Origin of the sequence: Pseudomonas triclosanedens (assembly GCF_026686735.1) — a bacterium.
Taxonomy (GTDB): domain Bacteria; phylum Pseudomonadota; class Gammaproteobacteria; order Pseudomonadales; family Pseudomonadaceae; genus Pseudomonas; species Pseudomonas triclosanedens.
Genome location: NZ_CP113432.1, coordinates 113,030 through 170,700, shown reverse-complemented (window position 1 = coordinate 170,700; position 57,671 = coordinate 113,030). Strand labels below are relative to the sequence as shown.

General features: G+C 62.0%; 47 protein-coding genes and 3 pseudogenes (2 of these 50 running past the window's edge). 38 read left to right on the top strand and 12 right to left on the bottom strand.

The window, feature by feature from the left end:
• Window positions 1-1,323, top strand: the 3' portion of a protein-coding gene (locus tag OU419_RS00795) for an 8-oxoguanine deaminase (protein WP_254469827.1). The gene continues 36 nt to the left of window position 1, outside the view; the window shows 1,323 of its 1,359 coding nt (coding positions 37-1,359); the start codon falls outside the window, past its left edge; it ends in the stop codon at window positions 1,321-1,323.
• A 130-nt stretch (window positions 1,324-1,453) separates the two neighbouring features.
• On the opposite strand, the gene OU419_RS00790 is transcribed toward OU419_RS00795, so the two are convergent.
• From OU419_RS00790 to OU419_RS00780, 3 genes are all read right to left on the bottom strand, one after another.
• Window positions 1,454-2,344, bottom strand: a complete 891-nt coding sequence (locus tag OU419_RS00790; RefSeq protein ID WP_254469826.1) for a TauD/TfdA dioxygenase family protein — start codon at window positions 2,342-2,344, stop codon at window positions 1,454-1,456.
• A gap of 76 nt (window positions 2,345-2,420) precedes the next feature.
• Window positions 2,421-3,326, bottom strand: a complete 906-nt coding sequence (locus tag OU419_RS00785) for a TauD/TfdA dioxygenase family protein (protein ID WP_254469825.1) — start codon at window positions 3,324-3,326, stop codon at window positions 2,421-2,423.
• 67 nt (window positions 3,327-3,393) lie between these two features.
• Window positions 3,394-5,772, bottom strand: coding sequence for a TonB-dependent receptor (locus tag OU419_RS00780; protein WP_254469824.1), 2,379 nt, complete (start codon window positions 5,770-5,772; stop codon window positions 3,394-3,396).
• Between the two features lie 333 nt (window positions 5,773-6,105).
• On the opposite strand from OU419_RS00780, the gene OU419_RS00775 reads away from it, so the two are divergent.
• From OU419_RS00775 to OU419_RS00765, 3 genes are all read left to right on the top strand, one after another.
• The gene (locus OU419_RS00775; protein ID WP_254469823.1) at window positions 6,106-7,026 is read left to right on the top strand and encodes a LysR family transcriptional regulator; all 921 of its coding nucleotides are present in this window, start codon (window positions 6,106-6,108) and stop codon (window positions 7,024-7,026) included.
• Window positions 7,027-7,282: 256 nt separating this feature from the next.
• On the top strand, window positions 7,283-7,894 hold the full coding sequence (locus OU419_RS00770; RefSeq protein WP_254469822.1) for a hypothetical protein: 612 nt from the start codon (window positions 7,283-7,285) through the stop codon (window positions 7,892-7,894).
• A gap of 8 nt (window positions 7,895-7,902) precedes the next feature.
• Window positions 7,903-8,481 (top strand): hypothetical protein, encoded by a 579-nt coding sequence (locus OU419_RS00765; protein ID WP_254469821.1) that lies wholly within the window; start codon window positions 7,903-7,905, stop codon window positions 8,479-8,481.
• Between the two features lie 34 nt (window positions 8,482-8,515).
• Here OU419_RS00765 and OU419_RS00760 read toward each other — a convergent pair whose 3' ends face one another.
• On the bottom strand, window positions 8,516-9,574 hold the full coding sequence (locus OU419_RS00760; protein WP_254469820.1) for an ABC transporter substrate-binding protein: 1,059 nt from the start codon (window positions 9,572-9,574) through the stop codon (window positions 8,516-8,518).
• A 246-nt stretch (window positions 9,575-9,820) separates the two neighbouring features.
• Between OU419_RS00760 and OU419_RS00755 the strand changes: the two genes are divergently transcribed.
• From OU419_RS00755 to OU419_RS00660, 20 genes are all read left to right on the top strand, one after another.
• A complete protein-coding gene (locus tag OU419_RS00755; RefSeq protein WP_254469819.1) occupies window positions 9,821-11,428 on the top strand; it encodes an ABC transporter permease in 1,608 nt (535 codons plus the stop codon).
• On the top strand, window positions 11,425-12,252 hold the full coding sequence (locus OU419_RS00750) for an ABC transporter ATP-binding protein (protein WP_254469818.1): 828 nt from the start codon (window positions 11,425-11,427) through the stop codon (window positions 12,250-12,252). Before OU419_RS00755 ends, OU419_RS00750 begins: the two co-directional genes overlap by 4 nt.
• 43 nt (window positions 12,253-12,295) lie before the next feature.
• Complete coding sequence (locus tag OU419_RS00745) at window positions 12,296-13,906, top strand: arylsulfatase (protein ID WP_254469817.1); 1,611 nt, start codon at window positions 12,296-12,298, stop codon at window positions 13,904-13,906.
• 315 nt (window positions 13,907-14,221) lie between these two features.
• Window positions 14,222-15,409: a methyl-accepting chemotaxis protein gene (locus OU419_RS00740; RefSeq protein ID WP_302328775.1), complete on the top strand. Its 1,188-nt coding sequence runs from the start codon at window positions 14,222-14,224 to the stop codon at window positions 15,407-15,409.
• A 217-nt stretch (window positions 15,410-15,626) separates the two neighbouring features.
• Complete coding sequence (locus OU419_RS00735) at window positions 15,627-15,992, top strand: response regulator (RefSeq protein ID WP_254469816.1); 366 nt, start codon at window positions 15,627-15,629, stop codon at window positions 15,990-15,992.
• Window positions 15,993-16,116: 124 nt separating this feature from the next.
• Window positions 16,117-17,970 carry a chemotaxis protein CheA gene (locus OU419_RS00730; RefSeq protein WP_254469815.1) on the top strand — a complete coding sequence of 618 codons (1,854 nt, stop codon included), beginning with the start codon at window positions 16,117-16,119 and terminating at the stop codon, window positions 17,968-17,970.
• Window positions 17,957-18,442, top strand: coding sequence for a chemotaxis protein CheW (locus OU419_RS00725; protein WP_254469814.1), 486 nt, complete (start codon window positions 17,957-17,959; stop codon window positions 18,440-18,442). Before OU419_RS00730 ends, OU419_RS00725 begins: the two co-directional genes overlap by 14 nt.
• Before the next feature lie 39 nt (window positions 18,443-18,481).
• Window positions 18,482-20,503 carry a methyl-accepting chemotaxis protein gene (locus OU419_RS00720; RefSeq protein WP_254469813.1) on the top strand — a complete coding sequence of 674 codons (2,022 nt, stop codon included), beginning with the start codon at window positions 18,482-18,484 and terminating at the stop codon, window positions 20,501-20,503.
• A 256-nt stretch (window positions 20,504-20,759) separates the two neighbouring features.
• On the top strand, window positions 20,760-21,602 hold the full coding sequence (locus tag OU419_RS00715; protein ID WP_254469812.1) for a CheR family methyltransferase: 843 nt from the start codon (window positions 20,760-20,762) through the stop codon (window positions 21,600-21,602).
• A gap of 1 nt (window position 21,603) precedes the next feature.
• Window positions 21,604-22,197: a chemoreceptor glutamine deamidase CheD gene (gene cheD, locus OU419_RS00710; RefSeq protein WP_254469811.1), complete on the top strand. Its 594-nt coding sequence runs from the start codon at window positions 21,604-21,606 to the stop codon at window positions 22,195-22,197.
• A gap of 11 nt (window positions 22,198-22,208) precedes the next feature.
• Window positions 22,209-23,261, top strand: coding sequence for a protein-glutamate methylesterase/protein-glutamine glutaminase (locus OU419_RS00705; RefSeq protein ID WP_254469810.1), 1,053 nt, complete (start codon window positions 22,209-22,211; stop codon window positions 23,259-23,261).
• A gap of 192 nt (window positions 23,262-23,453) precedes the next feature.
• Window positions 23,454-25,442, top strand: coding sequence for a biofilm regulation protein phosphatase SiaA (gene siaA / locus OU419_RS00700; RefSeq protein ID WP_254469809.1), 1,989 nt, complete (start codon window positions 23,454-23,456; stop codon window positions 25,440-25,442).
• A 9-nt stretch (window positions 25,443-25,451) separates the two neighbouring features.
• Window positions 25,452-25,994 carry a biofilm regulation protein kinase SiaB gene (gene siaB, locus OU419_RS00695; RefSeq protein WP_254469808.1) on the top strand — a complete coding sequence of 181 codons (543 nt, stop codon included), beginning with the start codon at window positions 25,452-25,454 and terminating at the stop codon, window positions 25,992-25,994.
• Between the two features lie 25 nt (window positions 25,995-26,019).
• Complete coding sequence (gene siaC / locus OU419_RS00690) at window positions 26,020-26,400, top strand: biofilm regulation phosphoprotein SiaC (RefSeq protein WP_254469807.1); 381 nt, start codon at window positions 26,020-26,022, stop codon at window positions 26,398-26,400.
• A gap of 5 nt (window positions 26,401-26,405) precedes the next feature.
• Window positions 26,406-27,194, top strand: coding sequence for a biofilm regulation diguanylate cyclase SiaD (gene siaD, locus OU419_RS00685; protein ID WP_254469806.1), 789 nt, complete (start codon window positions 26,406-26,408; stop codon window positions 27,192-27,194).
• Complete coding sequence (locus tag OU419_RS00680; RefSeq protein ID WP_254469805.1) at window positions 27,173-27,925, top strand: hypothetical protein; 753 nt, start codon at window positions 27,173-27,175, stop codon at window positions 27,923-27,925. Before siaD ends, OU419_RS00680 begins: the two co-directional genes overlap by 22 nt.
• A 70-nt stretch (window positions 27,926-27,995) precedes the next feature.
• Window positions 27,996-28,796 carry an NYN domain-containing protein gene (locus OU419_RS00675; RefSeq protein ID WP_254469804.1) on the top strand — a complete coding sequence of 267 codons (801 nt, stop codon included), beginning with the start codon at window positions 27,996-27,998 and terminating at the stop codon, window positions 28,794-28,796.
• A gap of 16 nt (window positions 28,797-28,812) precedes the next feature.
• Window positions 28,813-29,130, top strand: a complete 318-nt coding sequence (locus tag OU419_RS00670; protein WP_254469803.1) for a DUF2845 domain-containing protein — start codon at window positions 28,813-28,815, stop codon at window positions 29,128-29,130.
• A gap of 82 nt (window positions 29,131-29,212) precedes the next feature.
• Complete coding sequence (locus OU419_RS00665; RefSeq protein WP_254469802.1) at window positions 29,213-29,638, top strand: GNAT family N-acetyltransferase; 426 nt, start codon at window positions 29,213-29,215, stop codon at window positions 29,636-29,638.
• Between the two features lie 479 nt (window positions 29,639-30,117).
• On the top strand, window positions 30,118-30,573 hold the full coding sequence (locus OU419_RS00660; protein ID WP_254469801.1) for a BRO family protein: 456 nt from the start codon (window positions 30,118-30,120) through the stop codon (window positions 30,571-30,573).
• Window positions 30,574-30,789: 216 nt separating this feature from the next.
• Here the strand turns inward: OU419_RS00660 and OU419_RS00655 are convergent, their stop codons facing one another.
• From OU419_RS00655 to OU419_RS00645, 3 genes are all read right to left on the bottom strand, one after another.
• The gene (locus OU419_RS00655) at window positions 30,790-32,286 is read right to left on the bottom strand and encodes a CoA-acylating methylmalonate-semialdehyde dehydrogenase (RefSeq protein ID WP_254469800.1); all 1,497 of its coding nucleotides are present in this window, start codon (window positions 32,284-32,286) and stop codon (window positions 30,790-30,792) included.
• Window positions 32,287-32,458: 172 nt separating this feature from the next.
• The gene (locus OU419_RS00650) at window positions 32,459-32,770 is read right to left on the bottom strand and encodes a cupin domain-containing protein (RefSeq protein WP_254469799.1); all 312 of its coding nucleotides are present in this window, start codon (window positions 32,768-32,770) and stop codon (window positions 32,459-32,461) included.
• Window positions 32,771-34,117, bottom strand: a complete 1,347-nt coding sequence (locus OU419_RS00645) for an aspartate aminotransferase family protein (protein WP_254469798.1) — start codon at window positions 34,115-34,117, stop codon at window positions 32,771-32,773. It abuts the gene before it with no gap.
• A gap of 137 nt (window positions 34,118-34,254) precedes the next feature.
• On the opposite strand from OU419_RS00645, the gene OU419_RS00640 reads away from it, so the two are divergent.
• From OU419_RS00640 to argE, 5 genes are all read left to right on the top strand, one after another.
• On the top strand, window positions 34,255-35,175 hold the full coding sequence (locus tag OU419_RS00640; RefSeq protein WP_254469797.1) for a LysR family transcriptional regulator: 921 nt from the start codon (window positions 34,255-34,257) through the stop codon (window positions 35,173-35,175).
• Window positions 35,176-35,476: 301 nt separating this feature from the next.
• Complete coding sequence (locus tag OU419_RS00635) at window positions 35,477-36,805, top strand: flavin-containing monooxygenase (RefSeq protein ID WP_254469796.1); 1,329 nt, start codon at window positions 35,477-35,479, stop codon at window positions 36,803-36,805.
• Between the two features lie 3 nt (window positions 36,806-36,808).
• Complete coding sequence (locus OU419_RS00630; protein ID WP_207884764.1) at window positions 36,809-37,219, top strand: RidA family protein; 411 nt, start codon at window positions 36,809-36,811, stop codon at window positions 37,217-37,219.
• 191 nt (window positions 37,220-37,410) lie between these two features.
• Complete coding sequence (locus tag OU419_RS00625; RefSeq protein ID WP_254469795.1) at window positions 37,411-38,085, top strand: DUF1028 domain-containing protein; 675 nt, start codon at window positions 37,411-37,413, stop codon at window positions 38,083-38,085.
• 72 nt (window positions 38,086-38,157) lie between these two features.
• Window positions 38,158-39,309: an acetylornithine deacetylase gene (gene argE, locus OU419_RS00620; protein ID WP_254469794.1), complete on the top strand. Its 1,152-nt coding sequence runs from the start codon at window positions 38,158-38,160 to the stop codon at window positions 39,307-39,309.
• Between the two features lie 82 nt (window positions 39,310-39,391).
• On the opposite strand, the gene OU419_RS00615 is transcribed toward argE, so the two are convergent.
• Complete coding sequence (locus tag OU419_RS00615) at window positions 39,392-40,036, bottom strand: HAD family hydrolase (protein ID WP_254469793.1); 645 nt, start codon at window positions 40,034-40,036, stop codon at window positions 39,392-39,394.
• Between the two features lie 75 nt (window positions 40,037-40,111).
• Complete coding sequence (locus tag OU419_RS00610; RefSeq protein WP_254469792.1) at window positions 40,112-41,251, bottom strand: hypothetical protein; 1,140 nt, start codon at window positions 41,249-41,251, stop codon at window positions 40,112-40,114.
• Window positions 41,252-41,694: 443 nt separating this feature from the next.
• Between OU419_RS00610 and OU419_RS00605 the strand changes: the two genes are divergently transcribed.
• From OU419_RS00605 to OU419_RS00570, 8 genes and pseudogenes are all read left to right on the top strand, one after another.
• Window positions 41,695-43,290 carry an inorganic phosphate transporter gene (locus OU419_RS00605; protein WP_302328801.1) on the top strand — a complete coding sequence of 532 codons (1,596 nt, stop codon included), beginning with the start codon at window positions 41,695-41,697 and terminating at the stop codon, window positions 43,288-43,290.
• Window positions 43,291-43,376: 86 nt separating this feature from the next.
• Window positions 43,377-43,601: pseudogene (locus tag OU419_RS00600) on the top strand (PA0069 family radical SAM protein); the annotation flags it as partial.
• An 86-nt stretch (window positions 43,602-43,687) separates the two neighbouring features.
• Window positions 43,688-46,042: a site-specific integrase gene (locus OU419_RS00595; protein WP_124148039.1), complete on the top strand. Its 2,355-nt coding sequence runs from the start codon at window positions 43,688-43,690 to the stop codon at window positions 46,040-46,042.
• A complete protein-coding gene (locus OU419_RS00590) occupies window positions 46,039-48,141 on the top strand; it encodes a tyrosine-type recombinase/integrase (protein ID WP_033947092.1) in 2,103 nt (700 codons plus the stop codon). Before OU419_RS00595 ends, OU419_RS00590 begins: the two co-directional genes overlap by 4 nt.
• Window positions 48,134-49,078 (top strand): hypothetical protein, encoded by a 945-nt coding sequence (locus OU419_RS00585; protein ID WP_124148040.1) that lies wholly within the window; start codon window positions 48,134-48,136, stop codon window positions 49,076-49,078. The genes OU419_RS00590 and OU419_RS00585 overlap by 8 nt, the downstream gene beginning before the upstream one ends.
• 412 nt (window positions 49,079-49,490) lie before the next feature.
• Window positions 49,491-50,771: a tyrosine-type recombinase/integrase gene (locus OU419_RS00580; protein WP_170842730.1), complete on the top strand. Its 1,281-nt coding sequence runs from the start codon at window positions 49,491-49,493 to the stop codon at window positions 50,769-50,771.
• A gap of 445 nt (window positions 50,772-51,216) precedes the next feature.
• A complete protein-coding gene (locus OU419_RS00575) occupies window positions 51,217-53,571 on the top strand; it encodes an AAA family ATPase (RefSeq protein ID WP_031653030.1) in 2,355 nt (784 codons plus the stop codon).
• Window positions 53,568-55,520: a UvrD-helicase domain-containing protein gene (locus OU419_RS00570; protein WP_031653032.1), complete on the top strand. Its 1,953-nt coding sequence runs from the start codon at window positions 53,568-53,570 to the stop codon at window positions 55,518-55,520. Before OU419_RS00575 ends, OU419_RS00570 begins: the two co-directional genes overlap by 4 nt.
• Here OU419_RS00570 and OU419_RS00565 read toward each other — a convergent pair.
• The 3 genes and pseudogenes from OU419_RS00565 to OU419_RS00555 all read right to left on the bottom strand — a co-directional run.
• Window positions 55,507-55,656 carry a hypothetical protein gene (locus OU419_RS00565; RefSeq protein WP_162488654.1) on the bottom strand — a complete coding sequence of 50 codons (150 nt, stop codon included), beginning with the start codon at window positions 55,654-55,656 and terminating at the stop codon, window positions 55,507-55,509. The genes OU419_RS00570 and OU419_RS00565 overlap by 14 nt on opposite strands.
• Window positions 55,650-55,916 (bottom strand): restriction endonuclease subunit S domain-containing protein, encoded by a 267-nt coding sequence (locus tag OU419_RS00560; RefSeq protein ID WP_042928402.1) that lies wholly within the window; start codon window positions 55,914-55,916, stop codon window positions 55,650-55,652. The genes OU419_RS00565 and OU419_RS00560 overlap by 7 nt, the downstream gene beginning before the upstream one ends.
• Window positions 55,913-56,797 (bottom strand): annotated as a pseudogene (locus tag OU419_RS00555) (N-6 DNA methylase); the annotation flags it as partial. The gene OU419_RS00560 and the pseudogene OU419_RS00555, both read right to left, overlap by 4 nt.
• 1 nt (window position 56,798) lies before the next feature.
• Between OU419_RS00555 and OU419_RS00550 the strand changes: the two are divergent.
• Window positions 56,799-57,671: pseudogene (locus tag OU419_RS00550) on the top strand (type I restriction enzyme subunit R domain-containing protein); its annotated part runs 315 nt beyond the window's last position; the annotation flags it as partial.

Below are 57,671 nucleotides of genomic sequence, written 5' to 3'. Positions count from 1 at the left end.
GCCATCTTCACCGCCAACGATCTCGATGCCCGTGGCGGTATCGTCGTGCAGGACGGCCGCATCGTCGAACTGGTCGCCGCCGGCCAGCAGCCCGGCACTCCCTGCGAACAGACCTTCGACGCCAGCCAGCATGTGCTGACGCCCGGCCTGATCAACACCCACCACCACTTCTACCAGACGCTCACCCGCGCCTGGGCGCCGGTGGTGAACCAGCCGCTGTTCCCCTGGCTGAAGACCCTCTACCCGGTATGGGCGCGCCTGACGCCCGAGCAACTCGGCGTGGCCACCAAGGTCGCCCTGGCCGAGCTGCTGCTCTCGGGCTGCACTACCGCCGCCGACCACCACTACCTGTTCCCCGATGGCCTGGAGCAGGCCATCGACGTACAGGCCGGCGTGGTCCAGGAACTGGGCATGCGCGCCATGCTCACCCGTGGCTCGATGAGCCTCGGCGAAGCCGACGGCGGCCTGCCGCCGCAGCAGACCGTGCAGAGCGCCGAGGCTATCCTCGACGACAGCCAGCGCCTGATCCGCGAGTATCACCAGCGCGGCGAAGGTGCCCAGGTGCAGATCGCCCTGGCGCCCTGCTCGCCGTTCTCGGTGACACCGGAAATCATGCGCGCCAGCGCCGAGCTGGCCGAGCGCGAAGACGTACGCCTGCACACCCACCTCGCCGAAACCCTGGATGAAGAAGACTTCTGCCTGCAACGCTTCGGCCAGCGCACCGTGGACTACCTGGACAGTGTCGGCTGGCTCGGTCCACGTACCTGGCTGGCCCACGGCATCCACTTCAACGATGAGGAAATCCGCCGTCTGGGCGAAGCCGGCACCGGCGTCTGCCACTGCCCCAGCTCGAACATGCGCCTGGCCTCGGGCATCTGCCCGACCGTGGCCCTGGAGGAAGCCGGCGCGCCAGTAGGCATCGGCGTGGACGGCTCGGCCTCCAACGACGCCTCCAACATGATTCTCGAAGCCCGCCAGGCCCTGTACATCCAGCGCCTGCGCTATGGCGCCGAGAAGATCACCCCGGAGCGCGCGCTGGGTTGGGCCACCAGGGGTTCGGCGAAGCTGATCGGTCGCAGCGACATTGGCGAGCTGGCGGTGGGCAAGCAGGCCGACCTCGCACTGTTCAAGCTGGACGAGCTGCGCTTCTCCGGCAGCCACGATCCGCTCTCCGCGCTGTTGCTGTGCGGTGCCGACAGGGCCGACCGGATCATGATCGGCGGCAGCTGGCGCGTCATCGGCGGCGAAGTCGAGGGCCTCGACCTCAAGCGCCTGATCGCCGACCACACCCAGGCTGCGCGCAAGCTGCTGGGCACTCTGTAAACCGCAACGGGTGAGGCGCGGCAGAACGGCTGGCGGATGGGGTCGCCAGCCGTTCCCCCGCGTCTCATTGCTCTCTCTGGACCTGTCCCGGCCTACTGCGCGTCGGCATGGCTGCGTTGAGAAAAGGCTCTTAGAACGGTCGGCTGCCACTCAGGCTGATGCGCTTGAGGCGCCGCCGTTCGCTGGCCGGGAACGCGTTGCGCGCATGCAGCGTGGCCTGGTTGTCCCACCAGACGATGTCGCCCACTTCCCACTTGTGCGTGTAGCTCAGCTCCGGCTGCTGCAGGTGCTCGCGCAGCCGCTCGACCAGCGCCGCGCCCTGCTGTGGATCGTACCCGGGGATTTCCACCTCGGTGTGCACAGAGAGGAACAGCACGCGCTTGCCGCTTTCCGGATGGGTGCGCACCAACGGGTGCTCGGTGCCCTGGATCGGCTCGATGTCCGGCGTGCGATAGCGCACGAAGCCACCGTTGTAGCCGCCGCTCTTCAGGCGGATGAAGGGGTTGTAGTTGATCAGCCGCAGGTCGTCGATCTGCGCCCGGGTGGCATCATCCAGCGAATCGTAGGCACGGGCCAGGTTGGTGAACAGCGTTTCTCCGCCGGTCCTCGGCACTTCCAGCGCATAGAGGAACGAACCGGACGACGGCACCGGCGTCCATTGGTGATCGACATGCGCCGGCAGGGCGAAGTTGCCCAGCTCACCATCGCCGGTATTGGCCACCTTGACGATGTCCGGCGCCTTGCCGTCGGCACCGGAAGACAGCACCGGAATGTCAGCCGGCGGCTGGAACACCGCGCCGAACAGAGTGGCGAAGCGCAGATACTGGGCGTCGTCGAGCTGCTGATTCCTGAAGATCAGGATGTGGTGTTCGCGATGGGCCTGCTTGATCGCCAGGATCTGCTCGGGAGTGAGCGGCTGGCTGGCGTCCAGGCCACGAACTTCGGCACCCAGCGGGGCGTCGAGAGGCACGATGGCGAAGGTTTCGGGAGTGGATTGCTTGAGAGCGGTGGACTGGGTCATGGGTATTTTCCTGTGAATAGGGGCCGTGCCCCCGCTCCAGCGCTGCCTGCGGATGGAGCGAGGGGGCTTGCTGGCATCAAGCCTTCCTGGTTGTCCGGCTGCGTTGCCCGTCCACGCCCACCGGCACCTCGCCGGCCAGCGTCACGCGGCGCACGATGCGCGGCTGGGTGCCGTAGTCGTCAACGGCGTAGTGCTGGGTCGCGCGGTTGTCCCAGATCGCTACGTCGCCCGCCTGCCAGCGCCAGCGCACGGTGTTCTCCAGGCGCGTGACGTGGCTCTGCAGCACGGCGAACAGATGCGCCGAGTCATGCTGCGAGAAACCCTTCAGGCGCTTGACGAAATGGCCCAGCAGCAGCGTCCGCTCGCCACTCACCGGGTGCACGCGCACCACCGGGTGCTCGGTTTCGTAGAGGGTCGAGGTGAAGATCTTGCGGTACTCCTCCAGGCGTGCGGGGTCGACGCTGGGACGTACACCGGCGTAGTCGTACTCGTTGCTGTGCACCGCCCAGAGCGAGTCGGCCAGCGCCTTGAGCTCGGCCGGCAGGTCGTCGTAGGCGGTCGCGGTGTTGGCCCAGACGGTGTCGCCACCAGCCTCGGGCGCCAGCACGCTGCGCAGGATCGAGGCCTTCGGATAGGCGTCCACGAAGGTCACGTCGGTGTGCCAGGAATTGGCGCGGCGGCCCTGGGCGCCGTCCAGCTCCAGCAGGTAGCTGGTGCCTTCCTGTACCGGCACCGTGGGGTGCGCCACCGGCTCGCCGAGCAGCTTGGCGAAGGCTTCCTGGCCCTGGTCGTCGAGCTGGCTCTGGCCACGGAAGAAGATGACCTTGTGCTTCACCAGCGCGGCCTGGATGGCCTCGACAGTGGCGGCCTCCAGATCGCCGGAGAGGGTAACGCCTCGAATCTCCGCGCCAATGCGGCCGGCGACCGGATGAATATCGAGTTCAACGCTGTGTTGCGCGATGGCTTGTGCTGCATTGCTCATGTCGATGTCCTCTTGCTGTCACGGGGGTACTGCAACGGACCGCGCCGCGAACGGCGCGGGAGTGGGATCAGAAGTCGTAACGGACCGAGGCGCCCAGCGTGCGCGGCTGCCCCACCGAAGCGGTGTAGGAGCCGTTGATGCTGGCGAAGGCGGCCAGGTAGTAGTCCTTGTCGAAGGCGTTCTTCAGCCAGATCGAGGCATCCAGTTGGCCGTCGCCGATGTCCTTGCGCAGGCCGGCGGAGAGGTTCACCAGACCGTAGCCGTCGATCTTCGAGAGGTCGGAGTTGTCCAGCGTGCCCTCGGCTTCGGAGCGGTACGCATAGCTGCCGGTCACGTACGGGCGAACGCCACCATCAAGGTTCCAGGCGTACTCGCCGTTGAAGTTGGCAATCCACTTCGACGCACCGACCACGCGCTCGCCGGTGAGGTCGCAACTGGCTGGCGCGCCGGGCTGGGTGGCAACCTCCGCCGGGCACGGAGCGTCCTTGAACGACAGGTAGGTCACGTCGTTGTAGGAGCCGTTGAAGTTCAGTGTCAGGCCGCGCAGCGGCAGTGCCGTGGCCTCCCACTCCAGGCCGCGCGAGCGCACGCTGCCGGCGTTGGAGAGCACCGACACCAGTTGGGTCGAGCCAGCCGGCTGGTACAGCGTGGTGGCCTGGTAGCCGTGGATGCCGGTCCAGAAGATGTTGGCGTTGAGCTGCAGGCGGTTGTCGAACAGGGTCGACTTGATCCCAAGCTCGGCGTCGTTGGCGCGCTCCGGCCCGACCAGCAGCGAATCCGCACCAGCGGTCGGTGCACTGGCCACGGCCAGGTTCACCCCGCCGGACTTCTCGCCGTGGGACAGCGAGGCGTAGCCGAGCAGATCGTTGTTGAACTGGTAGCTCAGGCTGAGCAGCGCCGACGGGGCGAAGCTGTACAGGCTGAGATCGCCGGAGTCGTAGGCGCCCAACTGATTGCGCCGCACAGCCGCCGCCGCGCCTGTCACCGGAGCGCCACCCACCGGGGAGAAGCGCTGCACCTTGGCGTCCTTCTCCTCGTAGGTGCCGCGCAGGCCGGCGGTGAAGTCCAGCTTGTCGGTGAGGTGCCAGGTGCCCTGGGCGAACAGCGCGAAACTGTCGGTCTCGATCTTGCCGTTGGCCTTGGTGTAGGTGTTGTTCAGCGCGTTGAGATTGCTGCCGAGCAGGTAGCGATCAGCCAATGGGCCATAGTCGGTGAAGGTCTTGTTGCCCAGGTTCTGGTTGAACGCATAGGCACCCAGCACGTAGTCGAAGGCTCCGCCGGTCGGCGAGGCCAGACGGATCTCCTGGGAGAACTGGCGGTCATGCACTTCCACGCCGGTGTTGTTGATCGCCGAAACGTTGAGCTGCTCATCGTTGGCCGGCGTGAAGTGCCAATAACGGTAGGCGCTGATCGAGGTCAGCTTGAAGCCGCCGTTGAGGTTCCAGTTGGCCTCCACCGAGCTGCCGCCCTGGTGCACGCTGACGCTCTGCCGGCTGTTGATGTTGACCTTGTGCCGGTCCGGGTCGCGGATGGGCGATGCGCCCACTGCCGCTGCGCGCTGCCAGAAACGGTCGGCGGCGCCGTACACCACCATGCTGCCGTTGCTGGAGTCTTCCTCGTTGTAGTCGTTGATCCAGCGCAGGTCGAAATCGTCGTTGGGCTTGAACAGCAACTGACCACGGATGCCCTGGCGCTCGCCGCCATTGAGGTAGTTGTCGTCGTGGATGTTCTTGATGTAGCCGTCGTCGCGGGTGCGGTAGGCCGACACCCGGCCCGCCACGGTGTCGGTCAGCGCGCCGGAAACGGTGCCCTTGCCCTGGAAGTAGCCTTCCTGGCCACCGGATACCTCGACGCTGCGCTCGGGAGTGAAGGTTGGCGCACGGGTGCTGATGTTCAGCACGCCGGCGGTGGTGTTCTTGCCGAATAGCGTGCCCTGCGGGCCACGCAGCAGTTCGAGCTGCTCGATGTCCAGCAGGTCGAACACCGCCATGCCGGGGCGGCCGAGGTAAACGTTGTCCAGATAGACCCCGGCGCTGCCTTCCAGGCCGTCACTGGCAGGGTTGTTGCCGATGCCGCGCACCGCGATGCTCGACTGGCGCGCGTGGATGAAGGCGACGTTGACGCTCGGCAGCACCTGCTGCAGATCCTGCACCTTGTAGATGCGCTGGCTTTCCAGCGTCTCGCCGCCGAGCACGGTGATCGGCGTCGGTACCTTCTGCGAGTCTTCCTCGCGGCGGCGGGCGGTGACCGTCACCTTGCCCAGCGTGGCATCGGCCTTCGCGGGCGAGGCACTGGTAGTGGCCGCCGTGGTGGCAGTGGCTTCCTCGTCGGTCTCGTCGGCGAGGGCCGGCAACGCGCCGCCCAGCGCCAGCAGCAGGACCACGGCGTAATCCGGCGCCCGCAGGCGGCGCGGGGTGGAGAAGGGGAAGTGCAGTCTCGAACTCATGGGTGATTCCTTGGCGACCGCGCAAAATCGCGGGCAAAAGGGGGCCGCACCGCGTGAATGCGGCGAACGGCAGCTCAGTGATTCGGGAAACGCCGCGTTAACGCGGCGGGGCGGTCAGCGACAATGCCGATGGCCGCAGGAACGGCACATTCGGCAAGGCGGGCGGCTCAAGGCATGCATCGGGCGGCTCCTGGTCTTGTGCATATTCTTATTTCTTAAAAGAATAGATTTAAGTTTTATTCTTCATTGACGGAATAAGAGCTTGCATTTAAAACCAGCGCATCTCCTGCGGCAAATGCCTTTGCCCACTATTTTCAATGCCGGAAAAGCATCATGGATCTGCGCCAACTGCGTTACTTCATCGCCCTCAACGAACACCGAAGTTTCGTCCGTGCCGCCGATGCGATGGGCATCACCCAGCCGGCTTTCAGCCGCAGCATCCAGGGCCTGGAACAGGAATTGGGCTGCCGCCTGGTGGACCGCGGCAGCAAGGATCTGCGGCCAACCCCCGAAGGCCAGGTCGTGCTGCAGCACGCGCTCAGCCTGGTGCAGGGAGCGACCAACCTCAGCCATGCCATCGCCCGGTTGAACAAGCTCGACTCCGGTGAGGTGCGCTTCGGCTGCGGTCCGGCGCCTGCACAGAAACTGGTGTCCGACGCGGTGGCCCACTTCGTCCGCTGCTATCCGGGCATCCATATCCAGTTCGGCGTGGACAACTGGGAACGCCTGGCACGCAACCTGAGCCGCGAGGAGATCGAATTCTTCGTGGCCGACATCCGCCATTTCGAAGCCGATCCGAACTTCCAGACCCGCCCGCTGAAACCGCGCAACGGTCTGTTCTTCTGCCGCGCCGGGCACCCGCTGCTGGCCAAGGACAGCCTCTCCACCAACGACATGTTCGCCTACCCCCTGGCGGCCACCCTGATTCCGCCCAGCGCGCGCAAGATGCTGGCCAACCTCAGCGGCAAGATCGACGTCACCGCCAATGTGCAGTGCGAGGACATGGCCTCGCTGGTACGCATCGTCAGCCAGACCGACGCCATCGGCATCGCCGTCGAGGAAGCACTGAACGAACCGATGGCCCGTGGCGAGCTGGTGCGCCTGCACTTCCGCAACCTGCCGCACAACGTCGACATTCTCCAGGCACGCTGCGGCATCGTCACCCGCACCGGCGACCGCCTCTCTGCGGCCGCGCGGGCGATGATCGAGCTTCTGCTGAAACTGGATAGCGAGACGAATGGCGCGGTGGCATGACAGCCACCACAGGAAAACCGCGCAGCCACTTTCATTGCGCCCCCCCGCTGGCTTTGCATGTCTGAACAACCTGACAGTGAAGAGCCAGAGTGGCACAATGCGATCACCTGCGGCGCAAGCCGTCAGGAGGAGAAGCCGTACTGACCTGGAAGTCGCCCCGCAACGCCATTCCTTCGTTTTTCGTCATCTCCTGACATCCGCCAAACCGTCATTTCCTCTCGACGCCGCTATCGGTGTCGCGGGTTAAGGAGAACCCATGCGCTCGACCTCTTCTCTGCTTATCGGCCTGCTGATGCTCGGCCTGGGCGGGTGTGTTTCGTTCCACCCCTCCGGCCCGATCGGCGCGCCTGCCGAAACGGCGCAAAGAACCTACCCGCACGCCGCCCAGATCAACGAGATAACGATCACCGACAAGGAAATCACCAACGACAACTGGCGCCGCACCGTCAGTACGAACCTGACCGAGCAGATCGGCCAGCATGTCGAGCGCGGCAAGTACTTCGAGCACCGCATCACCTTCCCGGCCAGGGTAGAGGGCGACGACGTCGTCCTGAAGTTCAACTTCTCCTCGCTCGACGGCAAACGCACACCACACCCCGGCTATTTCCCCGGCGCCCTCCTCACTCTGACGATGTGGATCTGGGTAAACGGCCCGATCTACGTAGACAAGTACGACCTGGCTGGAGACCTGCAGATCGAAGATGCCACGGGCAAGCCGCTCGCAAGCAGCCACAAGACGCTGAACCTGCGGCAGAACACGGGGCTCTGGGATAGCGATTACGCCAATGGCGCTTTGGGGAGCACACAACTCACCCAGTTGGTGGAGTCACTGCTCAAAGACGCCACCAGCCAACTGCCGCGCCAATGAGGGACGGGATGATGAAGAAGTACCGGATTGCCCTGCTCGCCTGCCTCTGCCTGCATCTGACAGGCTGCATTTCCTACTCGCATCAACAGCAAGCCGACGCCAAGGTCTGGCCTGTGCAGAGTGACCAGCCCCTGCACAGTGTCCGCATCAAGATCACCACCGATCACCAGTTCAACGGAAAGCCCACTCAGGGTGGCTTCAACGTGCCGCGTCTGGAAGATCTGCTGGTCAAGGAGTACCGGGCCAGCCAGGCGTTCAGCAAGATCGATCTCGGCCAGGGCGACGCGGACGTGTACGCAAAGGTGCAAGTCAGCAACCACGAGACCGGCAGCATGGCACTGGCGATCATCTCCGGCGCTACCCTCTTGGTGATTCCGGGAACCTTCGACAACGAGTGGATCATGGAAACACGCTTCTACGACGCCAATGGCAAGGAGCAAGGCCGTGTGGTCAAGCGGGAGCGCACGACGACCTGGATGCAATTGCTGCTGGTATTCGCCGTCCCCTTCAACGAGTCGGTCGATCCCGTCCTTGCCAAGCTGACTCGCAGCACGCTGGAAGAAGCGCAGCAGCGCAAGCTGCTGTAACCCGCGCCGGAGCTGTCCTCCGGCGCAGTGCGCATCACTGCAGCGCAGCCACTGGCTGCCCTGCCACCTGCTTGCCCGCCGCCTCCTGCAACTCGGGCTTCGCCCACTCGCTCGCCTTGAAGTCCCGGCGGATCAGCCCGTAGGTCTTCGCCGCCTGGATCGACTCGTCCAGCAGCGCGAGGAAGCCGTCGTCGAGCTTGGGCGACAACACCTCGGTCAGCCCCCGATCCTGGTACTCGCTCTTGAAGATCACCGCCGGGTAGCTCGCCTGCTTGGACACCAGGTCGATGTAGGCATCACGGTTGTCATCCGCGCTGGCCCATTGCACCGCCTGCAACTGCACCTTCAGCAGGCGCTGGGTGAGATCCGGGTGTGCGTCGACGAACTTGCCGTTGCCCACCAGCACCGCCTGCAAGGTGCCAGCGCCGCCGAGATCGCGGGTGCTCAGCGGGATGTCCGCCAGCCCCTTCTCGCGCAGCGCGAACAGCCCGGCCAGGCCCCAGGTCGCATCGATCTGTCTGGCCGCCAGGGCCGCCAGCGCGGCACCGAAATCGAGGTTGATCACCTTCAGATCCTTCTCCGAGAGCCCCTCGGCGGCCAGCGCGTTGTCGAACGACAACTGGCTCGCGGTGCCGCGGAAAAGACCTACGCGCTTGCCCTTGAGGTCCTGCAGTGACTGGATGCCGGAACCCGGCTGCACGCCGAGGTAATGGTTCACACCGCGAGCGGTTGCGGCCAGCAGGCGGCTGTCTAGGCCGCTGGACTTGCCGATGATCGCCGCGAGATCGCCGAGGTAGGCGAAGTCCACCTGGTCGTTGGCAAACGCTTCGTTGATCACCGGGCCGGCGCCCTTGAAGAAGGTCCACTTGACCTGGATGCCATCGGCAGCGAACTCCTTCTCCAGCAACTGGCGGGTGTAGAGCACGTCCACCACGCCGCCGCCGGAATGGTTCGGACCGGCGCTGACGTCCGGCACGGCGATGCGTATTTCCTGCACTGGCGCGGCCTGGACGAGAGGCGGGTAAGCGCCGAGCAGGCCGGCCAGCACCGGTGCGGCGAAGAGTGACAGTAACTGTTGGGTGAGGGCCTTCATGGCGCCTGCCTCCTGCGGTGGGTTGAACGCGAGGGGCACTAAAGGCAGCTCATGACAAGCAAATAAAATAATAAAAATTCATCTTTTAGTAACTTAAATGCCTAAGCCAGACAGCATCCGGCTTCGCGGGCAGATGCCTTGGAGGCATAAAAAATATTCGCCGAACGCATTGGCTGGCGAACCTGAGCTTCCCTTAAATGGCCTTTCTTAGCTCTAAAACACATCGATTGGATATTTCATATTCCAATGAAGAATATATATAAGCCATCCGGCCTTGCCCTCCACAATCCTCCACCGGCGTTCGCAAAGCCTCGCCTGACGTGGTTTTCAGCCTCTCGCGCGGCACCCTGGGCGGTACCGGTCGCAGTGGCGTTGCTTTGGTGGATCGCCAGCCATCGCCACTGGATGTCGGCACAGATCCTCCCCACGCCCGAACTGGTGTTGCAGGCAGCCCGCGAGCTACTCGGTGGCGAGCTGTGGAAGCAACTGGGTATCAGTCTGGTGCGCCTGGCCTGGGGCCTGCTCGCCGGCATCGCCAGCGGCCTCGCCCTCGGTGCCTGGCTCGGCTTCAGCCGCCGCGCCGAACGCCTGGTCCTGCCGACCTTCAGCGCCCTCGCGCAGGTCCCGACGCTGGCCTGGATTCCCCTGTTCATGCTGTTCTTCGGCATCGGCGAGCTGCTCAAGCTGGTGGTGCTGATCAAGGCGATCATCGTCCCGGTCACACTGCACACCCTGGTCGGCGTGCGCGATGCGCAACCGCGCCTGCGCGAAGCCGCCGCCGTGCTGCGCCTGCCCCGCCACCTGCTGGTGTGGCGGCTGATCCTGCCAGCGGCACTACCGTCCTTCCTCACTGGCGTACGCCTGGCCCTGGCGCAGGGCTGGACGTCACTGCTCGCCGTGGAGCTGCTGGCCTCCAGCGAAGGCATCGGTTACCTGATGGTGCAGGCACGCCAGCTCTTCATGCTCGACATCGTGTTCGTCTGCATCCTGGTCATCGGTCTGGTCGGCGCCATCATGGACCGTGGCATCCAGGCACTGGACCGGCATCTGCTGCACTGGCCGCAACAGGCCGCCGGCGAGTTCCGTCGCAGCACGCGCGGGCAGGGTCTTGAGCGCTTGCAACCGTGGCTGCTGCCGGCCGGCCTGCTGGCGCTCTGGCAGGCGGCTAGCCACTTCGAGTGGGTCGATCCAGCCATCCTCGCCAGCCCCCTCTCGGTCGTCCTCGCGCTATGGCACGGCGCACTCGACGGCAGCCTCCCCGGCGCGCTGCTGGCCAGCCTGCAACGCACACTCGCCGGCCTGCTGCTGGGCGGCGCGCTGGGCTTCCTGCTCGGCCTCGCGCTGGGCCTGCTGCGCCCGGCCGAACGCCTGCTAGGCCCGTCGTTCGCGGCGCTTCGCCAGGTGGCGATCTTCGCCTGGGTGCCACTGCTCACTGCCTGGTTCGGCCTGGGCGAAACGGCCAAGGTGGTATTCGTCGGCCTCGCCGCCTTCTTCCCGCTGCTGCTGGCAACCCAGCGCGGCATTGCCAGCCTGCCGCCGCAACTGGCGGAAGCGGCGCGCGCTCTGCGTCTGACACCGGCGCAGCGCCTGCGCCGCCTGGTGCTGCCGGGTGCCGCCCCTTCGGTATTCGCCGGCATTCGCCTGGCGCTGATCTACGCCTGGCTGGGCACCATCGGCGCCGAGTACTTCATGCCGTCCGACGGCGGCATCGGCAGCCTGATGATCGGCGCGCAGCAGTTGTTCCGCATGGACCAGGTCGGCGCCGGCATGCTGCTGGTCGGCCTGACCGGCGCACTGCTCGCCGCCCTTGGACACCGCATCGAAGCGCGCGCGACGCGCTGGAGACACGCATGAACGCATTCGCTTCCCCGGCACTGGTGAGCTTTCGCCAGGTCGCCAAGAGTTTCCCCGTGGATGGCCGCGAACTGCAGGCCATCGAACGCTTCGACCTGGAAATCGCCGACGGCGAGTTCATCGCCATCGTCGGCGCCAGCGGTTGCGGCAAGTCCACCCTGCTGCGCCTGCTGATCGGCCTGGACCGCGAGTTCCAGGGCGAAATCCGCATCGACGGCAAGGCCATCGACGGCATCGGCGGCGAGCGCGGCATCGTGTTCCAGGAACACCGCCTGTTCCCCTGGCTGACCGTGGAACAGAACATCGCCCTGGGCCTGGTCAATGAGCCGCTGAGCGCCACCGGCAAGGCCGGCAAGGTCGCCGACTACCTGCAACTGGTCGGCCTCAAGGGCTTCGAGCGCGCCTACCCGCACCAGCTTTCCGGCGGCATGGCGCAGCGCGTGGTGATCGCCCGCGGGCTGGTAGCGAGCCCACGCATCCTGCTGCTCGACGAACCCTTCGGCGCTCTCGACGCACTCACCCGCCAGCAATTACAGGAAGAGTTGCTGCGCATCCGCCAGCGCGAGCGCATCACCACCGTGCTGGTCACCCACGACGTGGAAGAAGCGCTGTTCCTCGCCGACCGCGTGGTGGTCATGGCACCACGCCCCGGGCGGATCAAGCGGGTCGTCGAAGTGCCGCTGGAGCACCCGCGCGAACGCGGCGGCTTCGACTTCCTCGGCCTGCGCGAAACGCTGCTGCACGAGCTGACCGGCGACGGCGACTACATCGCGCCGCAACCCAGGCGGGTGGAAGACCTGCCGTTCGAATTCATCGCCTGCTGACCGCGGGCGCCAACCCCACTCTCCCGATCCAGTGAGCCCGACCATGAGCAAACGTCCCAATTTCCTCGTCATCGTCGCCGACGATCTCGGCTTCTCCGACCTCGGCGCCTTCGGCGGCGAAATCTCCACGCCCAACCTCGACGCGCTGGCCACCGCGGGCCTGCGCCTGACCGACTTCCACACCGCGCCGACCTGCTCGCCGACCCGCTCGATGCTGCTCACCGGCACCGACCATCACATCGCCGGCATCGGCACGATGGCCGAAGCGCTTACCCCGGAGCTGGAGGGCAAGCCGGGTTACGAAGGCTACCTCAACGACCGCGTGGTCGCCCTGCCGGAACTGCTGCGCGAGGCCGGCTACCAGACCCTCATGGCCGGCAAGTGGCACCTGGGCCTGAAGATCGAGCAGGCGCCTCACGCGCGCGGCTTCGAGCGTTCCTTCTCGCTGCTGCCGGGCGCGGCCAACCACTACGGGTTCGAGCCGCCATACGACGAAACCACGCCGCGCATCCTCAAGGGGACGCCGGCGCTGTACGTCGAGGACGACCGGTTCATCGATGAGCTGCCGGCGGACTTCTATTCCTCCGACGCCTTCGGCGACAAGTTGATTCAGTACCTCAAGGAGCGCGACCAGAACCGCCCGTTCTTCGCCTACCTGCCGTTCTCCGCGCCGCACTGGCCGCTGCAGGCACCCAAGGACGTGGTCGACAAGTACAAGGGCCGCTACGACGCCGGCCCCGAGGCGCTGCGCCTGGAACGCCTGGAGCGGCTCAAGGCGCTGGGCCTGATCGACGCCGACGTACAGGCGCATCCGGTTCTGGCGATCAGCAAGGAGTGGGCACAACTCAGCGCCGAGGATAAAGCCAGATCGGCACGGGCCATGGAGGTCTATGCTGCGATGGTGGAGAGGCTGGACTGGAACGTCGGCCGCGTCGTCGACTATCTGCGCCAGCAAGGCGAACTGGATAACACCTTCATCCTGTTCATGTCCGACAACGGCGCCGAAGGAGCACTGCTTGAAGCCTTCCCGCGCTTCGGGCCGGACCTGCTTAGCTTCCTCGACCAGCACTACGACAACAGCCTGGAAAACATCGGCCGCGCCAATTCCTACATCTGGTACGGCCCGCGCTGGGCGCAGGCAGCCACCGCGCCGTCGCGGCTGTACAAGGCGTTCACCACCGAGGGAGGCATCCGCGTGCCGGCACTGGTGCGCTACCCGCAATTGCAGCGCCAGGGCGAGATAAGCCACGCATTCTCCACCGTGATGGACATTACCCCGACCATCCTCGACCTGGCCGGCGTGCGTCATCCCGGCAAGCAATGGCGCGGTCGCGCGGTGGCCGAGGTGCGCGGCAAATCCTGGCTGGGCTGGCTCTCGGGCGAAACCGAGCAGGCCCACGACGAGAAAACCGTCACCGGCTGGGAGCTCTTCGGCATGCGCGCCATCCGCCAGGGCGACTGGAAGGCGGTCTACCTGCCCGCGCCGGTCGGCCCGGCCACCTGGCAGCTCTATGACCTGGCCCGCGACCCCGGCGAGACCCGGGACCTGGCCAAGACCCATCCGGCCAGGCTGGAAGAGCTCATCGAACACTGGAAGCAATACGTCAACGAAACCGGTGTTCAGGACGCACCGTCGCCCTTCCTCCTGCGCTGAGTCTCCAAACAGCGCACAAGCCGCCTGGCGCGCTATGCAACAGGCGGCACGTTCTGCCACTCCCAAAGCGCGCTGCAAGCCACGCCAATCGGGGCTTTCCGGCGACCGTCGGTCGCCGCGAAACCAAGGCGACCAACGGTTAGCCCGGCAAAAACCCATCTAGATCAAGCACTCTGGAAGACGTCGAGAAAATAGCGTCAATTTGACATCATCCACCGGCACTCTAGCTTTAAGACGCTACGCCGAAGCACTGCTTAGGAACTGTTCCAGCAGCCGCAGCGGCCCCTGATCCGGCGCTCGGCAACGGAGTGCACCATGCGCGATACCCGATTCGACTCGTCTGCCGTTCAGACCTCCGGCCAGGGTTTGCCGAAGCGCCTGATCATCCAGTCGCTGCCCTGGGCCGTGGTCGCCGGACTGTGCTGGGCTGGCGTACCGTTCTGGCTGATGCTGCCGGTTGGCTGGCTTTCCAGCCTGGTGCTGAGCCCCCTGCTGGCCGGTCCCGCCCAGCCGCAGGCCGACCCGCAGCGGGTGAGCCTGGACAGCGGGCAATTGCCGGAATGGCGCCCATTGCAGGACGCCGTGGAAAACCACCTGACCAGCATGAACGGCCATACCCGGCAGATCGACGGCATCCTGCACCAGGCAATCCGCCAGCTCACCGACAGCTTCCACGGCCTGGCCGAACGCATCGACACCCAGCGCGGCCTGTCCCATTCGCTGATCGAGCGCTACGACGGGCGCGGCCACCTGGACGACGACATCGACTTCCAACGCTTCATCCACGCCACCCAGGAAACCCTCGGGCTGTTCGTCGAGGCGACCCTGGAAACCAGCCGCACCTCGCAGCAACTGGTGGAGCGCATGGATCGCGTCACCCACAAGATCGGCGAAATCCTGCAGTCGACCCAGGACATGGACGCCATCGCCAAGCAGACCAACCTGCTCGCCCTGAACGCCGCCATCGAGGCCGCGCGGGCCGGCGAAAGCGGTCGCGGTTTCGCCGTGGTGGCCGATGAGGTACGCGCGCTGTCCACCCGCTCCACCCACTTCTCGCAGGCCATTCGAGAGCATGTCGATGTGGTCTACCACGAGATCAGGGACGCCGAGGGCGCCATCGCCCAACTGGCCGACAAGGACATGTCCTTCGCCCTGGATTCGCGCAAGAAGATCCAGAGCATGCTCGACGACCTCGACGCCATGAACCAGCACACCCTCAAGGTGGTGCAGGAGCTGGACCGGATTTCCCTGGAAGTCGGCGACGGCGTCAACGCCGCGGTCACCGCGCTGCAATTCCAGGACATGAGCAGCCAGTTGCTGGGGCAGATCGGCAAGCACGGCGCGCGGCTGGGCGCGCTGGCTGTCGGCCTCGGCGCGCTGGACGGTCGCGACCCCGCGCAATGGGGCGAGCGCCTGCGCGAGGAAGTCACCGAACTCGGCCGACCGCTGAGCAACCCGGTAGCGCAGACCAGCCTCAGTGCGGGCGAAGTGGAACTCTTCTAGGAGGCGCTCGCGATCTCGCCTCGCAACGCCCTGCGGCCGATGCGCGGCAGATCGCGGAGAGGCTCTGAACGCACCCACACGACGGGTACGCAGGAGGCAGTGACATGTTGCAGTCGATCATCGAATACCTGGCGAATATCGCCCTCATCGGCTGACGCCGAGCGACCCGCCGTGGACAGCGGATACCCAATGCACTGGAGCAAGGAGACATCTCGCAATGGGAAAGCAGATTCTGATCGTCGATGACTCGGCTTCGATCCGGCAGATGCTGAGCTTCACGCTCAAGTCCGCAGGCTACGAGGTGGACGAGGCGGTGGATGGCAAGGACGGCCTGGGCAAGGCGCAGCGCAAGACCTACAACCTGGTATTCACTGACCAGAACATGCCGAACATGGACGGTCTTTCGCTGATCCGCAGCCTACGCGACATGGCCGGCTACCGCAGCGTACCGATCCTCATGCTGACCACCGAGTCCAGCGACGCCATGAAGATGCAGGGCAAGAGCGCCGGCGCCACCGGCTGGCTGGTCAAGCCGTTCGACCCGCCGAAACTGCTGGAAGTGACCCGCAAGGTCTTGCCATGAGCGGTCGGGCACCGCTCAGGCAAGGCGGAACTGCGCTCGAACGCGCAGTTTACGGAGCGTGGCGAATGAGTATTTCGAGCGCAGTTCCAACGCAGCATGGGCAAGCGCAGGCGGGGATCCTCTGATGGCGAATGGAATGGAGCAGTTCCTCCAGGTGTTCTTCGAGGAAACCGACGAGCACCTGGCCACCCTCGAACTCCTGCTGATCGGGCTGGACCTCGATCAGCCGGACCCCGAGACGCTCAATGGCATCTTCCGCGCGGCCCACTCGATCAAGGGCTCCAGCGGCATGTTCGGCTTCGACGACCTCACTGCGGTCACCCACGAGCTGGAAACCCTGCTCGACCGGATCCGCTGCGGCCAGACCGCCCTGCGCGCGGAGATGATCGAGGTGTTTCTCGAAGCCCGCGACATCCTGCAGCGCCTTCTCGACGCCCACCGCGAGCAGCGCCCGGATACCAGCGTGCCGGTGCAGGCCACGGTGGAGCGTCTGCGCGCCTGGCTGGCTGAGCCGGCGGCAAGCGCGCAGGACGACACCTTCGGTTTGTTCGACGAAGCGCCGGGCTCGCCCGAAGCGGTGGGCTCCGACAGCGACGACGCCTTCGGCTTCTTCGATGACGCGCCGGGTACGCCAGCCACCGCCGTCGCAGGCGAAGACTTCGGTTTCTTCGACCAGGCCCCCGGCGTACCCTCCGCCGGCAGCGAGGCAGCGGCTGCGCCCAGCGCTCCGGCCCCGGCGCCAGCCAAGGCCGCCGTGGCCGCGCGCAGCGAAAGCCGTGGCGAGGGCGAGTCCAGCTCGATTCGCGTCAGCGTCGAGAAGATCGACAGCCTGATTAACCTGGTAGGCGAGCTGGTGATCACCCAGGCCATGCTCAGCCAGCTCAGCGAAGACCTCGACCCGACGCACTACGAGCGCCTGCAACAGGCCCTGGCGCAGCTCGAACACAACACCCGCGACCTGCAGGAATCGGTGATGTCGATCCGCATGTTGCCGATCAGCTTCATCTTCAGCCGCTTCCCGCGCCTGGTGCACGACACCTCGGCGCGGCTGGGCAAGCAGGTCGAACTGATCCTGCAAGGAGAGCACACCGAACTGGACAAGAGCGTCATCGAGAAGCTCAGCGATCCGCTCACCCACATCGTGCGCAACAGTATCGACCACGGCATCGAGACACCCGCCGAACGCCTGGCCGCCGGCAAGCCGGCACAGGGCTCAGTGAAGCTCGCCGCCAGCCACCAGGGTGGCAGCGTGGTGGTGGAAATCTCCGATGACGGGCGCGGCCTGTCTCGCGAACGCATCCTCGCCAAGGCCCGCGAAAAGGGTCTGGCGGTGCACGATGGGATGAGCGACGGCGAGGTCTGGCAGCTGATCTTCATGCCCGGCTTCTCCACCGCCGAAACCGTCACCGAACTCTCCGGGCGCGGCGTCGGCATGGACGTGGTACGGCGCAATATCCAGGCAATGGGCGGGCGCATCGACATCGACTCCGCGCCCGGCATGGGCACTCGCATGTGCATCCGCCTGCCGCTGACCCTGGCCATCCTCGATGGCCTGATCGTCGCCGTGGAGAAGGTCAACTACGTGATTCCGCTGACCTACATCGTCGAGTCGCTGCAGGCCCGCGCCGACGACGTGCGCGGCATGGCCGGCGACGAAGCGGCGGTGATCCGCGTGCGCGGCGAGTACCTGCCGCTGTTCTCCCTGCACGAGCTGCTGCACATCGACGCGCAGCCGCTGCCGCCGGAGCGGGCCATCGTGGTGATCCTCGAGTCCGAGGGCAAGAGCTTCGCCCTGCAGGTGGACGAGCTGGTGGGCCAGCAGCAGGTGGTGATCAAGAGCCTTGAACAGAATTTCCGCCGGATCGACGGGATCGCCGGCGCCACCATCATGGGCGATGGCAGCGTCGCCCTGATCCTCGATGTCGACGCCCTGCCGCGCCTGGCGGCACAAGGAGAAACCAGCCATGAGCGTCACTGAAGCCAGCCTCGCGGCCAGTCCCGCGCAGGAGTACCTGACCTTCACCCTGGGTCGCGAGGAATACGCCATCGACATCCTGCGCGTGCAGGAAATCCGAGGCTACGACCAGGTCACCTCGATCGCCAACGCACCCGCCTTCATCAAAGGCGTGATCAACCTGCGCGGCGCAATCGTGCCCATCGTCGATCTGCGCATCAAATTCAACCTGGCCGACATCAGCTACGACCAGTTCACCGTGGTGATCATCCTCAACGTCGGCCGGCGCATCGTCGGCGCCGTGGTCGACTCGGTCTCCGACGTGATCGCCCTGGCCGGCGAGGAGATCAAACCACCGCCGGAGTTCGCCGCCAGCTTCGACACCGAATACCTGCTCGGCCTGGCCACCGCGGGCGAGCGCATGCTGATTCTGGTGGACATCGAAAAACTCATGACCAGCCGGGAAATGGCGCTGGTCGATGAAGCAGCAGCCTGATCGCGACACGACAAAAAGCATTCGCCGAGGATAACGACAATGGGTCTGTTCAACGCACACGCCGTGGCGCAGCAGCGCGCCGACCGCATCACCGCCCTACTCCACAGCCTGGTCGACGGCAACCTCGATGTCGCCATCGGCGAAGCCCCAGCGCCCGGCTACGAGCGCCTCTACGATGGCCTGCGCAGTGTGCAGCGCGCCCTGCGCGAGCAGCGCGCGGAGCTGGCGCAGAACGAAGCGCTGGAGGCGGGGCTCGCGGAGATGACCCGCCAGCACGAGCTGGGCTGGATCGACGAAGTGATCCCGGTCGACAAGCTCGCCGGCCGCCCGGCGCGCATCGCCAAAGGCATCAATGACCTGGTCGCCGCGCACATCGCGGTGAAAATGAAAGTGGTCGCCACCGTCACCGCCTACGGCAAGGGCGACTACTCGGTGGAAATGGACCGCCTGCCGGGCAAGAAAGCCATCATCACCGAGGCTATCGATGGCATGCGCGCCAGCCTCAAGGCCAACGCCGACGCAGCCGAATACAATGCACGGATCAAGAGTGCGCTGGACAACGTTTCGGCCAACGTGATGATCGCCAACAACGACCTCGACATCATCTACATGAACCGCACCGTCAGCGAGATGCTCAGCCGCGCCGAGGCAGACATCCGCAAGCAGTTGCCGAACTTCAACGCCAGCCGCCTGATGGGCGCCAACATCGACATGTTCCACAAGAACCCGGCGCACCAGCGCAACGTGCTGGCGCACCTCTCCGCGCCGCACAAGGCCGAGCTGAGCCTTGGCGGCCGCCGCTTCGCCCTGGACGTGGTGCCGGTGTTCAACGACGCCGGGGAGCGCCTGGGCTCGGCCGTGCAGTGGACCGACCGCACCGAGGAATACCGCGCCGAGCAGGAAGTCTCGCAACTGGTGGAAGCTGCGGCCGCCGGCGACTTCAGCAAGCGCATCGAGGCCGCCAACAAGGAGGGCTTCTTCCTCAAGCTGGCCACCGGCCTGAACAGCCTGGTGGATACCGCCGACAAGGGCCTGCGCGACGTCACCCGGATGCTGAGCGCGCTGTCCCAGGGCGACCTGACCCAGCGCATCGAGGCCGACTACCAGGGCACCTTCGGCGAGCTCAAGGACTACTCCAACGAAACCGCGCTGAGCCTGTCGCGCATGCTCGGGCAGATCCGCGAGGCGGCCGACACCATCCACACCGCCGCCAGCGAGATCGCCAGCGGCAACGCCGAGCTTTCCACCCGCACCGAGCAGCAGGCATCGAGCCTGGAGGAAACCGCCTCCAGCATGGAAGAACTCACCAGCACGGTGAAGCTCAACGCCGAGAACGCGCGCCAGGCCAACTCGCTGGCGGTGAATGCTTCGGAAGTCGCCACCGAAGGCGGCAGCGTGGTGCAAAAGGTGGTCGGAACGATGTCCGCCATCAACGAATCGGCACGCAAGATCGCTGACATTATCGGGGTGATCGACGGCATCGCCTTCCAGACCAACATCCTCGCCCTCAACGCCGCGGTGGAAGCCGCCCGCGCCGGTGAGCAGGGCCGAGGCTTCGCGGTGGTCGCAGGTGAGGTGCGCACCCTGGCGCAGCGCTCTGCCGCTGCCGCCAAGGAGATCAAGACGCTGATCAACGACTCGGTGGACAAGGTCGAGAACGGCAACACCCTGGTGGCCCAGGCCGGCCAGACCATGAGCGACATCGTGATAGCGATCAAGCGCGTCACCGACATCATGGCCGAGATCGCCGCGGCAAGCGCCGAGCAGAGCAGCGGCATCGAGGAAGTGAACGGCGCCGTGTCGCAGATGGACGAGATGACCCAGCAGAACGCCGCGCTGGTGGAAGAGGCGGCAGCCTCCGCCGAGGCCTTGCAGGAACAGGCCGGGCTGCTCAACCAGTCGGTCTCGGTGTTCAAGCTCGACACCTCGGCCACTGTGGTGCCCCTGGCCTCGGCCCGCCCGGCGCGGACCGAAGCCCCCGCCCACGCCTCCCGCGCCGCGCGGGGCCTGGCCAAGGCGGTGCGCGCCAAGGGCAAGGAAGAGGATTGGGAAGAGTTCTGATCGGGCGGGGCTAAGGGATTGCGGCGGCCGGAGCAATGGGAGGGCCGGCCGCCGCGCGCGGACCAGGGATGGTCACCGATGGACGCTCGATGCCGTTCCCTGCTTCATGCCCCAATCCATCGCGACGATCCCTGCGCCGGCCTGGCAGGACTGGTGCCTTCGCAGGACGGGTGGCGCTCCTCCCGCAGAGGCGGCGCGAAACCGTTCCGCAATGACTGGGGTTCTCACGCAATCCGTACACCTGCGAGACCAACCGATGCCGATCACGCTGCCGGCCCCCGGCCACGAATTCCTCTACACCCGCCGCGACTTCCTCAACGTCCGCGAGCGGCTGTATCGACACGCCGGCATCAGCCTCTCGGAGAACAAGCAACAGCTCGTCTACAGCCGGCTCTCACGGCGGCTGCGCAGCCTGCGCCTGGGCAGTTTCGCCGAGTACTTCGCCTACCTGGAGCAGCACGACGAAGAGTGGCAGCAGTTCGTCAACGCGCTGACCACCAACCTCACCGCATTCTTCCGCGAGCGGCACCATTTCGAACACCTGGCGCGCTTCGCCGGCGAGCGACTGCGCGACCATAGCCCGCTGCGCGTGTGGTCGTCCGCCTCCAGCACCGGCGAGGAGCCCTACTCCATCGCCATGACACTGGTGGACGCGCTGGGCAGCTTCAATCCACCGGTGCAGATCCTCGCCTCGGACATCGACACCGGCGTGCTCGGCTGCGCGCGCCAGGGCATCTACCCGCTGGAACGCCTGGAAGCCCTCAGCGCCGCGCAGAAACGGCGCTTCTTCCTGCGCGGCACCGGCGCCAACGCCGGCAAGGCGCGGGTGGTGGCAGAACTGCGGCAACTGGTGGAGTTTCGCCAGATCAACCTGCTCGATGCGAACTGGGGCATCGCCGGCGGGCTGGACGCGATCTTCTGCCGCAACGTGATGATCTACTTCGACAAACCCACCCAGACCCGCCTGCTCGAACGCATGATCGGCCTGCTGCGCCCCGGCGGGCTGCTGTTCGCCGGACACTCGGAGAACTTCGTCCACGCCAGCCAGCTGGTGCGCTCCATCGGCCGCACCACCTACCAGGCGGCGAGGTCCGGCTGACATGAGCGCCGCGCTGGACGCCTTCAACCGCTACCACGATCCGCGCTTCGACATGGACGCGGTGAAGCTGCTGCCCGGGGAATGCTTCGTCACCGCCGAAGAACTGGTGATCGTCACCGTGCTCGGCTCCTGCGTCTCGGTCTGCCTGCGCGACCGCGGCAGCGGGCTGGGCGGCATGAACCACTTCATGCTGCCCGGCGACACCGGCACCCGCAGCCTGCTGTCCAGCTCCGGGCGCTACGGCGTACACGCGATGGACCTGCTGATCAGCGAACTGGTGCGCCGCGGCGGCCAGCGCCGGAACTTCGAGGCCAAGGTCTTCGGCGGCGGCTCCGTACTGCAGAACCTCAGCGCCGACGTCGGCCAGCGCAACGTCGAATTCGTCCTCGACTACCTGCGCACGGAAGGCATACCGGTGCTTGCCCAGGACCTGCTCGACGTGCATCCGCGCAAAGTCTACTTCTTCCCCGGCAGCGGCCGGGTGCTGGTACGCAAGCTGCGGGTACTGGCCAACGATACCCTGCTGCAGCGCGAGCGGCAGTATCGCCAGCAACTGGTCCGCCACTCGCGCGGCGGGACCATCGATCTGTTCTGAAGGAGAGTGCCATGCCGGTCAGGGTTCTGGTGGTCGACGATTCGGCGCTGGTGCGCAGCCTGCTCAAGGACATCATCCAGGGCGACCCGGAACTGCACCTGGTGGGCTGCGCGCCCGACGCCTTCGTCGCCCGCGACCTGATCAAGCAGCACGCGCCGGACGTGATCACCCTCGACGTCGAGATGCCGCGCATGGACGGCCTGACCTTCCTCGACAAGCTGATGAAAGGCCGGCCGACGCCCGTACTGATGATCTCCTCGCTGACCGAGAAAGGCTCCGAAGCCACCCTGCGCGCCCTGGAGCTGGGCGCCATCGACTTCATCGCCAAGCCGCGCCTGGGCATCGCCGAAGGCATGCAGGCGTACACCGAGGAAATCCGCGCCAAGCTCAAGACCGCCGCCCGGGCCCGCCTGTTGCGCCCGCGCGGCGACGCCGCGCCAGCCCCCTGCAGCAACATCGTCCCGCTGCTGAGTACCGAGAAGATCATCGCCATCGGCGCCTCCACCGGCGGCACCGAAGCGATCAAGGAAGTGCTGCTGGGACTGCCGCCGAACTGCCCGGGAGCCGTCGTCACCCTGCACATGCCGCCCGGCTTCACCCGTTCCTACGCCGAGCGCCTGGACCGCCAGACCCGCCTGTTCGTGCGCGAAGCGCGCGACGGCGACCGTATCCTACCCGGGCACGTGCTCATCGCCCCCGGCGATTACCACCTCGAAGTGCAGCGCAGCGGTGCCAACTACATCGTCCGCCTGCAGCACGACGCGCCGGTCAACGGTCATCGACCGGCGGTGGACGTGATGTTCAATTCCCTCGCCCGCTGCGCCGGGCGCAACCTGCTGGCGGCGCTGCTCACCGGCATGGGCAAGGACGGCGCGCGCGGTTTGCAGGCCATCCGCCAGGCCGGCGGCCACACCATCGCCCAGGACGAAGCCAGTTGCGTGGTCTACGGAATGCCGCGCGAGGCGGTGGAGCTGGGAGCGGCCAGGGAAGTGCTGCCGCTCGACCGGATCGCCGCCGCCCTGCTGCAGCAGGCGCGGCAGAGCGGCAGCGGGAACCGCGTCTGACATCGCGCGGAAGCCGAAGCTCGCGCAGGCGAGAATCCCAGTACTGACTAGACTCTTGGGTCAGGAGTGTGACGCCAAAATACTGGCGCACCAACATCAAATTGGTTTGATTGTGCCCGTATACAAAATGCACAATTGCGCTTTCGCCAAAAGACCGGCACACGGCGGGCGACAAGGGGAAACGGGATAGCCATGGCGGCAAGATGGGGGTTGCGCGGTAAATCGGTGGTGGCATTGCTCATCGCCTGTCTCCTGGCGCTGGTACCGGCGATTCTGCTGGGCTGGAAGGCAATGGAGGACATCCGCACACACTTCGGCCTCGCGTTCGCGAGGAATTTCACACTGCTCAACCAGCAGAAGATCATCGCACCGGTGATCCGCGAGCTGGCGCTTTCGCGTCGGCTGGCCGAGTCCGTGGTGACACAGGACTGGATGCTCGCCGAGAACGATCCGGCCCGCCGCTCGCTGTTCTTCCGCGAAGCAGACGGCTACCGCGCCGACCAGCGCAACTACTCCTACTTCGTCGTGGTGGACGCCTCCCGCCATTACTATTTCAACGACTCCAGCTCCCCGCTCTCCAATTCCCCGCGCTATACCCTGAGCGAAAACGATCCGCAGGATCGCTGGTATTTCGACACCCTGGCCCGCGACGAGAACTACAACATCAACGTCAACTACGACGCCAAGCTCAAGGTCACCAAGGTCTGGTTCAACATGGTGGTGCGCGCCGGCAACGAAAAGGTCGGCCTGGCCGGCGGCGGCCTGGACCTCACCGAATTCCTCGACCAGTTCATCTCCCGCCGCGAAGCCGGCGTGACGCCGATGATCATCGACCCCGAAGGCGCCATCCAGGCGCACCCCGACACCAGCCTGATCGCCTATTCCTCCGGTGCCGGGGCCAAGGTCCAGCACCGCGTGTTCGACCTGCTCGGCAACGACCAGGACCGCACCGCCCTGCGCCAGACCATGCGCCAGGCCGAATCCAACCCCGGCGAGGTCGAAACGCTCTGGGCCACGCTGGACGGCAAGCAGCAACTGCTGGCGATGGCCTACATCCCGCAACTGCGCTGGCACGTGCTCAGCGCCATCGACCTGCACGCCGCGCAAGTGCTCGACAGCCGCTGGATATGGCCCCTGGCCGGCACCCTCGCCGGCCTCATGGCCCTGCTGCTGCTCGGCTTCGCCTACATCGTCGACCTGCTGGTACTGAGCCCTCTGCGCGGCCTCAAGCAATCGGCCAAGGCCATCGCCGCCGGCCAGTACGACAGCCCGCTGCCGCGCACCCGCCCCGACGAGATCGGCGAGCTTTCCTCCGCCTTCGCCAGCATGGCCGACCAGGTGCGCCGCCACACCGAGGAACTCGAAGACAAGGTGCGCCAGCGCACCCAGGCCCTGGAAACCGCCAACCGCGAAATGGCCGCCGCGCAGAAGAAGATCGGCGACTCCATCGACTACGCCAGCCTCATCCAGCGTGCCATCCTGCCCGACCGCCAGTTGCAGGCCTCCCTCGGCGAGCACCACTTCATCCTGTGGAAACCGCGCGACGTGGTCGGCGGCGACTTCTACATCTACCGCGAAGGCCCGCACGACAGCCTGATCGGCGTGGTCGACTGCGCCGGCCACGGCGTTCCCGGCGCGCTGATGACCATGCTCGCGCTGGCCGCCATCGACCACGCCATCGACAGCATCCAGAGCCACGACCCGGCGGCCATCCTGCACGAGACCGACCACGTCATGCGCGGCATGCTCGGCCAGGACCAGGTTGCCCAGTCGCTGGCCACCAACATGGACGCGGGCCTGGTGCGCGTGGACCACGGGCGCCGCCTGCTGCACTTCGCCGGCGCCAAGATTTCCCTGTTCGCCAGCGACGGCAACGACGTGCGCGAATACAAGGGTGCGCGCCGCGCCATCGGCGACAAGCGCCAGGGCAGCTATCAGGATGAAGAAATCCCGATGGAGGCCGGCTGGACCTACTACCTGTGCACCGACGGCTTCCTCGATCAGGCCGGCGGCGAGCACGGCTTCGGCTTCGGCAACAGCCGCTTCGCCGACATGCTGCGCAACCACGCACGCCGACCGCTGGCCGAGCAGGCGGACGTATTCGCCGCTACCCTCGCCCTGTATCAGGGCGAACTGCCGCAGCGCGACGACATCACCATCCTCTCCTTCCGATTCGACTAGGAGTATTCCATGGAATCGCTAGATCTGTTGGCCATGCGCGAGAGCTACACCCGACAACGCATACTGCTCTGCTTCAACGGCCCCATCTCGCGCAGCCTGATCGAGGAAATCGGCCATGCCCTGCGCAACTACATGCAGGCCGAACAGGCGCATCCCAGCGAGGCGATGGACGTCTTCGCCGTCTACATCGAAATGACCCAGAACATCCGCCACTACGCCTCCATGCGCGGCTACGGCGAGCAGGATGCCTCGGCCACCGTCGCCATCGCCCGCGACGACGAAGGCCACTACATCGTCTCCGCCGGCAACCTCGTCGAACTGGAAGATGGGCGCAGCCTGGTGCGCAGCATCGAAGACATCGCCGGGCTGGACAAAGCCCAGCTCAAGGCCGCCTACAAGGAGCAATTGCGCCGCCCGCGCGATGCAGAAGCCTCCAGCGGCGCAGGTCTCGGCCTGCTGGACATCGCCCGCAAATCCAGCGCACCGCTCAAGACCTCCCTCACCGTACAACCCGATGGCCGCGCCTTCTTCAGCCTGCGCGCCGTGATCTGACCCGCGAATTCAGGAACACCCAGCCATGAGCGAACTCCATATCACAGGTACCCAGTCCACCCCATCGATCCACGGCGACTGGCAGGCCGGCATCCTCGCAATGCAGGGCGACTCCTATCCGGAAAACTCCTATGAACTGTTCGGCCAGGTAATCGAATGGGTCGAGCGCTTCCTCGCCCAGGAACAACGCCCGCTCACCCTCGACCTGCGGCTGCTCTACCTCAATACCAGCTCGATCAAGGCGATGATGGACATCTTCGACCTGCTCGAAGAAGCCCATCGCAACGGCCGCGCCACCCATGTCGCCTGGCACTACGACCGGCGCAACGAGCGCGTCGCGGAACTGGCCGAAGAATTCCGCGAAGACTGTACCTTCCCGTTCGTCATCCAAGCCTACGACGAGTAAGAGCCATGACAAGCGAGCGCGAGCTGGACCTGCTGATCGAAGAGCTGCTGGCTGATCGGCAATACGACGGACATCCCCTGCGCGAGGCGTTGTACCTCAAGCACCAGCAGTCCCTCGACCAGCTCGCGCGCCTGGAGCGCATCGCGCGGATTTCCGACGGTTTCCAGTCGATGGCCCGAGCGCAGAACTCCACGCTGTCCGAGCGCTACCACAAGCAACTCCGGCAACTGGAAAAGGTTGCGCGCATCTCTGATCGCTACCAGGACATGATGCGCGACCTGAACCTCGCGCTGAAGGAAGCTTCCACCCACGACACGCTCACCGGCATCGCCAACCGCCGCCTGCTGATGGAGCGCCTGCGCGAAGAGAGCGAACGCGCCCAGCGCCGCAACGAGCCCTACGTGCTGGCCATGCTCGACGTCGACCGCTTCAAGCAGGTCAACGACACCTGGGGCCACGAAGTGGGCGACCGCGTGCTGGTGGAAATCGGCCGCGCGATGGAAGCCGCCCTGCGCCAGTACGACCTGTGCGGCCGCTGGGGCGGCGAGGAATTCCTTCTCATCCTCCCGCAAACCCGCCTGAGCGACGCAGCCGCCATCATCGAGCGCGTGCGCAGCGACATCCGCTGCCTCGCCGTGCGCATCGGCACCGAAGCCCTGTCGGTCACCGCGAGCTTTGGCGTGGCCGAGCACAAGCCCGGCGAAACCTACTCGCAAACACTCAGCCGCGCCGACGCAGCCCTGCTGGAAGCCAAGCGCAGCGGACGGGACAAGTGCGAATTCGCGGCGGTATGACCTCCGCCGCGCTACAGCACCTGCGCCGCACCCTCATCGAGCTGAGCCTCGACCGCGTCGCCGGCAACCCGTTCGACAACGCCCTGGAAGTATTCGGCCAGCCGCGCGAACGCCTGAACCTCGTAGTGCTCGGCACCAATGGCAACGGTACCGACATGACGCGCAGCAACGCCCAATGGCTGGACATGCGCGCCGAAACCCCCGGCTATTGCCATCTCAGCCACGGAGACTGGGGCCGCTCACGCCTGCAGCCCGAACTGCGGCGGCTGCCCGAGGTACTCAACCAGAGCCTCGGCGAAAGCCGCTTCGCCCTGCCGCGCACCATCTTCGGCAACGCATTGCTGCTGGCCTCCGAAGGTGTGGCCGACATCCCCCGGCAAGTCCAGCGGCACATCGCCGCCGGCGGCCCGCATCCGCACCTGAACAGCCTGCTCAACGCCTCCCTGCGCTTTCTCGAACACGGCACCCTCGCCCTTTGCCAGCCGGACGTACTGTTCGTCTACGGCAATGCCGAAGACCGCTCCGCCTGGGCCTACCTGCGCCGCCATTTCCCCCTCTGCAGCGAAGGCCCGCGAGTCGCCATTCGCGGCGCCCGCGCCTACAAATTCTGCCGCCTGCGCATCGGGCAGCGGAGCATTCCGGTCATCGGCTCGCCCCACCTGAGCTACGCCTACAACCGCCTCGACGCGCAGCGGATCGGCCAGGGCTTGCAGGCCCTGGGCGTTGGCTGAACAGTCTCGCGCACTGGCATCCGCCTGCCTTTCCCTCTATGGTCGGCACATCGCCGCAGAAGGAAGCAGCATGGCCAGCCGAACCCCCGCCCCACGCCAGCAGACGCACCTCGCAGTCCTGATCGACGCCGACAACGCCCCCGCAGCCATTGTCGAAGGGCTCTTCGAAGAAATCGCCAAGTACGGCATCGCCAGCGTCAAACGCATCTACGGCGACTGGACCAAACCGCAACTGGGCAAGTGGAAGCAGGTGCTGCTCGACCACTCGATCCAGCCCATGCAACAGTTCGCCTACACCAGCGGCAAGAACGCCACCGACAGCGCCCTGATCATCGACGCGATGGACCTGCTCTACACCCGCCGCTTCGACGGATTCTGCCTGGTCTCCAGCGACAGCGACTTCACCCGCCTGGCCGCCCGGCTGCGCGAAGAGGGCCTCACCGTCTACGGCTTCGGCGAAGAGAAAACCCCCAAGCCCTTCGTCTCCGCCTGCGACAAATTCATCTACACCGAAATCCTGCGCGCCAGCCCCGAGGCAGAACCGGCGCCCAGCAGCGAAAAATCCACAGCCGCCAATGTCGAAGAAGCTCCCAAGCCAGCCGCAAAACCAAAGCCGCAGAAAGTCCCGCTCGACTTCATCGCCAAGGTCCTCGACGACATCGCCGACGAAGACGACGACTGGGTCCACCTCGGCGCGCTCGGGCAGAACATCAGCAAACTGCGCCCGGCATTCGACCCGCGCCTGTACGGTTTCAAGAAACTCAGCGACCTGATCAAGGGGCACCCCAAGCGCTTCGAACTCCAGGCGCGCGGAGCCACCAACGGCGGCAGCAAGGACTTCTATGTACGCAATGCCGGCATTGCCCGCTGAACCAGGAGCCAGCAGCATGCCCCGCTTCCTCCTCGCCGCGCTCATCCTGCTGCTCGGTGCCGGCACCGCCCATGCCGGAACGATGCGTTGCGGCACCGGCCTGATCAACGAAGGCGACCCGATGGACGAGGTGCTCGCCAAGTGCGGGCAGCCGGCCAAGCGCGCCGTCACCCCGCCCACGCCAGCCCGCCGAGGCGCAGATGGCCGCTACATCCCCGGCGACCCGCAACTGGAAACCTGGATGTACGGCCCCGGCAACGGCGCCTATCGCTACCTGTATTTCCGCGACAACATCCTGCAACTGATCAAGACCACGCGCAGCGAAGAGCTCTGATGCGCCCCCTGCTACCAACGGCGCGCTACCCATCGCGCCGTCGGCTCCCTAGACTGGGCGCTTTCGCCAATCCGGAGGGCACATGCCAGCCACCTTCAACTTCACCCTCGGCGCCGACCCGCAGGCGCGCGATGTGGTCGCCCAGGGCCTGCTTACCTACAACCTCGAACAGATGGGCCGCAGCAACGTCTACGACAACTTCGAGCTGTACGCCCGCGACGCCGACGACGAAGTGGTCGGCGGCATGTTCGGGCACTCCGGCATGGGCTGGCTGTACATCGACTACCTGTGGCTGCAGAGCGGCCTGCGCGGCGAGGGCCTGGGCGCCGAACTGATCGCCCGCGCCGAAGACGAAGCACGCCGCCGCGGCTGCCTTGGCGTCTTCCTCTACACCTACAGCTTCCAGGCACCGGGGTTCTACGAGAAACAGGGCTTCGAAGTCATGGGCATACTGGAAGACTGCCCGCCGGGGCATCAGCGCATCTACCTGAAGAAGCGGTTGGGCTGACCGCCGCTGCCACCTGCCTCTGCGCCCGTAGAGCGAAACAGCGGGCGCAGCGCCAACCGCGCTCTTGCAGGATGAGGTGGAGTGCAGCGATCCCCATCTGCGGTGCGCCGGTGTGCGTGGAGGCAACGCAGAAGCACCCAGGCAGGTCCTCTCCTACAGGAAATCCAGAAACCTCCCCGCTTGCCGGCAACCCGGCGCATCCCTATCCTGCGGCGGTCACGGTCAATCCCGTGAACTGGGTTTGGCGACTCAGAGCTAGTAGGCGCGATAGCGCCAGCACGGTGCATACGAAAACAGCGTACGTTTTCGTAGGCCCCCGCACGATTGCAGAAAACTCTGCAACGCTTAATGGCGGATCGCGCGGGGAGACCTTCGGGTCTGCCGGTGCCTACTAGCCGGTTCGCCAACCCCGCGCGGTCTGCCACCCTTCGTTTGGCGACAACTGGTGGCAGCTCTTATCGACTAGTAGGAGTTCCACCATGCACGACGCATACACCCCAACCTTCTTCACCCGCTACAACCGCCCCCTGCGCGGCGTAATGATCGACAACCAACCCTCGTTCGCCGCCCACGACATCGCCCGCCTGCTTTCCTTCCGCTATCCCCACAGCATCCACCACCGCTTCTTCTCCCACGAAGTCCGAACCATCCGCCTCGCCTACAGCACCGGCAGCGAGGAAGAGGTCGTCATGCTCAGCGAAGCCGCGCTTTACAAGGCGCTGGTCCGCTTCGGCCACCCGGAACTGGAATCGCTGGATCGCTGGCTGACGCAGGACGTGGTCCCGACGTTACGCGACGAACACGCGCCGCAAACCAACGCGCCCACGCGAGTGATGCTGACGTGGGAAGCGAAGCGGCTGATGCTGCTGAACTGGCAGGGAGCGCTGTGGCTACGCTGGGAGGAAATGCCAAAGGTACTCGCGCCCGCGCATTGAAACTCATGGCGGCAGCATGGGTATCGCTGCGCTCCACCCATCCTGCGATGGAGATTTCGCCGGTACCGCCGGGGGGCAATTGGCATATTTGCAGGATGGATGGGGGGCGGTGAAACCTATCGCGCAAAGGCTTCAGCTACCCCGCCTCCCAGCGCCCGCGCCACCAATGAAAAAGGCCGGTCACTGGACCGGCCTTCTTCATTCACTCAATCGCCATCAGCCATTGCTGGGGAAGGCGAACTGTGCAGCTTCGTGCGATTTGCGCTGCGGCCAGCGCTGGGTGATGGCCTTGCGCTTGGTGTAGAAGCGCACGCCGTCCGGGCCGTAGGCGTGGAGGTCGCCGAACAGCGAACGCTTCCAGCCGCCGAAGCTGTGGTAGGCCACCGGCACCGGCAGCGGTACGTTGACGCCAACCATGCCGACTTCGATCTCGTCGCAGAACAGGCGGGCCGCTTCACCGTCGCGGGTGAAGATGCAGGTGCCATTGCCGTACTCGTGGTCGTTGATCAGCTGCATGGCTTCTTCCAGGCTGTTCACGCGCACGATGCACAGCACCGGGCCGAAGATTTCTTCCTGGTAGATGGTCATGTCCGGTGTGACCTTGTCGAACAGGGTGCCGCCGACGAAGAAGCCGTTCTCATGACCGGCGACCTTGTAGTTGCGGCCATCGACCAGCAACTGGGCGCCTTGCGCGACGCCGCTGTCGATGTAGCCGGTGACCTTGGCCTGGGCTGCGCCAGTGACCAGCGGGCCCATGTCCAGGCCACAGGAGGTGCCGGGGCCGATCTTCAGGGCCTTGATCTGCGGAACGATTTTCTCGACCAGCGCGTCGCCGATCTGGTCGCCCACACAAACGGCTACGGAGATGGCCATGCAGCGCTCGCCGCAGGAGCCGTAGGCCGCACCCATGAGGGCGCTGACGGCGTTGTCCAGGTCGCAGTCGGGCATCAGAACCGCGTGGTTCTTGGCGCCGCCCAGGGCCTGGACGCGCTTGCCGCGCTTGGTGCCTTCGCAATAGATGTATTCGGCGATCGGGGTCGAGCCGACGAAGCTCAGAGCCTTCACTTCCGGAGCCTCGATCAGCGCGTCCACGGCGGTCTTGTCGCCGTGCACCACGTTCAGCACGCCCTTGGGCAGGCCGGCTTCCTCGAAGAGTTCGGCGATCAGCAGGGTGGAGCTCGGGTCACGCTCGGACGGCTTGAGGATGAAGGTGTTGCCGCAGGCAATGGCCAGCGGGTACATCCACAGGGGCACCATGGCCGGGAAGTTGAACGGGGTGATGCCGGCGACCACGCCGATCGGCTGGAAGTCGCTCCAGGCGTCGATGTTCGGGCCGACGTTGCGGCTGTATTCGCCCTTGAGGATTTCCGGGGCGGCGGTGGCGTATTCCACGTTCTCGATACCGCGCTTGAGCTCACCGGCGGCGTCTTCGATGGTCTTGCCGTGCTCTTCGCTGATCAGCTGGACGATGCGCTGCTCGTTGGCTTCGAGCAGTTGCTTGAAGCGGAACAGCACCTGGGCACGCTTGGCCGGCGGGGTGTTGCGCCAGGCCGGGAAGGCGGCCTTGGCGGCGTCGATGGCCTGCTGGACGGTTTCGCGGCTGGCCAGCGGGACCTTGCGGATGGCTTCGCCGGTGGACGGGTTGAAGACGTCGGCGGTGCGGCCGGTGTCGGCGATCATTTCGCCGCCGATCAGGTGCTTGACGGTGCTCATGGGCTGTCTCTTCTCGCTGAAAGTGCGGGGTGGGGCTCGCGCAGAGCCTCTCTCCCTGGCCCTCTCCGTGAGGGGAAAGGGGATTGTTCGGTGTGAGGCGCGGGCCGGGAGGCACGCCGGCAGTCACTCTAAGGTGAGTTGTTCCGGCATGCCTTCCCGCGTGCACGCGCACTCAGTGGCTGTGCGGGTGGCCGTCGTGCTTGAGCTCGATCTCGATGAAGGCCACTTCGTGATCGCATGGGTTGATCACGTTGTGCTCGGTACCGATCTGACGGGTGTAGCTCTGGCCCAGGACCAGCGGCGCTCGGCGCTCGCCTTCTGGAGTTTCCAGCAGCAGTTCGCCGCCGGTGACCGGAACCACGACGTATTCCATGCCGTGGCGGTGCCAGCCGGTCTCGGCACCGGGGGCGAAGCGCCACTCGGTGACCAGAACCTTGTCGTTGTCGATCTGTACCGTCGGGACGGCCTTCGGACGCGCGCTCACTCAGGCCACCCCGTTCAGGGCATCGCCGACGGCGCTGAACAGGCGGTCCAGATCCTCGGGCTTGGCGTTGAAGGTCGGGCCGAACTGCAGGGTGTCGCCACCGAAGCGCACGTAGAAGCCTTGTTTCCACAGCTTCATGCTGGCCTCGAACGGACGCACGATGGCGTCGCCGTCGCGGGCGCCGATCTGGATCGCACCGGCCAGGCCGCAGTTGCGGATGTCGACGACGTTCTTGGCGCCCTTCAGGCCGTGCAGGGCCTTCTCGAAATGCGGAGCCAGTTCCAGCGACTGCTGGATGAGGTTTTCCTTCTCCAGCAGGTCCAGCGCGGCAATACCGGCTGCGCAGGCGACCGGGTGCGCGGAATAGGTATAGCCGTGGCCGAACTCCACTGCATATTCCGGCAGTTGCTGGCCCATGAAGGTGTCGTAGATTTCGCTGCTGGCGATTACCGCGCCCATCGGGACGGCGCCGTTGGTGACCTGCTTGGCGACGTTCATGATGTCCGGGGTCACGCCGAAGAACTCGGCACCGGTGGCCTTGCCCATGCGGCCGAAGGCGGTGATCACTTCGTCGAAGATCAGCAGGATATTGTGCTGGTCGCAGATTTCGCGCAGGCGCTGCAGGTAGCCCTTCGGCGGTACCAGTACGCCGGCGGAACCGGACATCGGCTCGACGATGACGGCGGCGATGTTGGAGGCGTCATGCAGCTCGATCAGCTTCAGCAGTTCGTTGGCCAGCTCGACGCCGCCGGTCTCGGCAGCGCCCTTGGTGAAGGCCAGGCCCGGCTGCAGGGTATGCGGCAGGTGGTCGACGTCCATCAGTTGGCCGAACATCTTGCGGTTGCCGCCAATGCCGCCCAGGGCGGTGCCGGCGACGTTCACGCCGTGGTAGCCACGGGCGCGGCCGATCAGCTTGGTCTTCTGCGCCTGGCCTTTGATGCGCCAGTAGGCACGGGCCATCTTGATGGCGGTGTCGGCGCACTCGGAACCCGAACCGGTGAAGAACACGTGGTTGAGGTTGCCCGGGGTCATGTTGGCGATCTTCTCGGCCAGCTTGAAGGACAGCGGGTGGCCGTACTGGAAGCCCGGGGAGTAGTCGAGGGTACCGATCTGCTTGGCGACAGCGTCGGCGATTTCCTTGCGCGAGTGACCGGCACCGCAGGTCCACAGGCCCGACAGACTGTCGTAGATCTTGCGGCCCTGGTCGTCTACCAGCCAGCTACCTTCGGCGGCAACGATGATGCGCGGATCCTTGTGGAAGTTGCGGTTGGCGCTGAAGGGCATCCAGTGGGCCTTCAGGTTGAGTTCGCTGGCCACCGACGGGGTGACGTTCACTTGCTGGTTCATGGAGCTTGTCCTCGAAGACAGTCTTGTTGGGCGCGCAGGCCACGTCGTGCCTGGTGCGATCAGCCTAGATTGGGCCTGACTTAACGTGAGTTAAAGCTTATTCTTCTCACGTTCAGTTTCGAATCGGTAAAACAAAAATGGCAAAACCCCGCGCTCCATCCCTGGGTCAGGTCAGCGACTTCGAGATCCGCCTGCTGCGCATCTTCAAAACCATAGTCGAGTGCGGCAGCTTCTCGGCGGCGGAAAGCACGCTGGGCATCAGCCGCTCGGCGATCAGCCTGCACATGGGCGACCTGGAAAAGCGCCTGGGTATGCGCCTGTGCCAGCGTGGCCGCGCGGGCTTCGCGCTGACCGACGAAGGGCGAGAGGTGTACCGCGCCACCGGTACCCTGCTGGCGGCGCTGGAAGGCTTTCGCGCCGAGGTGAACGAGCTGCACCAGCACCTGCGCGGGGAGCTGAACATCGGCATCATCAACAATCTGGTGACGCTGCCACAGATGCGCATCACCCACGCGCTGCGCGCGCTGAAGTCCACCGGGCCAGGCGTGCGGATCAATATCGGGATGACCACACCCAACGAGATCGAGCTCGGGGTTCTCGACGGACGGCTGCATGTGGGCGTGGTACCGCTGATCAGCCCGCTGTCGGGGCTGGAGTATTCGGCGCTGTACGAGGAGCGCTCGCTACTGTTCTGCAGCCGCGAGCACCCGCTGTTCGGGCGTGACGACGCGACCATCACAGTGGAGGAAATCCACACCTGCGACGCCGTGGCTCCGAGCTACCGCCTGCCCGCCGACGCCCAGGAACGCCACCAGGAACTGACCGGCAGCGCCGGCGCCTCGGACCGCGAAGGTCTGGCCTTCCTGATCCTCACCGGCAGCTACATCGGCTACCTGCCCGACCACTACGCCGCCGACTGGGTCGCCCAGGGCAGCATGCGCGCCCTGCGCCCGGAGCGCTTCTTCTACGACATCCCGTTGACGGTGGTGACCCGCAAGGGCCGCCGGCCGAACCTGGTGCTTGAGCGGTTCCTGGAGGCGGTGGCGGAGAGTTGCTGAGCCAACTGACTTCCAGGATGAATGCCATCCTACATGGCTGATCGGGTGGCCCTATAAAGAGCCGCGTGCACCGAACAAGCCACATTCTGCCTATCCAATTTGTCGCCCCAGCCACCAAAAATCCTATAGCCCCACCCTTGCAGCCCGCAGGCCGCGGGCTTGGCGTGGGCGCAGTTTTTCCCTAGCCAGCGACTACAAAAAACATAATTTCGCTAATCCCAGCCTCTGAACAGAATGCGGCCAACACCTCATCGCAAGCCGCAACAAGAACAAACGTGATCAGAGTCTGAGGAAGCAAGCCATGACCGACCTGAATCCAGGCGCCTTCGGCAAGAAGTCGCTTGATAACCTGGAAATCGACACGCTGGTCGTTGGCGCCGGACAAGCCGGCGTGGCCATGAGCGAGCACCTGACCGCCCTTGGCGTGCCGCATATCGTGCTGGAGAAGAACCGCATCGCCGAAGCCTGGCGCACCGGTCGCTGGGATTCGCTGGTGGCCAACGGCCCGGCCTGGCACGACCGCTTCCCGAACATGGAATTCCCGGTCGGCCCGGACGAGTTCCCGGCCAAGGATCAGGTGGCGGAATACTTCGTCGCCTATGCCAAGCAGTTCAATGCGCCGATCCGCACTGGCGTGGAAGTGAAGAAGGTCACGCGCAACGAAGGCCGCCCCGGCTTCACAGCGGAAACCTCCGAAGGCACCCTCCAGGCGCTGCGCATCGTCTCCGCCACCGGCCCGTTCCAGCGCCCGGTGATCCCGGCCATCGCGCCGAAGAGCGAGAGCGTGCAGCAGATTCACTCGGCCCACTACTACAACCCGCAGCAACTGCCCGAAGGTGCCGTGCTGGTGGTGGGCGCCGGTTCTTCCGGCGTGCAGATCGCCGACGAGCTCAATCGCGCCGGCAAGAAGGTCTTCCTGTCGGTGGGCGCCCATGATCGTCCGCCGCGCTCCTATCGCAATCGAGATTTCGTCTGGTGGCTGGGCGTGCTCGGCCTGTGGGACGCAGAAGAGGTGCAGCCGGGCCGCGAGCACGTGACCATTGCCGTGAGCGGTGCCCGTGGCGGCGAGACCATCGACTTCCGCCGCCTGGCCAACGAGGGCATCACCCTGGTCGGCCTGACCAGAATGTTCGCGGACGGCAAGGTGAGCTTCCAGGACGACCTGGTGGCGAACCTGAAGGCAGGCGACGACAACTACCTGAGCCTGCTGGACGCCGCCGATGCCTACATCGAGCGCAACGGCCTGGACCTGCCGGAAGAGCCGGAGGCCCGCAAGACCTACCCGGACGCCGAGTGCATCCGCAACCCGATCCTCGAACTGGACCTCTCAGAGGCCGGCATCACCTCGATCATCTGGGCCACCGGCTACGCCGTGGACTTCGCCTGGCTGCAGGTGGATGCCTTCGACGACAAGGGCAAGCCCAAGCACCAGCGCGGCGTATCCCGCGAGCCGGGCGTGTACTTCGTCGGCCTGCCGTGGCTGTCGCGCCGCGGGTCGTCGTTCATCTGGGGTGTCTGGCACGACGCCAAGCACGTGGCCGGCCACATCGCCACCCAGCGCAAATACGCCGAATACCAGGATGCTTCGCAGCGCGAAGCCTCCGTACAAAAAGCCGCTTCCTGGGAGTAAGAGATGCCTACCCACACTCGCATCCGCATGTTCAACACCAAGGACACCTACCCGAACCAGACCCTGGACAACGACCTCTGCCAGGCCGTGCGTGCCGGCAACACAGTGTACGTGCGCGGCCAGGTCGGCACTGATTTCGAGGGCAACCTGGTAGGGCTGGGCGACCCGCGCGCCCAGGCCGAGCAAGCGATGAAGAACGTCAAGCAACTGCTGGAAGAAGCCGGTAGCGATCTGTCGCACATCGTCAAGACCACCACCTACATCATCGACCCCCGCTACCGCGAGCCGGTGTATCAGGAGGTCGGCAAGTGGCTTAAGGGCGTGTTCCCGATCTCCACCGGCCTCGTCGTGTCGGCCCTCGGCCAGCCACAGTGGTTGATGGAAATCGACGTCATCGCGGTGATCCCGGACTGAAAGCCATTGCGCCAGGCCAGACTGCGTCGGGAGCGGATGGAAAGATGCCTATTTGCCATAGCAGACTTCCCGTCCGGCCCCTTGCCTGGCCGGCGCTCCTGACGCTTTCGCAGCATTGCGATGAGGCGGCGACGCAGGATTTCCCTGCCTCGCCGTTTTGTCGTTTACACAAGATTGATTAAGGAGCTCCCATGACCTTTTCCATCGTTGGACGCTGCGCCGAGACCGGCCAGCTAGGTATCGCCATCAGCTCCTCGAGCATTGCCGTGGGCGCCCGTTGCCCGTGGGTCCGTGCCGGTGTCGGCGCGGTGGCGACCCAGAACGTGACCCTGCCGGCCCTCGGCCCGCAGATTCTGGACAACCTCGAAGCCGGCCTCGACCCCGCCGCCGCACTGGACAAGGCATTGTCGAGCAACGGCTACAGCCAGTACCGCCAGGTAACGGTGATCGACCAGCACGGCAAGGTGGCGCTGTTCACCGGCAGCGAGGCGCTGGGCATCAACCACGCGGTGGCCGGCGAGAACTGCGTGGCGGCGGGCAACCTGCTGTCGTCTCCCGCGGTGATCGAGGCGATGGCCCGCGCCTTCGAGGGCGCCGACGGCTGCCTGGCCGATCGCCTGCTGGCAGCCATGCAGGCGGCGATGGCCGCCGGTGGCGAGGCCGGCCCGGTGCATTCGGCGGCGCTGAAGGTGGTCGGCGACCTGGTCTGGCCGATCATCGACCTGCGGGTGGACTGGGCGGACGAGGCACCGATCGATGAGCTGGAGAAGCTCTGGGTCGCCTACAAGCCGCAGATGCAGGATTACCTCACCCGCGCCCTCGACCCGACCAAGGCACCGAGCTACGGTGTGCCCGGCGACGAGTAGCGCCATGCCCGCAGGAGCGGACTCCGCCCTGGCGGTCGCTCCTGCACACGAGATTTGAAGCAGGACCCAGCCATGCCTACCAGCCGTGAAATCCTCGCCCAACTGATCGCCTTCGATACCGTCAGCCGCAACTCCAACCTGGCGCTGATCGAGTACATCCGCAGTTACCTCACCGAGCAGGGTGTCGACTGTGAGCTGTTCTTCGACGACGCCGGACGCAAGGCCAACCTCTACGCCACTCTCGGCCCGCGCGACCGCGGCGGGATCTGCCTGTCCGGGCACACCGACGTGGTGCCGGTGGACGGCCAGGCGTGGACGGTCCCGCCATTCGAACTGACCGAGCAGAATGGCCGCCTGTACGGCCGCGGCACCGCCGACATGAAGGGCTACATCGCCTGCGTGCTGGCGGCGGTCCCGGCGTTCCTCGCCCGGCCGCTGCGCCTGCCGGTGCACCTGGCGTTCTCCTATGACGAGGAAGTCGGCTGCCTGGGCGTGCGCTCGCTGATCGCTGCGCTGGAGCAGCGCGAGCACAAACCGCTGGTGTGCATCATCGGCGAGCCCACCGAACTCAAGCCGGTGCTCGGCCACAAGGGCAAGCTGGCCATGCGTTGCCAGGTGCACGGCGCGGCCTGTCACTCGGCCTATGCGCCGCAAGGCGTGAACGCCATCGAGTACGCGGCGAAGCTGATCGGACGGCTCGGCGAGATCGGTGCCGCCCTGGCAGCCCCGGAGCGCCACGACGCACGCTTCGATCCGCCGTACTCCACGGTGCAGACCGGCGTAATCAGCGGCGGCCGCGCACTGAACATCGTGCCCGCCGAGTGCCAGTTCGACTTCGAGGTCCGCGCGCTGCCCAGCGATGATCCGCAACAGGTCGCCGATGACCTGCGCGAATATGCCGAAGCCGAACTGCTGCCGAAGATGCGCGCGGTGAAGGCCGAAGCGGATATCCGCTTCACGGCGCTGTCCGCCTACCCTGCACTGGCCACCGATCCGCAGGCCGAGGCAGCCGGGCTGATTGCGCAGCTCACCGGCTCGCGGGAGTTTTCCACCGTCGCCTATGGCACCGAGGGCGGGCTGTTCGACCAGGCCGGCATCCCTACCGTGGTCTGCGGCCCCGGCAGCATGGAGCAGGGCCACAAGCCCGACGAATTCGTCAGCGTGGAACAACTGGCCAGATGCGACGCGATGCTGGCACGCCTGGCGGAGTGGCTGCGCGGGTAAGCATGGTGCCCCCGCGGTTCTGCGAAGACGGAAGCCCCCAGGGACAGTGCAGGCAGAACCCCGGCCTCACTGTCGCCCCCTCTCAGGCAAACGCCGCGCGCAGCTCCGCCATGCTCGCGAAGTAGTGCGCCGGACCTTCCGCCAGCAACTCTTCACGGCTGCCAAAACCATAACCGACACCGGCAGCCGACAACCCGTTGCGATGCGCGCCGATCAGGTCGTGCTTGCGATCGCCGATCATCAGGGTCTGCCCAGGGTCGAGCTTTTCGATGCCCAGCAGGTGTTCGATCAGTTCGACCTTGTTGGTGCGGGTGCCGTCCAGCTCGCTGCCGTAGATCACCTTGAAGTGCCGGGCGAAGTCGAAGTGACGGGCGATTTCGGCGGCGAAAACCGTCGGTTTGCTGGTGCAGATGTACAGCGTGCGGCCCTGGCCGGCGAGCAGTTGCAGCAGTTCGCCGACGCCGTCGAACACCTTGTTCTCGTACAGCCCGGTGTCCTTGAAGCGCACGCGGTAGTGGTTCACCGCTTCCCAGGCACGCGCCTCGTCGAAGTCGTAGGTGCTCATGAAGCACTGCAGCAACGGCGGGCCGATGAAGTGTTCGAGCTGGCGCAGGTCCGGCTCGTCGATACCGAGCTGGGCGAGGGCATACTGGATCGAACGGGTGATGCCTTCACGCGGGTCGGTGAGGGTGCCGTCGAGGTCGAAGAGGATGTTCTGGTAATGCATGGGGCGGACTCCGGCCACGAAAGTCGGGCGGCAAGGATACTGCGCACGGTCGCCCAGGCGAAGCGCCACGCGTCCTCAAGGCGTCGGGGCGGCGTAGCCCTGCCCCTGGCGCAGCACGCGGAAGCCGCCGCTGGCGTCGATTGGCGGGCCCTGGCTGGTACCGAAGGACTGCGTTTCGCTTTCTTCCTCCTCCGGTTGCGACAGGCGGCCCACCAGGCTGTCCTGGACCTGCCCGCCGAGGTGGTCCACACCAGCCATGACGCCTCCCTCGGGATCGCGCATCAGTGCCAGCCACTGCTCGTCGAAGGCAGCGTTGATTTCCTTGCGTAGCTGGCCTTCCACTTCCGGGCGGTCGTGGTCGTTGCTGGCGACGCTGAACAGGGTGAACGCCACCGAGATCACCGACCCGGCGACCTTGCCGGCGGCGCTGGCCACCACCCCGGCTACACTGCGGTTCTTCAGCTCGGAAACCAGCTTGGCGCTGGTGCGCCGGGCCACCGGCGAGACACCGTTGACCCGGGTTCCGGCCCCGGCCTTGCCCGCAGCCGAGCGGATTTCCTGCATCAGCGCGGCGAACGCGGGCAGCTTGCCGATGTCCTTGGCGGTGACCACTTCATAGAGCGAGGCGTTGCGGCTGGCCGGCGGGCCGAGGGCAATCGCCGGAATGCTCATCAGGCGCTCGTCGAACGCCTTTTGCGGCACACCGCGGCGCTGGGGGATTTCGCGCAGCGCCTGGGCCAGCAGTTCGACGTAATGCCGCGTGGCCTGCTCCATCACGGCATCGGGATCGACTTCCCGGGCCACCGGCAGCAGCACCTGCTTGCGGTACTGCTCCTGCAGGTAGACCGCCAGGCGGTCCACCGTGGGGTCGGGATCGCCGTGGGAACCGAGCTTGTACCAGGCGACCTTCATGCTCAGCCATTGCTGCGTCCAGTAGCTGGAAAACCAGGGGATGAACTGGCTGTCGGTGCGCTGATAGACCAGGTCCATCCAGCGCTGCATGGCATCTTCGGCGTAGGCGCGGGCCTGGGAGGTGGCAGCGAGCGAGGCGGCGCCGATGTCGGCGTCCACCTGCCGCCAGGTACTCTCGCTGACCGGCGCCACCGGCTCGGGCGCACGGTGGGAACAACCGGCCAGCGCCAGCAGGAACAACACGAGAAAGCCGCACCGCCGCCGCCGCGACGAGATGGCGCTGGTGAAACACCGACTATTCATGGCCGCTCGCCGGCTCGATGGCGATCGAACAACTGCCGCCCGCTCCTGACTCCGGCCGGGCACGCGCTGGCGTCCGGTCGACCTGGTTTCAGTATAGGGCCGTCACCCGGCGCCAACGGGCCGTCCGGCAGTTGCCAATGAGCGGCGCGCCGACAAAAGATGCTTAAATGCCGTCTCACTCAGCACTCGACAAGGATGGTCGATGAGCTCCCAGCCCCAGGCCGGCCAGCCTCCTGCGTCAACACAGGGCACCTCCCTCCTGCCCGGTGGCTGGCAACAAAACGGTGGAAATTGCTGTCAATCGAGCTGCTTCGATCCCCCGGAACTGAAGGGCGGGCTAGTCTGTGTGCATCGTCGAAAGGAATACGCCGTGACCGAAATCCCGTCCACGCCCCGGAGGGAGCGCCACTACCGTGCTTGACCGCTATGGCCTGCTGGAAGTGATGCGCGCCTCGCGCCTGACCCAGTTCCCGATCAGCCCCGTCCTGCGCGAAACCCACGGCCTCAAGGGTCGCCTGACGTTCTTCCTGTTGCTGGCCGGGGCGCTGGTCTTCACCTTCGTCAGCCTCGGCCATGACATCCGCGCCAGCGGCACGACACTGCAACCGGGCTGGCCGATGGCGATCCTGGTGGTCGCCCTGCTGGTGGCGCTGAGCTTCGAGTTCATCAACGGTTTCCACGACACGGCCAACGCCGTGGCGACGGTGATCTATACCAATGCCTTGCCGCCGCGCTTCGCGGTGGCGTGGTCCGGCGTGTGGAATTTCCTCGGCGTCCTGTTCTCCAGCGGCGCGGTGGCCTTCGCCATCGTCGCGCTGCTGCCGCTTGATCTGTTGCTGGAGGTAGACAGCAGCGCCGGCCTGGCGATGATCTTCGCCCTGCTGATCGCTTCGATCCTGTGGAACCTCGGCACCTGGTGGCTGGGACTGCCGGTGTCCTCGTCGCATACGCTGATCGGCTCCATCGTCGGCATCGGCCTGGCCCACGGGGCGATGGCCGGGCACCTGGGGCTTTCCGGCAGCGCCTGGTCGCAACTGCTGACAGTCGGTTACGCGTTGCTGCTGTCGCCGGTGGTGGGCTTTTTCAGTGCCTTCGTGCTGCTGCGGGCGATGAGCGCAAGCCTGCGCAACCGCACGCTGTTCCATGCCCCGGAGGGGCGGACTCCACCACCGTGGCGGATTCGCGGTTTGCTGATCGTTACCTGCACCGGGGTGTCTTTCGCCCACGGCTCGAACGACGGTCAGAAAGGCATCGGCCTGATCATGCTGATCCTGATCGCCACCGTCCCGCTCGCGTTCGCCGTGGATCGCGCCCATAGTCCCGAGCAGACCCGCCACCTGCTGGCCGTGCCCCAGGCCAGCCACGCGCAATTGCAACGCACCGGCAGCCTCGCCCCCGGCGCAAACCCGCAGCAGGTGCTGCTGGCCTATCAGCAGGACCAGCATGCCGGTCCCGACCTGCTGCCCTCGCTGGGCGCCGTCGTCGGTGATATCGCCACGCGCCTCGAACGGCACGGCGAAATGGCCAGGGTCCCCAGCGAGGAGGTACAGGAACTGCGCAACGACCTGTACCTGAGCGTGGAAACCATCCGCCTGCTCGACCGCAGTGAACAGAACATCGACCTGGAAACCTGGAGCAACCTGCAAGCCCTGCGTAGCGGCGGCGAGCAGACGATCCGCTTCATTCCGGTGTGGGTGAAAGTGGCCGTGGCGCTGGCACTGGGCCTGGGCACGCTGGTTGGCTGGCGACGCATCGTCACCACGGTGGGCGAAGGCATCGGCAAGGCGCCGCTGACCTATGCCCAGGGCGCCGCGGCGCAACTGGTGGCGATGCTCACCATCGGCGCGGCCGACGGCTTCGGCCTGCCGGTGTCCACCACCCACGTTCTGTCTTCGGGCGTCGCCGGCACGATGGCCGCCAACGGCAGCGGGCTGCAGTGGCCGACCATCCGCAATATGTTGCTGGCCTGGGTATTGACGCTGCCGGCGGCAATCGGCCTGGCGGCCGGGCTGTACTGGTTGTTCATGAAGGTGTTGTAGCCCGACCGCCGAGCAGTTGGCACTGGCTGTGGAAAACTCCGTGGATTACTGTATTTATATACAGTAATCGTTCAGAGCCTTCTCACATGACCAGTTCGCTTCCACCCCGCGGCCGGGGTACCGCCAGCAATCCGCACAACCGTTTTGCGCCGACAGCCTCGGTGCCTGTGGATAACGACTGGTTCGACGAGGTACCCAAGCCCCAGCTCACCGAAGTCCGCCAGGAGTTGGCAAAGTCGGTGATCTCGCGCAACCGTTCGCCGGACCTGCCCTTCGACCGCTCGATCAATCCCTATCGCGGTTGCGAGCATGTTATCGTCGAAACAAAAATGTATGGCCAGACTGTCTAGTGATGCTTGATATTGCTGGCTAAAGACCCAATCCAATTGGAGGTCAGATGCCACGCAAACCCTTCTCCAAGTCTGCCCTTGAGTCGAGTGAACGATCGCTCCTCCAGCGCAAGCTGCCAGAAAACACCCCCCAAGCAATCCAAAAAAGAAGCACTGCAAGGGGACAAGTCGATGTTTCAGCTCAAGGGTTGCTTGTCCGAAACAAGACTACTGGCACAAGGGAATACGTCCGTGACTTCACAGACCTTGTCACTGAGTATCCGCACCATAAATTAATTGTCCAGCAGTTACTTATAGGTGCGCAGCTCCATTCCGCAAAGAGATTGATCACATATCAATCCCATCAAGACATCTATTACTCAATTCAAGAGTTTGTGCTGTTTCTTAATAGCGCTGAGCCGATCAATAAATCAGTCAAAGGTGTTGCTGATGTCGATGGGCAGGTATGCGTGAATTTTAGGTCATTTCTAATTCGTTCGTATCCAGGTCGCACCGTAAATAGAAAAAGATACGGCGCATTAAAAAATATCTTCCTTTCGTTGAAGAATAAATATAAAGGGCAGAGCTGGGTCGGCAAAGGGTTTGAATGGCCGACTGGACCTGGGATGAACGAGCAAGTAACAGAAGGATACAGCAGGGAGATTCATAATAAGCTTGTGGAGGGATGCTTGATCGATATTAAGTTTATTATGAAGTGGATGGAGAGTTACAACGGTGTAGTGGAAGGCGGGAAGCCAATTCTGGCATACGATCTTTCATTAGAAAACTTGATGTTTGACCTGGTTGTAAAAGAGCAAACTAAAAGATCCAACGGGTCAATCAAGGCGACACACATTAAAGGGTTTGAGTGGGTTATACGCTCCACTGGAGATGTTAAAGAATACATACGGGCAAATGGAATAAGTATAGAGAAGTTTCTCGGCATTTACCGAGACCGCGCCCACGAACTGGCGGCTAAAGGGCGCTCTGTAGTTGGTACTGAGGTGAGTGAAAGGGGGATGGTGTATGGCTGTGATCGAGAAGAATCTGGGCGAATTGCAACTGCTAATGTAGGGAGGCTTTATCCTGATTGGCCTATGCAAGTGAGCTTCGAGGAAGCTGGACATCTGTTTTCCTCTGAGTGGAGTAAAAACACCGCTCACGGAACAAACAAGAAATATTCTACGCTGGAAAAAAGATTACGGTCGGCCTTGATGTATATGAGGGTTGGGCCAGAACACCTACCCTATGAAGTAGGACAAATGGCGTACTTCAGCAGAGTAGCTTTCACAATGGCAACTTTATTCCCATTCTTTCTCTTCGTGATGTTGCAGACGGGCTGGAATTTTGAGGTTGTTGTATCGATAAGCGATAACCTAGACGACCACATAGAAGAAGACCTTTTGGATGATGACTATGTGATTATTTATGGGTACAAGGGACGGTCCGACAAAAGCCAAATGCATAGATCAAACAAGCGAGATAAGTTTGGCGCGTATCAGATCTTGCGCTTTGTTGCCGCTGAAGTAACCAAGCATTTGTCGTCGCCTCATTATTTAAATGGTAAATTATTTCAGTGTGTCATTTCGAAGAATCTGTGGAATAAGTTTGGTCGCTTATGCACGCCGGTGACCACTACGAATTTTGGGCACGCATCAACGGAGTTTCTACATCGCCACCGCATAAAATTGGATACGGATACCAAATCCCCCAGAATTGAAACGAAACGTCTTCGAACTACTTACGAAACTCGACGGAGAGAACAGGGTTTAGATATAGACGAAGTTTCGGCAATGATGGGGCATTCGGATATCGATACCACAGTGAATCATTATGATAGTGACTGGGGGTCGGCAGAAATATTAAATGGGCGTCTAAGGAAGATTCAGAGAAAGCATGAAGAAGATTTTAGGCGTTACTCAGCAAATCTTCTTACAGATGTGTCTTTGGTTGAGCTGCGTGAAGCCACTCTACGCTGCGGTAGCAAAGAAGAACTACGGTCAGTTGTTGCACCATTAGTCGGTAGGCTGAATTCTTCTGAAGATTCGGTAATACAGTTGCTTTCTCCGGAAGGTCAGACATTCATTGCAAGTTGTCTAAATTCAAGACGACCAGATTGGCCAGGCGCTGAAAGTTTTCTTAGGACGGATACGCCTTGCAACTACTTCAATCGTTGCCCGTTATGCTCACAGTGTGTGATCTTCAAAGAAGCATTACCTTTTATTGCAAGAAGAATTTCCGACCTTGACGGTCTGAGGGAGCGGTTAAATCCCTTAGAATGGGAGAAAAGCTATCGCGCTGAGTATTTAGCGTGGAAGGGGGTTCTAGAGGGCTGGGGGGATCCGATTGAGGTTGCTGAGGCAATAGATAGATCGGAACATAACGGTTTTGCACTGCCATTGACAATGATAGGGCTCTCATGACAACTCCAACACGTGACCAAATAAAAGCCGTTTTAGAAGAAATAAGGAATGGACTGGGTTGTCACGAGGAAGAGTTAGAGCCTATCGCTACTGAAGAAGATGATGAGGTTCTGAGTGGCGACTCTTCACTTGGGATCATTTGCGATAGTGTAAATTTACTAAATCTTTCCAGAATTGATAAGAACGAGTGGAGTTATATTAGGGTAAGTCCTAGAAGCTCTTTCGGCGATCCGGTTTGGGATTTTGGGGATTACCCCTCCCCTTATGGATTTCCCATACGCATCAATTTTGATTATGTGAATATGTATGGCGTGAATGTTTGTGGAGTAGGACACGAACATTGGGTGAATATTGCTAGGGCGCTACTATTTTACCGTGTACCGCATTTCGGAATTCATGGTCGTATTAATGCTTATACATCTCTTGAGACAGATAAAACAAAAGTATTAAGACTTGTCGGGTTGTTTCATGCCGAAGGTCTATATTTAGGTTCGGAAAATTCACCAGGTTTTAGGACGGTGAATGATTTGGCCAAGTCGAGTGTGGAGCACTATATAGAGTCGCTGCCCACATCTGGGATCAAGTGGGAATTCTGTTACTTAATGTCCTTCTGGCAGGGCGTGTCATCGATGGGTATGCTTCCGTCAGAGTACTCACTATACGATTCATACGTAACTAAAGAGCTTGTCGCCAAATATAGAAGAGAATACGACGAGTCCTGTCGACCTTTCGAACCCATTCCGCTCGATGACTATGCAGAAATATTTAGATACTGTGTGGGGTTTGTTGAAAACTATAGCGATGACGTCCTTTGGCTGTATAAAAATTTTGCGCCAACCATAGTAGGTGCTTTTGAGAACCCCGAAAAGCTTGCCGCGATAAATTTTGGTGTGTCAACGGCGTCCGTTGAGGGAGTTAAAAGATTTAGGGATTATAAACCTAAGTTACTAGATAGCGGTATTCCCTGGTGGGGAATAGAAATCAAGGAAAGAACGCATGAGAATGATGAGGGGGAGTATATAAATCAAACTGCTGTGATTAGCGTTGTTGTCTCTCTGATCGATGCGTGTATCGTGCTTCTTCTGTGCCTTACTGGGATGCGCCGATCAGAGGTCATTGGACTTAAGGTGGATTGTCTTTCGTTTAAGTCTGAGGGTTATTGGCTTACTTATACTGTTTTCAAAACCTCTATTTCGTCACAGGGCGACATTAAAACAATACCTATCCCAAAAATTGCTGCTGACGCAATTGAAGTAATAATTGAAATAGGGCGTGATGCTCGTGCTTACGCTAATCACGACTATCTGTTTGTCAAGATACCAAAGTTTAGTTTTGGAAACACTCCGCAGTCCACTGTGGTAGAGCGAGCTTGCAATCGAGTGGCAAACAACCTGGGTATTGATTATAGAGTACACCCACATCGTTTTCGGAAGTCACTTGCACTTTATATAATTCATCAAGATTCGCGGAATCTTGAAATTATTAAACGCCTCTTTTCTCACCGCAGCTTAAAAATGACGTTAAGGTACATCCTTTCTTTACCTGGCGTGAACGATGAAGTCAAAGCTACGTTGATTGAAGAAAATACGGAAATTCTCGTCGAGGTTTTGCAAGGTGTAATTTCCGGTCAAATTGGGGGCATTGGAGGCAAAAGGTTGGCCAAGACTGCTAATTCTTCTCCAATACTCAGGGCTAAATTGCAAAACGCGGGAAAAGAGAGTTTAAGTCAGTATGTCGCCTCTTTGCTTGATGAAGGTGTGAAGCTTCTGCATAGAACGAATCTTGCAATCTGTATGCGAACGCCGGGTCTTACCAGCGAGTCACCTTGTGATGCTAAGAATGATAGCCCTGGGTCGAGGCTTCATCCAAACTTGTTTGCGTGTGACCCATATAATTGTAGATATGCTGCATTTGTCGAGGCCAATGTTCCATCATTAAAAAATGAGATAATTTTCCACGATAATATGATTAAGCATAGGTACTGTGGAGCGACTCAGAAGGAATATTCGCAGAGGCGTATCGCTGAAGCCTTTAAGCGACTTCACGAGGTTGTAGGGGATGAAGCACATATTTTCCTAAAGCAGGTAGCGCATGGCTAAGCAGGATCTCCTCAATCGGGTGTATGCGACTATTTCAGCGCTCCAAAGCGACGGCCGAAAAAAGTTATCAGTGATGGAAGTTTCTAAATTATCCGGTGTCGGTCGTGCAACAATCAATCAAAAGCATGATCCTGACTGGGTGAAGGTCAGAGAAGTCATAAAAGGAACAACTCATTCTGGGGTTTATGCAAAGGATTCAAGTGAGGATATCAAAAAGCCACTCAAAAATACTCAAGAAATACATCATCGACTGAAAGAGTTGGAGGAGCAGTTAGCCCTACTAAGGGAGCGCGCTAGCACCACATATAATCAGTTGATCGACAGGGTACAATATTACTTTGCGTTGGCTAGTGAAAAGCCTGCTAAGCAAGTTGAGAAGGCTAAGCTCCTTCAAGAGCTAACTCATCAGAAGAATCAGAACGCAATCCTACGTGCAGATCTCAAGGCGGCTCTTGCTGAATCATTAACTCCTGCGGTATCAGGAATTATCACTTCAAAGATTATTTTGGAAGTGCCTAATGCAGTCTCAGATTCTGAGGCCATTCTGAGTTTTTTGGAGAAACTGGATTCGTTATCTAGTCAGAATCGATCTTCACTTGTTACCGCAGTCTACATAATGTGTGGTCTTCCAATGTGCGGCAAGTCATCTTGGATTGATAATCACAAGCCACCTACTCCAGGTGTATCCTTATATGTCTGTGGAGCAAGTGATACAGTTTCAACTCGGAATTTGTTAGTTTCTAGGGTTAGGAAAGAATTTAGCGCGCCTGTGCACTGTGTTCGATTTAGTCTAGGCCTTGATGCCTGTATCTCTAGGGCCGAAAAACAGTTCAATGGTGCGGCTCTTGAATTGAATATTTCATCCATCAAAGTTGTGGCTGCGCGGTTCGAAGAAATACAATTCAGCGAAAATTTCGACTCAATCATCTTGGCTTGAAATCAGTGAATGGTCTAAAGCGTTTCCAATCGTTTGTTGAAGAGCGACGTCTCTTGGGAGACTGGGCTGATTTCGTTTCAGCAGATATGACTAGGCTTTCAAGAGTAAAGCTGGTTGAAGCGTGTGGGATTCAGCGAAGCATAATTTATCAAAACTCACAGGTAGTAACTCAGCTTCGTGATCTTGAGTCCGAATTAAGAGCGCATGGTGTTCTTTATGGGCGCAGTGCGGATACCAATTGTGCTCACCAAAATGGTTTAACTCATGATGAAGAATTAGAGCAGCGGTTAGGAGATTTGTCTGCTTCGCTTTGTAAGTTCAATGACTATTTAAATGAAGTTTCTAATTCGCTTGTGGTGTACCCCTTATCGAGGCCAAAATAGTTATGTGTATCCTTCATTTTGGAAACGGTTTGGCCAGCCACTCTGGCTATATGCGAGAGCGCGTAGGGATTTATTTTGATGATAATCATAACGTCCTTGAAGCACCGACCATGTGGGCGATGGCTGTCTCGAAGATACGTTCAAGGAGTGATGAAACGACAAGAAACTATGCGAATATCCTGAGAAGGTTTTTGCAGTGGTTGGACGATAGCCCAATCGAAGGGGCTGAAGTTGTATTTGGCGCGCAGAACTGGCAGTTGGTGGATGAGGATGTTTTTGATGCCTTCCTTGTTCACATAGCATCTCCAACGGATGCGCTTCCTTATGGCCCGTCTCACAAAACCATGTATCACATTGCGGCAAGGGTCTGGAGCTTCTATCAGTGGGCCGATAGGCAGGGCTATAAACACTATTTGGATATCAGTAGGACTGATATCCGATACATGCTGAAAGACCAGAAACTCCTGGCCCATATCGACCCAGGGGTTAAAGTTACTACCTTGGGATTTAATCTGCCCAGTGGTAGACCAGCAATGCATCAACGAGAAATGCAAAAATTTGTAAGGCAAACTGATTATGAAATAGCTCTCGGTGTGATGAATGATCCTGTTTATCAAATTATCGCAGCGATCATACGAATTACCGGGCTTAGACCGATTGATCTTTTTCAATTGCCTTACCGAGGGAAAAATGAAAATTATGGATTCATTCCTTATGATGAGGGTGAGTACCCAGAAGGGTTAGATAATGGAACTATCTATTATTATTTTAGGTCCAAGGGAAAATGGCGTTCCATAGACTTCCCAGGGAAGCTGTGGAGAGTTATTTGCGAGAATTATTTACCCTTAAGGCGGCAACGAGCGAAGCTATATGAGGCTAAGCATGGCATTCCACCAAGGAATAGTGATTTGTTTCTTTCCGCTCGTGGTGATGTTGTTACTCATGGAATGCTTGGTTATAACTTTAGCAAGGTGGTTTCTGCAGCGAAGAGCTCCGAGAGCGCTACTGAGTTTAAAGCCATGCGATTCAATGCACGAATGCTCAGGCACACCTGTGCGACATATTTTGTTTATGAGGCGTTGAAAGCCCAGAATAGACTTGGAAGGAGTTTTGTTTACGATGCAGCGCTCGACGAAGATCTCAGGAAAATGCTGGGCCACACTGATGTTAGAACTACACTTGAATACTATGTTCATCTAGTCAACCGATATGTGCACGACAATCTTCTGACTGATCTTCATCGCTCACGCGTTGATGCTGGTTTGTCCGCTATTTTAGACCGACATAATTACTCTGAGATTGTGGTATAGAACAGGCACTAGAGATGCTGCCTTCTTGGTGAACAGCTCTGGACACGTCGATATGGTCTGCCTTCAGCCTCTTGGGGCGGCATTGGCCTGAACCCGCAGTCCAAGCTTGCCGCAATTTCCCCAATAATTTTCCTACCTGATTCCTGCATTGGGAGGGTGTTCCGTGTGTTCTTCTGAGCGCAACGGCAGCTCGCGCGGTGAAATTATGAATTTTCACATAATTGCGCATAATTTTGTAATCTTGGCAGCAGCGGATTGATTCATCGTCCGGTTAGCAAATTCTCCATAGGTATTTGTTGGAAAGGCGGAAATATTTGCGTGACAGGTGGAAGCTGGAACTATCTTCCGTCCTGGCCAAGTGACAGTATGCTCAATGTCTTGAGCACCTGGTTACTATGCCGAGGTGTCCTTGTCTTCAGTAACTGGGCGGCCGCATGGAGGCACCATGACCACAGACCAGATCTCTGCTTCCTCTCTCACCGATAGCCCACCCTTGATCCCAGCGGGGCCTTCCCCCAAAGCAGCTGTAGCTATCGACACCCCGCCGCTCCGGCTCGCCTGCCTTGAGGTCTGTAATTTTCGACGCCTAGCCAAGACCCGACTTGAGCTCGACGAGGTCACTACCATTTTGGTAGGTGCCAACAACAGCGGCAAAACTTCCCTTCTCACAGTCCTCCGCAACTTCTTGAGCGAGTCACCCGGATTCCGCGCGTTCGACATTAGCCTTTCGCAGTGGGCGAAGTTGCGCGAGGTATGCCACCGCTGGGAGGCACTTGATGAGGATCCCACGACGGACTCCAAGGATGCCGAATCATGGGAAGCCGAGTATCAGGAACTCCAGGCGTGCATGCCCTTCATTGATCTTTGGTTCGACGCTAAGGAGGGGGCGTACAGCCATGTTGCGCCGTTCATCACCTCGCTGAAGTGGTCGGGTGGCGCAGTTGGTGTACGGGTACGGCTCGAACCTGTTGCAGACGCGAACGAACTTCGCAATCTGGCTTGGCGCTACCGTGAGGCGCGCGCCCCGGTCCGAGAGCTTCCGAAGGATGGCCATGCCTGGCCGATAGATCTGCTTGACTACTGGCTTAGACATTCTGCAGATCTGCGACGCATAGCAGCTTACCGTCTTGACCCCGTGAAGGGCCCCTTGGCCGATAAATCGCGCCGTGACTTGCAGGAGCTGCCACTTGGATCACAACCGATCGAGTTACAGCATCTGCGCAAGCTCATTCGTGTGGATTTTGTACCGGCTCAACGAGGACTCGGTGCCGAAGAGGACGAAATGCGGTCAGAGTCCGCAAGTTCTCGGCCCGGATTGTTCTCAAGCCAACTCATGAAGTTCGCTCGGCAACACTTGAACGTAGCCCCATCCGGTCACGGACATCGAGAAGACTTGGTCAAGGCCGTTGCTAATGCACAAGCAGACCTCGACAAATCTATCTACAAGGCGTTAAAGCCAGCGATGGAGGACGTGGAGATTCTGGGTTACCCAGGCCTACATGACCCTCACCAGTTCCATTTTCGTACAAGAATCCAGACCGCAGACCTTCTTGCTCACAGCACGGCCGTACAGTACCTCCTGGACAAAACTGCTGTTGATGAGTCCTTGCCTGAACACTCTATTGGCCTCGGCTATCAGAATCTGCAGTCTCTGAGCTTCATGCTCGTGTCGTTCCGCGCCGCACGCCTCAATCCGCCGCAGGGCAGTCCGGCGGCAGTTCACCTCGTGATGGTTGAAGAGCCTGAGGCCCATTTGCACGTTCAGGTTCAACGAAATTTTTCGAAGAACGCCCACGAGCTCATTCGTCCAAAGGAGCACGTGCATAGCTACCTCCGCAGTCAGCTGCTGATCAGCACGCACTCGAGCCATCTGGCTCATGGAGACAACTTCACGCGGCTACGGTACGTGAGGCGGGTGGCCAGCACGGGACTTGGCGCAAAACCCAGCACGCAGGTCGTTAACCTGGGCGATGCGTTCGGCGAAGACGCTCCAACCAGGACGTTCGCCGAACGCTACTTTCAGGTGCAACACACCGACCTGCTTTTCGCTGACGCCGCCATCTTCGTGGAAGGAACAGCAGAGAGAATGCTGGTGCCACTTTTCATCGAGCGGGATTTCCCCAAGCTTGCCAAGAAGTACGTTTCTTTCCTCGACATCGGCGGTAGCCACGCTCACCGCCTTAAACCCCTGGTGGAGCGATTGGGGATTCCGACGATCGTTATCACTGACTTGGATCCGGTTCTGCCAACCCGAACCGATAAGGGGCGCCTAGTCCGGGCAGCGGTGCACATCGCCGGCCAAGAAAAGTTAGAGTGTGGGAATGACACATTGACCTCATGGCATCCGATGCTGGCGGAGTTTCAAGCTTTTGGAAAGCCGACGCCTGCCCAGCTGGTGTGGACATCCGACACGGGCGCTCAAGTCCGCTTCGCGTGGCAGCTTCCGGTTGCGGCTGCCAGCGAGCAGTGGCCCAGCTCGTTTGAGGACTCTCTAGTTCTCTCCAACATCGATTGGTTCAAAGCGTTGGAAGAGGAGGTTGACCCCATCACCGCTGCCAAAGTAAAGCACCGCGGCACCTTGGCAAAGGTGATAGGTCTTGTGCTCGACTACCCAGACCACGCCGAGCTGCTCAAGGAACTCCATGCGATGCTCCGCGGGAGCTTCAGTAAAGGAGATTTCGCGGCAACCCTGTTCGAACGGCTAAATGCTGGCCAAGACCTGAAATGCCCCGCATACATCACAGACGCGCTCACCTGGCTGAGCGGGCAACTCAACGTCACTGCGGGAGAGACCCCTTGAGTACCGCTCTGCCATCGTTTGGAAACGATCGCGACGCTCATGTCGTCGAAGATATCTGCGGCTACATCACGACAACCCCGCCTCGGAGTTTCTTTCTCTTCGCTGGCGCAGGGTCCGGAAAGACTCGCACGCTAATTGAGGTTTTGCGTCGAGTCACTGGAGTGATAAAGCATGAAGCAGGGGCTCACTATGCAGAACGACTTAGGTCTCGTGGACAGTCGGTGCGTGTTATCACCTACACCAAAAACGCGACCGCCGTCGTCAACGGTCGTCTCGGCGAAAATTACCTGACCGAAGTATCGACCATCCATTCCTTTTGCTGGGAACTCATCCAGGGCTTTGATGATGACATCCGGGAAGCCTTGCTTGCGTTCAATGCCGAAGATCTTGTGGCTGCCAAGGCCCATGCGATGGGTAAGAAAAGGGGCGAGTCCGACACCGACCGGCGGAAGTATGCGGAGATCGAGGCAGAGGCGGAGGAATTACGGAAGACTGATGAATTTAGGTATAGCCCGGACAGAAACACCTTCGGTCCGGGGGCGCTATCGCACACTAACGTTCTGGACGTGACCGCATGGCTAATTGTTAAACGCCCAACGCTGCAGCGCATCCTAGAAGACCGTCACCCCCTCATCCTTATTGATGAATCCCAGGACACGATGAAGGGAGTACTTGATGCACTATTTGAACTCTCCAAAAACCGTCCGGATCGCATCACATTGGGGCTCCTCGGGGATCATCGGCAGCGAATCTACCCTGACGGTCACCACGACTTACCGTCACACGTGCCGGAAGACTGGGCGCGCCCTGCATTGCAGATGAATCATCGTAGCCAAAAGCGCATTGTTGAACTCATTAACAAGATTTGGGGCTCGGACATCCAGGGCCGTACTCAACCCAAGACGGGTGTCCCCCAGCACCCTAGGACAGAGAAAAACGGTGGAACCGTTCGAATCTTTGTCGGCGATGCTAAGACGGATTCCGCCGAGAAGATCCGGAGGGAAACGGAATGCGCGTTGGCCATGTCGGCCGAGACTGCCTTATCCGCCTGGCAAGAGCGTGGGCGTGGTTACAAAACCCTCGCCCTTGAACACAAACTTGCCGCCAAACGAGGCAATTTTTACGAGGCATACCGCTCGATTGAGCTGCTGGACAAGGATGCCGCGGTGCCCAAGAGCAATGGCGAGCGGACGGGGCCCACTATGGTGAGGCCGCTCCTCGGCCCAATGGTTGAACTTGCCGAATGTCTGCAGCCTAATGGTTCAGTGAACGAGTTCGCCGTCATGGATGTGTTGCGTAGGCACGGCGCACTTGCAAATGTCCCGGAATCTCGCGCCGAGCGTCAGGCCGCGCTGGACAAAGCTCACGCTGCAGTTATGAGGTTCGCAACCGCCGCCGCCAAGCCCGGAATAACCGTGCGAGAAGTCTTGGAACCAATCATCGAAGCCAGCCTCTTCGAAGCGGATAGTCGCCTAGTCGAGGCCTACGGTGATTCGTCGCCGCCTCCTCCAGAGCCAAAGACAAGGAGCAAGGAAGCGAAGGAGGACCGACGTAAGCGTGGCTGGCACGCCCTCTTCGGCACGCCCTGGCAAGAAATTGCTCGTTATCACGCCTATCTTGGGGGTGAAACCGAACTCGCGACGCATCAAGTCGTTAAAGGTTCTGAGTTCAAGCATGTCATGGTCATCATGGATGATGAGGAAGCTGGCGGCACGTGGTTCTCCTACGACAAGCTCTTCGGCGCTGAGGAATTGAGCCCGACTGATCTTGAGAACGTTGACGGGGGAAAAGAGACCACTATTGATCGGACCCTAAGGCTCCTTTATGTCACCTGCAGTCGAGCCGAGGAAAGCCTCGCTCTGGTTCTTTGGGCGAAGAACCCCGCTACAGCGCTCGACGCAATCAAACAGTCCGAATGGTTTACCGAGAACGAGCTTACCGCTTTGTAGTACCCAGGGTCAGCTTGGAGGCATTGAAGAACTGCTGCCCGGCGGCACGCAGCAACAGCCGCTCGCGCACCAGATCAGGCCGACCTTCCTGCGCGTAGGACTCACGGATCACCGCTTCCTTAGTCGGCTCTAGCACACACTCCAGCTGACTCTGCTCAGGTCTTCATCATCCACCGTCTTGTTTTCGGCCCAGTCGAATTTTCCTGTGTAAACACAACTGGTTTTCAGAACGCCCAAGGAACCAGGCTCGGCTGGAAAATCCGCCGCATTGACACTGGTGCCAGACTCGATTCGTTCAATAGCCCGCTTGAGTGGATGCACAGCCCAATGCTCCGGCACCTCACCCAGCCACTCAACCCCGGAATCCTTGTACGCCAGATACACGGGAAACGTCATGCCGACAGCCCCTCAATCATCTGTTTGATGCGGTCGGTGCAGGCTTTCAGGTCGCGGTCGATGTCTGCCAGCGGGCGCGGCGGTTGGAACACATAGAAATGCCGGTTAAACGGAATCTCAAAGCCGACCACGCCGACTTCGCCATCCTGCGCATCCGTCTTGCTTTCGTCGATCCAGGCATCCGGCACATGGGGTTTCACTTCACGCTCGAAGTAGTCGTAGACCGACTCACCCAGCGGCACGTTCTCGTTGTCGCGCAGGCCGGCACCGGCTTCCGGCTGGCCTTTGACCATGCAGATATCTGCTTCCGGGTCGCGCTCGCTTAAGCCGCTGAGGATGGCCTTCAGCTCGGGCGTGCTGGGCGATACGTCGTGGGCGCTGAGGGTCTTTTTCAGCAGTTTGCTGAACTGCTCGCGGTTGCGATGCAGCTGGCTTTCGTCCATCGCCTGCAGGGCTTCGATCAGGCGCTGGCGGGCCGGTGCCTCCATCTTCTCGATGGATTTTTCTTCCAGCACTTTCTCGATGCGCTCGGCGCTGGTCTGGAAGTTCAGCCGCAGCGGACGCTCGACGGTGATGCGCCGGTAGCCGAAGGTTTCGACGGGGAAGATCTTGCTCTGCGCGGTTTCCTCGAAGCGACCATACAGGCGCACCAGTTCGTCGATCTGCTCCTCGGTGATGTACTGGCGTTTGCTGCCCAACGACTTGCGCATCTTGGCAAAGTGCTGGCTGCCATCAATCAACTGCACCTTGCCCTGGCGCACGGCGGCCTTGTGGTTGCTCAGCACCCACACATAGGTGGCGATGCCGGTGTTGTAAAACATATCGGTGGGCAGGGCGATGATCGCCTCGACCAGATCGTTCTGCAGCAGATAGCGGCGAATCGACACCCAGGACTTCAACGTGATGATCGCCGCCAACAAGTACCAGACCGGCTTCGATCAGCCCAAGCTGTGCGCCATGTACGTGGACAAGAAGCTGCAGGGCGTGGACTGCGTGCAAACCCTGTCGCGCCTGAACCGCACTTTTGGCGACAGCAAGCCGACCTTCATCCTCGACTTCTTCAACGACGCCCAGGACATTCTCGACGCCTTCCTGCCGTACTACACCAAGGCCGAGCTGACCGATGTGACCGACCCGCAGCTCATCTATGACCTGCAGAAGAAGCTGGATGCCGAGGGCATCTACCACTGGGAAGAAGTGGCGGCGTTCGCGCTGGCCTTCTTCGACCCCAAGGCCGCCGCCAGCAAACTCAGTTACTACTGCGCGCCGGCCAAGGAACGCTTTGCCAAGCGCTACAAGCTGGCCCAGGAAGCACGCCAGCACGCGCTGGAATTCAAGCGTACCGCCGAGAAGAACGGCGACAGCGCCGGCCTGAAAAAGGCCGAGGCGGCAGTGAAGGAAGCCGGCGAGCAGATTGATCAGCTCGACCTGTTCAAGAAGAACCTGCAAAGCTTTGTGCGCCTGTACGAGTTCCTCTCGCAGATCATCCCCTACGAGGATCGCGAGCTGGAGCAGCTGTGCGTGTACGCCAAGCATCTATACCCCCTGCTGCGCGTGGATCGCCTCGATCAGGAAGACGTGGACGTGGGCGAACTGCAACTGACCCACTACCGCCTGACAAAGCGCGCCGAGCACCAGCTGCGCTTGAGCGAGGAAGGCGGCGAATACGGCCTCGATCCGGCCACAGGGCTGGGCAGCGGCAAACCCCATGACCCGGAGAAGAAGCGGCTATCGGAAATCATCGAGGCGCTCAAC

What these genes read in the sequence shown, in the direction of transcription:
- OU419_RS00790 (WP_254469826.1), bottom strand. Translation starts at nt 2,344, where the DNA reads ATGACCCAGTCCACCGCTCTCAAGCAATCCACTCCCGAAACCTTCGCC.
- OU419_RS00785 (WP_254469825.1), bottom strand. Translation starts at nt 3,326, where the DNA reads ATGAGCAATGCAGCACAAGCCATCGCGCAACACAGCGTTGAACTCGAT.
- OU419_RS00780 (WP_254469824.1), bottom strand. Translation starts at nt 5,772, where the DNA reads ATGAGTTCGAGACTGCACTTCCCCTTCTCCACCCCGCGCCGCCTGCGG.
- OU419_RS00775 (WP_254469823.1), top strand. Translation starts at nt 6,106, where the DNA reads ATGGATCTGCGCCAACTGCGTTACTTCATCGCCCTCAACGAACACCGA.
- OU419_RS00770 (WP_254469822.1), top strand. Translation starts at nt 7,283, where the DNA reads ATGCGCTCGACCTCTTCTCTGCTTATCGGCCTGCTGATGCTCGGCCTG.
- OU419_RS00765 (WP_254469821.1), top strand. Translation starts at nt 7,903, where the DNA reads ATGATGAAGAAGTACCGGATTGCCCTGCTCGCCTGCCTCTGCCTGCAT.
- OU419_RS00760 (WP_254469820.1), bottom strand. Translation starts at nt 9,574, where the DNA reads ATGAAGGCCCTCACCCAACAGTTACTGTCACTCTTCGCCGCACCGGTG.
- OU419_RS00755 (WP_254469819.1), top strand. Translation starts at nt 9,821, where the DNA reads ATGAAGAATATATATAAGCCATCCGGCCTTGCCCTCCACAATCCTCCA.
- OU419_RS00750 (WP_254469818.1), top strand. Translation starts at nt 11,425, where the DNA reads ATGAACGCATTCGCTTCCCCGGCACTGGTGAGCTTTCGCCAGGTCGCC.
- OU419_RS00745 (WP_254469817.1), top strand. Translation starts at nt 12,296, where the DNA reads ATGAGCAAACGTCCCAATTTCCTCGTCATCGTCGCCGACGATCTCGGC.
- OU419_RS00740 (WP_302328775.1), top strand. Translation starts at nt 14,222, where the DNA reads ATGCGCGATACCCGATTCGACTCGTCTGCCGTTCAGACCTCCGGCCAG.
- OU419_RS00735 (WP_254469816.1), top strand. Translation starts at nt 15,627, where the DNA reads ATGGGAAAGCAGATTCTGATCGTCGATGACTCGGCTTCGATCCGGCAG.
- OU419_RS00730 (WP_254469815.1), top strand. Translation starts at nt 16,117, where the DNA reads ATGGCGAATGGAATGGAGCAGTTCCTCCAGGTGTTCTTCGAGGAAACC.
- OU419_RS00725 (WP_254469814.1), top strand. Translation starts at nt 17,957, where the DNA reads ATGAGCGTCACTGAAGCCAGCCTCGCGGCCAGTCCCGCGCAGGAGTAC.
- OU419_RS00720 (WP_254469813.1), top strand. Translation starts at nt 18,482, where the DNA reads ATGGGTCTGTTCAACGCACACGCCGTGGCGCAGCAGCGCGCCGACCGC.
- OU419_RS00715 (WP_254469812.1), top strand. Translation starts at nt 20,760, where the DNA reads ATGCCGATCACGCTGCCGGCCCCCGGCCACGAATTCCTCTACACCCGC.
- cheD (WP_254469811.1), top strand. Translation starts at nt 21,604, where the DNA reads ATGAGCGCCGCGCTGGACGCCTTCAACCGCTACCACGATCCGCGCTTC.
- OU419_RS00705 (WP_254469810.1), top strand. Translation starts at nt 22,209, where the DNA reads ATGCCGGTCAGGGTTCTGGTGGTCGACGATTCGGCGCTGGTGCGCAGC.
- siaA (WP_254469809.1), top strand. Translation starts at nt 23,454, where the DNA reads ATGGCGGCAAGATGGGGGTTGCGCGGTAAATCGGTGGTGGCATTGCTC.
- siaB (WP_254469808.1), top strand. Translation starts at nt 25,452, where the DNA reads ATGGAATCGCTAGATCTGTTGGCCATGCGCGAGAGCTACACCCGACAA.
- siaC (WP_254469807.1), top strand. Translation starts at nt 26,020, where the DNA reads ATGAGCGAACTCCATATCACAGGTACCCAGTCCACCCCATCGATCCAC.
- siaD (WP_254469806.1), top strand. Translation starts at nt 26,406, where the DNA reads ATGACAAGCGAGCGCGAGCTGGACCTGCTGATCGAAGAGCTGCTGGCT.
- OU419_RS00675 (WP_254469804.1), top strand. Translation starts at nt 27,996, where the DNA reads ATGGCCAGCCGAACCCCCGCCCCACGCCAGCAGACGCACCTCGCAGTC.
- OU419_RS00670 (WP_254469803.1), top strand. Translation starts at nt 28,813, where the DNA reads ATGCCCCGCTTCCTCCTCGCCGCGCTCATCCTGCTGCTCGGTGCCGGC.
- OU419_RS00665 (WP_254469802.1), top strand. Translation starts at nt 29,213, where the DNA reads ATGCCAGCCACCTTCAACTTCACCCTCGGCGCCGACCCGCAGGCGCGC.
- OU419_RS00660 (WP_254469801.1), top strand. Translation starts at nt 30,118, where the DNA reads ATGCACGACGCATACACCCCAACCTTCTTCACCCGCTACAACCGCCCC.
- OU419_RS00655 (WP_254469800.1), bottom strand. Translation starts at nt 32,286, where the DNA reads ATGAGCACCGTCAAGCACCTGATCGGCGGCGAAATGATCGCCGACACC.
- OU419_RS00645 (WP_254469798.1), bottom strand. Translation starts at nt 34,117, where the DNA reads ATGAACCAGCAAGTGAACGTCACCCCGTCGGTGGCCAGCGAACTCAAC.
- OU419_RS00640 (WP_254469797.1), top strand. Translation starts at nt 34,255, where the DNA reads ATGGCAAAACCCCGCGCTCCATCCCTGGGTCAGGTCAGCGACTTCGAG.
- OU419_RS00635 (WP_254469796.1), top strand. Translation starts at nt 35,477, where the DNA reads ATGACCGACCTGAATCCAGGCGCCTTCGGCAAGAAGTCGCTTGATAAC.
- OU419_RS00630 (WP_207884764.1), top strand. Translation starts at nt 36,809, where the DNA reads ATGCCTACCCACACTCGCATCCGCATGTTCAACACCAAGGACACCTAC.
- OU419_RS00625 (WP_254469795.1), top strand. Translation starts at nt 37,411, where the DNA reads ATGACCTTTTCCATCGTTGGACGCTGCGCCGAGACCGGCCAGCTAGGT.
- argE (WP_254469794.1), top strand. Translation starts at nt 38,158, where the DNA reads ATGCCTACCAGCCGTGAAATCCTCGCCCAACTGATCGCCTTCGATACC.
- OU419_RS00615 (WP_254469793.1), bottom strand. Translation starts at nt 40,036, where the DNA reads ATGCATTACCAGAACATCCTCTTCGACCTCGACGGCACCCTCACCGAC.
- OU419_RS00610 (WP_254469792.1), bottom strand. Translation starts at nt 41,251, where the DNA reads ATGAATAGTCGGTGTTTCACCAGCGCCATCTCGTCGCGGCGGCGGCGG.
- OU419_RS00605 (WP_302328801.1), top strand. Translation starts at nt 41,695, where the DNA reads ATGCGCGCCTCGCGCCTGACCCAGTTCCCGATCAGCCCCGTCCTGCGC.
- OU419_RS00595 (WP_124148039.1), top strand. Translation starts at nt 43,688, where the DNA reads ATGCCACGCAAACCCTTCTCCAAGTCTGCCCTTGAGTCGAGTGAACGA.
- OU419_RS00590 (WP_033947092.1), top strand. Translation starts at nt 46,039, where the DNA reads ATGACAACTCCAACACGTGACCAAATAAAAGCCGTTTTAGAAGAAATA.
- OU419_RS00585 (WP_124148040.1), top strand. Translation starts at nt 48,134, where the DNA reads ATGGCTAAGCAGGATCTCCTCAATCGGGTGTATGCGACTATTTCAGCG.
- OU419_RS00575 (WP_031653030.1), top strand. Translation starts at nt 51,217, where the DNA reads ATGACCACAGACCAGATCTCTGCTTCCTCTCTCACCGATAGCCCACCC.
- OU419_RS00560 (WP_042928402.1), bottom strand. Translation starts at nt 55,916, where the DNA reads ATGACGTTTCCCGTGTATCTGGCGTACAAGGATTCCGGGGTTGAGTGG.